Genomic DNA, 57,671 nt, shown 5'->3' on the forward strand with positions numbered 1-57,671 from the left:
ACTCTGTGCTAGATAAAATCACTAGACGCATGCGCCAGTACATTTACGGTGATCTTAATCAAGAGGTTGGAATCAATGATCAAGCGTATGCCGCTTATGTGCTAACTCAAGCTGGGAAATTGTCATTCTCTGACGCTAAGACGTATTTAAAAAAGGTGCCTGTGTTTAATAGCCTCAGCAATGCTTATCTTGGAGCGGTGTTCTATCGTCTTGGCGATATGCGCAGTAGCCGAGACTACTTTAGACAAGCTGGATACGCTATTGAGCTGCATGATGATAATTACTACGACTCGTCGTTATCGGCGCGCGCTAAAATTGTTTCGATAGTCAGTGACTTAGAAAAACAAGGACCGATTAATCGTCAAATGTCTGAACTGCGCATTGAGTCGGCAAAAGCGATCTTTAAAGCGCTGAACAAACGCCGCTACTTTAGTACGCAAGAGCGTTATGCATTAGCCAAGGCCGGTTTTGATTTGCAAGCGTTGAATAAAAAACCGATTCAAATCTCTAAAAACGGCCAACTGGTGCCATCGTCTAAAGCTGTGTCTATGCAGCTTGGGGATAGATTTCAAAATGAATCACACGATGTGGCTTATGTGACCGAATCTATTGACGGGTACGCCGACCCTAATGCGTTGCAAAGTTCGGTAGAGTTTAAGCTGGTGTCTAGAACCTACTTTGATAGCAAAGGGAAACGCTTAAACCGCGCTACGCTGCATGTTGGGGATAGAATCATTGCTAAAGTCGTGGTTAACCTGAAAGAGAATATCGATAAAGCGATGTTAGTGGATTATCTACCGGCGGGGATGGTGCTTGAAAATCCGGATTTTACCGACTCTAAAGAGCTATTGAAATCTCTGGACTTTGTGTCATCTGGCGCGGAAATGGAAGAGTTTAGAAACGATCGCTATGTGACTTCCCTTGATTTTTCGCGTGGCTATGAATACACCTTCTATTACGTAATGCGCGCTGAGACTCAAGGCATTTCAGAGGTGCCAAATCTGTTTATTGAAGATATGTATGCGCCAGAGCGCTTTGTGTATCAGCCTGGTTCTGTTTCTAGTATTCAAATCAAATGAGTACGCCGGTAAAACGTTGGGTTGCAACTGTGGCATTGGCCATAGTTGCACTCATTATTGGTTTAGCCTTGGCTTGGAAAGTGCTTAATTGGGCTTTTCCTTTGCCAAGTGCTACCCCTAAAAGCGTCGCGTTTAATGTGTTATCGGCGGAAGGTGATACATTGCGCCAGTTTGCCGATGACACTGGCACTTTTCGCATTCCAGTGACGGTAGGTGAGGTGTCACCGCTGTATTTAAAATCACTACTTGCTTATGAGGACAGCCGATTTTATTCGCATATTGGGGTGGATATTCCTGCGCTGTTCCGCGCTTTATATCAGCGTATTCGCTATGGGAAAATCGTCTCTGGCGGCTCGACGCTGACCATGCAAGTGGCGCGCATCATTTACCCTATCGACCGCTCCTATGGTGGCAAGCTCATTCAAATATTGCGAGCTTTGCAACTTGAAGCGCACTACAGTAAGCAACAAATCTTGAACTTGTATCTAACCCATGTGCCTATGGGAGGCAATATTGAAGGCGTAGAAGCGGCCAGTCAGCGCTATTTTGGTAAGTCATCGAAAAACTTAAACATCTCTGAAGCCGCATTGCTGACTGTTATTCCGCAACGACCAAGTGTCTATCGCCCCGATCGTCATCCTAAAAATGCTCAGCGTGCTCGCAATAAAGTGCTAAGACGTTTGATCGCAAATGACATGCTTTCTGAGCAAGAATATCAACTGCTAAGTAAAGAGGCGGTGGTTGCGGGGCGAGAGCCAATTAAGCGCAAAGTGCCACTGTTGGCTCGTGAGTTAAGAAAACACCAGCTTGCTCATTTCAAGCAGATAAATGACAACTTGATTCAAGGACACACACCTAAAGCAATTCAAGGACAGGCACCGAATTCGTCTTCAGCAGAGGCGTTTAAAGCGGCTAATTCACAGCAAGAGATTCAAGGACACACACCGAATCTAATTCAAGGACAAGCACTGAATTCGTCTTCAGCAGAGGCGTTTAAAGCGGCTAATTCACAGCAAGAGATTCAAGGACACACACCGCATTTAATTCAAGGACAGGCACTGAATTCGTCTTCAGCAGAGGCGTTTAAAGCGGCTAATTCACAGCAAGGGATTCAAGGACACACACCGCATTTAATTCAAGGACAGGCACTGAATTCGTCTTCAGTAAAGACGTTTATAAAGAGTGAGTTACAACAGAATGTTGATGCTATTGTTAAGCAGCGGTTTACGGCGTTGTCTAATGATTTGTCGGTGGCGGTGATGGTGGTGGAGAATAAAACTGGCGCTGTGCTTGCTTATAAAGGTTCATTGGATATGGATAACGCTCGCAGTTATGGGCACGTTGATATGACCAAAGCGATTCGCTCTCCCGGCTCTACCTTGAAGCCGTTTGTGTACGCGCAAGCGATGGAGCAAGGGTTGATTCATTCGCAAAGTTTGTTGATGGATATTCCAATGCAGTTTGGCACTTATAAACCGCAGAATTTTGATAAACATTTTCAGGGGCGAGTATCAGCAACTGAAGCCTTACAACGTTCAAAAAATCTATCGGCTGTGTATCTGCTAAATGAAATCCAAGTGCCTAAATTTGTCAAACGAATGCAGATTTTGGGTTCATCTTTACGATTGCCTGATATGAATTTAACGGTGGTGTTAGGAGGAGGCGGATCAACGCTGCGTGAGTTGGTGATGTATTACACCGCTCTGAGCCGTCAAGGCGTGGCGATAAAGCCGAGACTCGGTCAGTTCGATAAAATAGAACAAGCGCAATTGATCACTCCTGAAAGTGCTTGGATCACGCGCACTATTTTGCAAGATATACGTTCGCCAGATAGACCTCGCGCTAAATTTGGTAGAAAAATTGGTTGGAAAACGGGCACCAGTTTTGGATTTCGTGATGCTTGGGCTATTGGCACCAGCAATGATTATACGGTCGGGGTGTGGATGGGCAGACCTGACGGTTCGCCATATGTTGGGCAAACCGGCGCCACTATGGCTGCGCCAATCTTATTCGATGTGTTTGATTTATTGCCTAAAGACGTGACAGTGGTAGAAAAACCTAAAGCTGTGGAGCAAGTGTCAATTTGCTGGCCGAGTGGTTTAGCCGCTGAGATGGTTTCGAAAGCCAATTGTCAGCAAAAACGTTTGGCGTGGACTATTGATGGCGTTACGCCAAGAACGCTGCGCCGAGATAAACGTTTATCTGTAGCAAATAATTGGCCGCAAGAGCTATTGTCATGGGAGAAAGTGCACTCTAAGTCAAAACGCTTTATCGATATTATTCAGCCTGAAGACGGCAGTCATATTTATCCCTATGCAGGACAAATTCTGTCATTAAAAGCTTCTAGCCCAGATGTACGCTGGTATTTAGATGGCAATGTGAGTGCAAACCAAATAGATGCACACTCGTTATCAGGCAAGCATGAAATCAAAGCCTGTAATAACAATACCTGCAGCTCGGTAAGCATTACGGTTCACTAATATAACGTCAGTTCAGCGGCATAATGGATAGCTGGTTCCTTTGCAATAGCGCTCTTTTCATGAAAGATAGGATCGCGGAACCAGCTTTAATTTCAGGCAAATGTAGCTTGAGCTCAGATTACTTAGATTCATTCATCACGTATTCAATCGCTTCTTGAATAGTATCTAGGATAAATTGTGCATCTTGATCAGTGATAACCAGAGAAGGGCGCAAGGTGATGACGCTCTTTTCAATCAGTTTGAACGCTAAACCATGTTCCATGCATCGATACATGATGCGTTCAGCCTCATCGACGCCGCGCTCGCCAGAACCACTTAACGCGAGTATCTCAACGCCAATATGTAAACCTATGCCATCCACCATGCCGACCATAGGGTAGGCTTGTTGCATTTGTTTGAATCCATCGATTAATTTCTCACCCAACTTACGTGAATTATCAACAAGTTGATGAGCCTCGATGTATTCAAGAGTTGCCAGACCTGCTGCGCCACACAGTCCATTTTTTTCATGGGTATAGTGCCCAATAGACTGAGTTTCTAAGACATTGAACTTGTTTTTAGTCACTATGCCAGCAAACGGCGTTATGCCTCCGCCCAAAGATTTGCCCATCACTAGCACATCCGGAGTGACGTAGTGCTCGCACGCAAACATTTTACCTGTTCGACCAAAGCCTTCGATAATCTCATCAAAAATAAGCAGTGCGCCGTGCTTCTCGCACAACTCTTTTACTTTTTGCCAGAAGTATTGAGTGGGCATATTGGGTGTGGCACTGATTGGCTCGCCCACCACACACGCGATATCGCCTTCTTTTTCAAATAAGATTTCCATTTGACGAAGGATCTCATCATCGACTTTTCTTGGGTCGGTAAAGTCCCACGGATTGTTCTGATAATTTGGGAATTCAACGTGCAGCGCGCCAGGTACCATAGGCCCAAGCCCTTGCTTAAATAGGCGCTCGCCACCTAGACTGGCCGACTGAAAGCCATTGCCATGGTACGAGTCCCAAAAGGAGATCGTCTTCCATTTTTTTGTGTATGACTTAGCCAGCGATACAGCAAGTTCAATGGCTTCTGAGCCTCCCGGACAAAATGAGACGCGGTCTAGCTCGTCCGGTGTGACTTCAATGAGCTTTTCTGCAAGCGCCACAATATTGGTATTGGTGTAGCGACGAGAGGTAAAAGTGTTCTTATCACGCAATGCCTGCACGACTTTTTCGCACACGTAATCGTTATTAAAACCGACAGCATGCACACCATTACCATGACAATCGAGAAATTTATTCCCTTCAAAATCATAGATATAAGCACCGTCTGATTTGGCAATCGCGTGCATCACTGGCGTACTTAGGCTTTGATGTAAAAATGCGTTTTTATCGCGTTGGATAAGCTCTGCCGCCTGCGGGCTAAGCGCCTGCTGTTGGTAATCTTGGCGACGTTGGGACAAGTTAATATCGCCTTGCTCTCTGCTAATTTCTTGCATTGATTTCTCCTGTAAAAATCTCACATGTAGGCTTTAAATTGTATTGAGTGTCACACTCTTCCACTGCGCTGGTTTCCTAGACTCGCTTAGCGATTAATGTGTCTAATGAGTGTTAAATAAAATGATTCTGTATCTTATTTGTAACCCATTTAACTGGTCTGTACCAGATTTTTAAGTAAAGATTAGAGTTTTAATATGACAGCTAAATGACAGTGATGTATTGTTTTACGGGTGAGTTGAACTTAATTTCGCTACGAAATGTGTGAATCTTACTTCTATTAAGCGGCAATATAGCTATCTATGGCTAAATTCAGAATGGTATAGTCCAATATGTTTATTGAGATGGAATGGAGAGATTTAAAGAAATTATTGCCGCAGTGGAAGTGTGAGGCGGCGTTCCTCAAGTAGTGAGAGATAATTGGTGTGAGATCCGGTGAGTAGGTTTGAATGTTATGGGTACAGAGTGAGTTATCAAGTGTTAGTTATCAAGTAAGTGAGGTCATGCACAACATGGAAAACTCACATAAAACCAAACAAAAAGAGCCCGCTTATGCTGAGCAAATGGCATAAGCATCATCAATACGTCCGAATGAACGTATGTTTGCATCTATGTCTAGCAGTAGTGAGTCACTACAAACACGCTCTAGAGCGTTTTTCTATTTGATTAAATAGGCGTGACAATGCAAAGCACAAGCAGAAATACACAACGCCGACAATCAACCAAATCTCAAAAATCATGCCTGATGAATTAGCCATCTCTGTGCCGACAAAGGTCATCTCTTGTATGGAAATTAACGAGACAATCGAAGTGTCTTTGACCAGAGAAATGGTTTGTCCCGCCAAAGGTGGCGTAATGGCGGTGAGCACCTGCGGGCCTATCACAAATCGATATTTATCAAGCCCAGAGAGACCTAAAGAGTCGGCCGCTTCCCATTGCCCTTTAGGTATGCTTTCAAGGCCGCTGCGAATCACTTCCGCTATGTAGGCCGATGACAATAAGCCAATGCAGATCACGCCCGAGGCTAAGTTTTCCCACAAATTAGCTGGGCCAAATAGAAACTGCTGCACGCCATTAAGGTCGCCTTGGTGTTCACGAAGCAGGCTTTGTAAGCCCAGTAGCGGGATCAGTTGATTGGAGATAAAGAAGTAAAAAATAAACACAAACACCAAAGGTGGAATATTGCGTACCAACTGAATAAACAGCAGTGCTGGCGTTTTAAATAGCGCCAGTTTTGAATGCCTCGCAATACCAAGTAAGGTGCCAAAAGAGAGAGCAAGCACCATACTCCAAAGACTCAGGCGCAGTGTTGCCACTAGACCTTGAAAGAAGTAGGGGAGCTTGCCTTCAGAAGGAGGCACAAAAATCAAACGTATAGCGTCTTGCCATCGCCAATGGTAGTTGATGCCGACGGCGGAGCGGTAATATAGCCAAGCGAGGAACACACCAATAATTGCCAGCAAAACACCGTCTAATAGATTAAGGCTCTGATACCAATAGCGCTTGCTAGCGAGAGCTGTTGCTTTAGTGGATGTTGCTGCTTTAGTGGGTGCGTTGCGACTGCTCACGTTATTCCTAATGCTAATTGCTTTGTATAGCGTTGTTTTAATTAAGTATTAAGTGAACTGTGCTCACTACTAACAAGCACGGTTCACTTATTGGTCAGCCTACTGGCCTTGAGCCACTTGATCTTGCCAATCTAGAGTAGAGAACCAGTATTCATAGCGCTCTTTGAGCCAACCATCTGCGGTGCGATCTTTGATCCATTGGTTAAAGAACTCTGCTTTATCGGTTTCGCCTAAACGCACCGCAAAGGCTTCATTGCCTTGTGATAGGCGTTCAGTAAACGGAATAAACAGTGAGTCCGAGTGTCTGATGGCTTCCTGCTCAGGTTTAGGGCTGGATGCAATCACCGCCTGTGCATTGCCATTTAACACTTCTTGAAAGGCTTGCGCTTCATCATCAAATTGAAGAATCTTCGCTTTGGGGAAGGTTTCACGCGCCACTTGCACGGTAACGGCGCCGCGACGAGCCGCTATTTTGATGCGGCGAGAGTTAAAATCTGACACTTTATTAAAGCCCTTCGCCAGCTCTTTACTAGCTGCCAGTTGCACTCCAGAGTGCGAGTAAGGGTCAGTAAACAGAACGCTTTTTGAGCGAGCTTCGGTAATGGATAAACCGCCGATGATTACATCAAACTTTTGTGAGAGCAGTGATGGAATAATACCGTCCCACGCGGTTGGCACAAATTCTACTTTCCAGCCAGAATCGGCGGCTAAGCGTTTGGCCACATCAATTTCAAAACCAATCAGATCGCCTTGTTTATTGCGCATCGCCCAAGGGACAAAGGTCGACATGCCAACTCGCAAAGTGCCTCTATCGTTTATTTTGTCTAAATTTGGTGTAGCTGTATTTTGCGTATTAGTGGCAAATGCAGGCAAGCTGACAGTGAGTGTCAGTAGTGCCGTAATTGCGGTTTTAAATAGCTTCATGCTGAGTCGTCCTTATTGGGTTCGCCAGTTAGCGCCAAGCTTATGTTCTAACCAAGCGGCAACGGCAGAGAGTGAAAGAGTAAGCGCAAGATAAATGATGGCCACCGAGAACCAAATCTCAAACGGCATCGCGGTTTCAGAAACAATGTTTCTGGCTTGTGTGGTTAGGTCAAATACCGCCATAACACTCACAATAGAAGAGTTTTTGATCAGCGAAATCACCTCATTGGTTAGTGGAGGTAATGTCCTTTGAATCACTTGTGGCAGGATCACATCCCAAAAGGTGAATAGGCGGGATAAGCCGAGAGAGTGAGCCGCTTCAAATTGCCCACGAGCAATACTGTTCAGTCCCGCACGGAAAATCTCCGCAGTATACGCGCCTTGGAACAGTGCCAGTGCCAATACTGCGGTGCTGAATCTATCCAGCCCAATGACGGGGCCAAACACAAAATACAAAAGATAAATTTGCACAAGCAGTGGGGTGTTACGAATCAGTTCCACATAGCCGGTGGCTAATGTTCTGCCCACCACAGAATTGGAGTTTCTGAGAAGCGCAGTCACTAAACCTATACCTAGCGTGGCCACTAGAGCAATCAAAGAGATCTGTATTGTGACCAGCAATCCGTCGAGCAATTCGGCAGACCACCACTGACCATCTTCATAGATGGCAATATAATCCGGCACTCTATCCCATTGCCACTGATAGCCCATAGCCTGTGCGCCCGAATTTAATATCCAAGTGACTGCCGCCGCCAGAACAATGATTTGCAGTATGGCGAACAGGGTGGGTTTAATAATACGCCCAAACATCAGTAGCTTAAGATCTGCTTGAGGAAAGCTTGCGTGCGCTTATGTTGCGGGTTTTCAAACAATGCCTGCGGACTATTTGATTCCACTATTTGTCCCTCATCCATGAAAATAACGCGGTCGGCCACTTTTTTGGCAAAGCCCATTTCATGGGTCACGCAAACCATAGTGATTCCTTCTTTGGCAAGATCGACCATAACATCAAGCACCTCGTTGATCATTTCAGGATCAAGAGCAGAAGTGGGTTCATCAAACAACAGTAGCTCAGGCTTCATGCACAAAGAGCGCGCAATCGCGACGCGTTGCTGTTGTCCGCCAGAAAGCTGTACTGGATATTTGTGTGCTTGCTCTTGAATATGCACGCGCTCTAGATAGTGCATCGCCACTTTTTCGGCTTCTTGCTTACTTTTCTTTAGAGTGCGAATGGGCGCAAGGGTGAGGTTTTCAAGAACCGTCAAATGCGGGAATAGGTGGAAGTGTTGAAAAACCATCCCCACCTTGCCGGGGTTTTTAAACGGGCAAGGTAAGGTATGTTCAAGCACGTTAAGCTCGCCATTATCAAAAGGTTCAAGCTGATTGATGCAGCGAATTAGCGTTGATTTACCTGAGCCTGATGGACCGCAAATAACGACAATCTCGCCTTTGTGGATGGACAAATTGATGTCTTTTAGGGCGTGGAAATCGCCATACCACTTGTTAAGTGATTGGAATTTAACCATTCCTTGTTGATTATTCAAACTATTAGTCATTGATAGTGCATGAGTGAAACACCTTATCAATTTAGACACGGCAATGCACATGAATTTGATGATGGTAATTGCAATCAATCTCCGGCGTTAGCTGAGTCGTGACGCGGTTTAATCGTTAGTAATTTGTCGTTTTAGCTCATTAAATATGTGAAATGCCAATGAAGGGAAAGGTGCTATACAGCACTGATATAAATACAACCAAGATCAAGCGGCATCGCTTTACCAATGGCGAGTCAAAATAGGCAGAACCGAACCCTCAATTTAGCAAAGTTAAATTGAATAAATGCACTCTTAATTATTTTATCTAAATTAAACAAGAACTTAAGCACTCACAACTTCTGCTTCTTTGTTACGTCCCCGTATCCTCGTTACAAAATACATAAATGCTATGTTATAACGTCCGCCTAATTGTATTTGATGCCTGTCACATTTTTATAGATTGCCGATGCATGGGTCATACCCATGATGATCGTTAGCGGCTGTTGGTGCCTTCACCAAGTTGTGAGCGATTGTCGGGTTGGCTGTTCTTTGGTTAGGGGTCAAATGGACGATGGTGTTGGCATAATCTATTCCGGTTGATTGTGCCGTTACTTTCGTCGCTATGCGTATTTTTTATTTTGTCGGTTTCTGTGGATTCTAGAAAGGAATGTTAAGACAGAAATGACGCTTTTACTTACTAGGAAAACCTCTATGAAATTATTAAAAGTTGCGGCTGTAACCTTGGCATTGGCTTCAAGTAGTGCTGCTATGGCAGGTACTGTGAATGCTGTGGCAAGTTTCTCTGTATTGGGTGATATCGTGCAACAAGTTGGCGGTGAGCACGTAGCTGTGACAACGCTGATTGGTCCTGAAAGTGATCCTCATTCATTTTCTCCTGCGCCTCAAGACAGCGTGACACTGAACAAAGCTGATGTAGTTTTTGTGAGTGGTCTAGGTCTAGAAGGTTGGATGGATCGTTTGGTACAGGCTTCTGGTTATAAAGGCGAAGTTGTGACTGCATCAAACGGCATTACTACGCGTAGCATGATTGACGATGGTGAGAAAATTGTTGATCCACACGCGTGGAATAGCATGGAGAATGGTATTGTCTATGCAACGAACGTAATGAACGCGCTGATCAAAGCCGACCCTGAAGATGCTGATTACTTTAAGCAACATGGCGAGCAGTACATCAAGCAACTGTCTGAGCTTAATGACTGGGCGGTTGAAACCTTTAACGCCATTCCAAAACAAAAACGTAAAGTTCTGACTAGCCATGATGCTTTCGGCTATTTTGGTGCTGAATACAATGTGAGCTTTTTAGCTCCTCAAGGTTACTCAACTGAGTCTGAAGCGAGTGCTCAACACATTGCTGAGCTTATCAATCAGATCAAACAGGAAGGGGTTAAAGTTTACTTTATGGAAGACCAAACTGATCCTCGTTTAGTGAAGCAAGTTGCAGCTGCAAGTGGCGCGAAAGAGGGTGGTGAGCTTTACCCAGAAGCACTATCTACAACAGACGAAGCCAATACTTACGCTAAAGCGTTTAAGCATAATGTGACAGTGATTGCGAACAGCATGAAGTAGTCAATGCTTATCCATCCTATCGGGGTTGTGGGCGACGCAAAGTAGCCCACCTGACTATTCACCTTGCATAGGATGGCAATGACTTGTTTATTGGTGAGAATAATCTCTCACCAATAAATTGAGACCTCTTTGCCACCCCTTTCAGGCATATTTAAGTGTGATGTTACAGGGCTTACTGCAAAACAAAGTCAAAACCTTCCAACAATAATACTCCAAATAATCTGTTTTCACTTTTAAGTTGAACTCCCCAACAGTGCCCTTAATCTTCATTGTGATCTTTTTCACACAATTCTTATTTCATTAAAATAACCAAATGAAATAACAGACTTTTTTATAGTGCATTCCCATACAAAAGCTCAAATACGACTACACTTTTCTAGTCACTTTATTGAGTCTATTTTTCATCAAAAGGGAATGTAAATGAAAAAAATCTTATTGATATCGACGTTATCGTTGATGACTTCTATGGCGCTTGCGGCAGAGGAAACTCCGTTGCCTCAGACGGTTTTTAAGAATGTTGATATTTTTAATGGCACTGAGAACAAGCTCTATGAAAATCATCATGTTTTGATTGAAGGAAATAAGATCAAAGCCATTTCCGGTAAAGAAATCAGTGCTCGTCAAGATGCAACTGTCATTGATGGACAGGGAAAAACCTTAACTCCTGGCTTTATTGAAAATCATGCTCACCTAATGCTAATGGGGCCGAGTTTGCCTGCGATGGAATCAGGTAAAACATGGGAAGATTTTGCTATCCACGGTTCTCGAATGGCGCAGATGTATCTTATGCAAGGGTTTACGACAGTGCGAGACGCCGGTGGCGCAAATGGCGGTTTACGTCGTGCTATTGATGCCGGAGAGATCATCGGGCCACGTTATTATCCATCGGGCGCTTTCTTGAGTACTCGAGGAGGTCACGCCGATTTTGCCAACTATTCTGCACCGGTAGGTCAAGAATCAAATTTTACCCGCCTTAATATGGCGCAAGAGGTGGACAGCGTAGGGGATGTCAAAAAATACGCCCGTAATAATTTTAGAATGGGGGCAACTCAGCTTAAATACATGCAATCAGGCGGCGTTGTGTCCGCATTTGACCCATGGCAGCTGTTAGCAGGATCACCAGAAGAGCTTGCGGCGGCGGTATCGGTTGCCGAAAGTTATGGCAGTTATGTCATGGCGCACTCTTATCGCAAAGAAGCTATTTTGGATGCGTTAAACGCAGGGGTGATGTCTATCGAACATGGTTTTGCGTTTGACTGCGACATTGCCAAGGTAATGAATGATAAAGGGGCCTATATCACCACCAATTTAACGGCATTTGACCCCGGTCTTATGGATATCCCTGCAATTAAAAACGTCCCATCCAGTTACCGAAAAGCACAGTCTGCGACGGAATCTTTCAAAAACTACATTCCTAATATGAAGAAGTGCCCAGTGAAGCGTGGTTTTCAAACTGACTGTGTAGGCTCAGTGGATGCGTGTAACATTCAAATTGCCTATGAGAAAAAGCTCAATAATGATTTCTTCGGACCATATGAGTCGTTAAAAACGTTGACCTCGGTTGGAGGCGAACTGGCCACGTTAACCGGTGAATTTACCAACCCTTATCCAGAGGCAAAGTTAGGCGTGATTGAAGTGGGGGCATACGCCGATGTATTGCTATTGGATGGAAATCCATTAGATGACTTCTCAGTTGTGGGGACGGGCGATCAGTGGTTTGGTGCGAAGAAACGACAAGATAGCCCAGAAACGATAAAACTGATCATGAAAGACGGCGTTATTTACAAAAATACGTTGTAAAAGAGCGTCAGCGGTATCGAATGAGGGCAGTAATTACTGCTCTTTGTTTGGTATCAGTGAGTTTAAGCACAATATATGAGTGATAAACATGGATGTGAGAAAGTGTATTTGCCTTTTATTTTCTTTAGTTACGGTCAATGCATTCGCCAGTAATGCGATTGAGGTGAGCTGGGATAACCTAAGGCCAAATGTTGCCCCCAATCCTATTACGCTTCCAGAGCTAAGTGGTGAGCATTTAAGGAAAATACAAACCGTATTTACTTTGATGCATTCGAGTAATCCAGAAGACGTGACTCAGCTAGAGCAGGCAGTGCAACAGCTCCAAGAAGATAATATCGATGCGATGGAGCTACTTAAAATGCGTGAGGCGTATATTCAAGCGCAAAAGATCGCTTCTGAATCTCTGACGACGGAATTTGATGGTAAGAAGGTGCGTATTCCAGGGTTTATGGTGCCTATTCAATTTTCCGATGCCATGGTGGCAACAGAATTTTTGTTGGTTCCCGTTGCCGGTGCGTGTATTCACATGCCGCCTCCGCCTGCCAATCAAATCGTGCGCGTTTCTTTTCCTAAAGGTTATGCCATGAGAACTGTGCAATATCCGGTATGGGTTGAAGGGACCCTGCAATCGTCATTGACCCACGAGGAGGTGTATATTGTGGATGGAACGAGCAACGTATCTATGGGGTATCAGATGCAAGCATCGATGGTTGTCGATTATCATTGAGTCAGCAAATGAACGACATAAGGTGTAGACAGCAAAAAGCCAGTTCACATTGAACTGGCTTTTTCGTATTTATCGGCTTAATTAACTTTAATTATGCCATAGCAAGTTGTTGACGGTTTGGCTTCTTAATCACGATAGAAAGTACAATCGAAACTAAGATCAGTGCCAGCATGACATGAAAAGTCGCTAAGAAGCCACCAAACAATGATGCAATCACAGAGCCTGCAAAGCTACCAATGCCAAATCCTAGGTAAATCATGCCGTAGTTTTTCGCTACGTGTTCTAAGCCAAAGAAGTCACTGACTAATGATGGGTACACAGTGATGGTTCCGCCGAAGCTAAACGCAATACACGCAAGTGACCAGTAGAAAGTGGTTTGTGTTGGCGGAATAAACATTAACACGCTAACACCAGCAAGGCAGATAAGTAGAGCGATAGTAATCACGTAAACACGAGTGATTTTATCTGACAATACACCCAGAACAATACGTCCACCTAAGTTTGCTACTGCGATAACAGAAACGGCTGTCGCGGCAATATCCATAGATAGGTGTACATAGTTTTGACCGATGTCTTTCGCAATACCAATGGCATACAAACCAGACATACATACAGTAGTAAACATCAACGCTAGCATGTAGAACTGAGGTTTTTTCAGTACTTCTTGAAGCGTTAAGTTGTGATGAGGTTCAGCGTGGCTCGTATCTTGTTGTGTCTGTTGAGGCGCATCTTTAACTAATACCGCACCAATTAGAACCAGTATCATTGCCGTAATGCCCCATACTTCAAATGAGTATGACAAGCCAAAGTGAGTCAGTGAATACATATTAATGTATTTAAAACCAAGACTGCCCAGACCGTACGCACCAATGGCACACGCCGAAGCAATGCCTTTGTTGTCAGGGAAGAACTTAATACAGTTGGTCAGCGCCAGTAGATAGCCAGTACCGTCAGCAAAGCCTACCAAAAAGCCTGCGCACACATACAGTGCCGTTAAGCTTGAGGCAATTGAAGTCAGGTATAGACTCGCACCCAATAGAAGCCCAGAAAATGCGATAACTTTTTTAATGCCAAAACGTTCTTGAAGTTTGCCTGATAGCGAAGAGGCAACAGCCAATGCAAGGCTAAGTAGGCCAAAAGAAAACGCCACTTGTTTGACAGGTTCATCAAGCTTATCGGCTAGATGTGCGTTAAAAAGACTCCATGTGTAAACAGAACCTAATGCAAATTCAATTAAAACAGTACCGATTAAGGTAGACCATTTGTCGCGAGAGCGGATTGTAGTGCTCATTGTATGCCTCAAAAATAAATCAATTGCGTGTAACTTAAGAGATTGTTTTTAAGGCTTCAATGGCTAGCAGGCGATAGAAAATGAACTGTCGTAATGCGAGAACGAAATGCAAAAATAAGGAATGAATTACAAACCCATTCGTTCACGAAACTCTTTAATGTTCGAGCGACTGACAGGAATGAGTGTTTCTACCCCTTTACACTTCAAGCGATAGGTACCGCTATGCCAGGGGGTGATTTCCTCAATCTTATCAAGATTGATCCAGTAAGAACGATGTGCTTTGAAGAACTTGGCATTGTCAGCTTTTTCAACAAATTCACTGAGCATTAATGGTGAGGTAAACGATCCGTGTACGGTTTCAACATCGGTAATTTTGCCGTTTGCAGAAGCATAGATGATATCGCTGACCTCGATAACTCGAATACGGCTGCCTTGATAGAGATTGATACTGCTGTCTGAGGCCACAATTGGCATCGCGGCTGGGTAGAGCTCTGCGGAAAGCTTACTGAGGGTCTTTTCTACGCGATCTTCGGTGTAAGGTTTTAGCAAGTAATCAAAAGCTTCAATTTCAAAGGCTTCTGCTGCGTGCTCTTTATAGGCGGTCGTGAAAATAATCGCAGGTTGAGATTTTGAATTGTATAAACTTTTGGCCAGAATCATGCCATTTATTGAGGGAATGTTGATGTCTAAAAACGCCACATCAACCTGAGTGCTTTGTAAAAACTCTAACGCTTGTAATCCATCGCTAAACTCGGCAATGATGTTTAAGTCACTGTATTTACGAATCAAGTACTTGAGCTCTTCACAGGCTAAGTATTCGTCTTCAACTACGATAGCGGTTTTCACTGTGTCGCTCCCAATGGAATAGTAAATGATATTTGAGTACCGGAGTTTAGACGCTGAATATTCAAGCCTTCTCCATATAAGAGTTTAATGCGTTGATGCACGTTATTGAGTCCAATGCGTCTAGAGTCGAGCGTGCCCGCTTGTACCCCATCTATCACAGATTGTGGAATGCCCACGCCATTGTCAGCAACCGTGATTTTTACACTGTTTTGTTGCTGCTTGACTGAAATACTGACGGTTCCGCCAATGCCTTTCGGAACAATGCCATGACCAATGGCATTTTCAACCAATGGCTGAATAATCAAAGGTGGTACAGACACTGGCACATTGTCGAGATCAAAAACAACATGCAGCTTGTTGCCAAATCGAGCCTTTTCAATGGCAGCGTAATCATTGACCTGCTGCAATTCGGCCTCTAATGGAATCATTTCTGCGACGTTTTCTAGGTTAAATCGCATAAACCCGGCCAACTTTCCAACCAGATCACGCGCCCTATCTGGGTCAATACGAATGAGGCTTGAAATCGCGTTTAAGGTATTAAATAAAAAGTGGGGATTAATTTTGTTTTGCAATGCGCCAAATTCGGCTTCGTTGGCCATGACTTTCAGCTGTTCAACTTTTGCCACTTCTAATTGGGTAGAGATAAGTTGTGATAATCCAATCGCCATTTCATGTAGTGAGAGGGTGATTTGGTGAGGCTTTTTAAAGAAAATCTTTAATGTGCCGGTCACTTGCCCATTTTCGGATAGCGGGATAATCATTAAGGAGCGAAACGCATGCTCACGAATATCATTGCTTTCGATAATGGTATTGTTTTGAATGGCCTTTAAGGTCATCAAACTGACTTGAGTATGATGATTGTAAAATTGTTCTTCACCATAACCGACATACACTTGTACGTCTTTAGTATCGGTAATTGCGACGGCATCAGCGTGCGTTTCGGTGCGAATAATATCGCACACCTTTTTCAGAGCCTCGCCAGTATTTTGACGAATAAAAGGCAGGGTACGGTTTGCCACTTTTAAGGCTTGCTTGGCTTGGTAGGCCGCTACTTTGTCTTTTTCACTTTCGGTATCTTGTAGCCATTTAATAATCAGGCTGACGCACAACGCCCCCACAATCATCGGTAGTGCGATGGCGTGTACGATAGAGTGGGCTAATACTTTGTCGTCATTGAGCGCGATAATGAGCGCCATAGTGGTGACTTCACAAAAGACGGCGACTAACACGCCATACTTGGCGTAGTTTGCGTAGTTGGCTCGAACATGCACCCAAGACGCTAACAGCCCCGCCGATACGCTAGTAATTAAGCATGGAATAGAAGATGGGCCATTAAGATCGATGAGGTAACGGTGGACGCCAGAAATCAAACCGACCGGAATGCCGACCCAAGGACCAAATAAGATACCACCTGACACGATAGAGATGATGCGAACATTGACCAGTGATCCCTCAACATTCACTCCAGTATAGGTACTGAAAATCGCGAATAAAGTGAAAAACAGAGTCAGTATGGTCAGCTCAACACTACTGCGACTTTGCTTGGTAATGATGGTCTGAAAAATATGAGTATGGGTTAGAAAATATAACGCCATTAAAAGCAGTGAAGCTCGTTCGACAACCGCCAGTAACATTCCGAATTGTTCTGTATACATCTCTCAGCGCACTTAGTTGAATATAAAGGGTGATTTTACCGTTAGGGGGTTTACGCGCAAGGTTCAAGCTTGAGCAAATATTGAAACTTATAAACCGATTTTTACGGCGTTATTGAGTGATTTAATGACGCTATTTACCATTGAATCTACTCATAAAGCGGTAACATTTAACTATAGTCGCAGATTTTAGTTTAAGAAATGGAAACTAATAATACTTGCCCCAAATTCGTATGCGATGTGATGCAATGGAGGGTGTCATGGTGACGATAGATTCACGTCTGAATATGAAAGAAATTTGCGATAGATATGAGTATAAAAATTAAAAGTGTGTTTGAAAAAAGTCGTCAAGAATTGCTGGATATGGGGTTACGAGGTAATACCTTACTCAGTTTAGGTAAAGGGGCCAAAGTTTTAGACATTGTGGATGAAAAATCCGCGCAAGTTTTTGACACATTGGTGAATAAGAGCCGCAAAATGACCTTTATTGCCGCTCCCGATGCTTTAGAAGAAGAGAATTCACCGTTACTCATTAGTGATTTGACTGAACACTTGCAAGACAGTGTCGGTGATAAGCGTCACCAAGACAGTTCGCTGCAAACTCAATTATTCCGTCGCAGTTTAGAGACCCGTCTACTGAAAATTCACTCAGAAGCGCTGACGTATGTGCAAGAGCAAGGTGTGGATCTTTTGTATATCGCCACCGGCTTTTTGCAATGGTATGAAGACGACCATTCCAGCAAAGCCCGTTACGCTCCGCTGATTTTAATTCCCGTTAAACTGACCCGCGCAGAAGCCGGTGATGCGTTTAAGCTGAGATATACCGAAGCGGATCTTGGCACCAACTTAACCCTTGCTGCCAAACTCAAAATGGATTTTGCCATTGAACTGCCTAAATGTGAAAGCGACGATGGCGAGTTTGATTTACAGCACTATTTTGAGTTAGTCAGCGAAGCGGTAGCAAAAGAAAAACGCTGGCAGGTGGTGAGTGACAAAATCGCCCTGAGCTTTTTCTCTTTTGGTAAGTTTCAGATGTACCAAGACCTGTCTGATGAGGCGTGGCCCGATGGACAAAAACCGTCAGAAAATGCCGTGATTCAAAAGCTATTCGGTGGCGGTTTTGAATCTGACAGCACGCGTTTAGATTCTACGCCCATGGATGTCAATAAAGCCGAAGCCATTCAATTGGTGCTCGATTCCGATTCTAGCCAAACTGAAGCAGTACTAGCGGCTAAATCTGGCGCGAACCTTGTAATTCAAGGGCCGCCGGGGACAGGTAAATCGCAAACGATCGCCAATATTATTTCGCAAGCCTTAGCCGACGATAAAAAAGTGTTATTTGTGGCTGAGAAAATGGCCGCATTAGATGTGGTAAAACGACGTCTAGATAACTGCAATATTGGTGATTCGGTACTTGAGCTTCACTCGCATAAAGCCAATAAAAAAGCGGTGTTAGGCTCTCTTGAAGAGACTTTACTGCAAAAAGCGCCAGTGACCCCTCAGCGCAGTGACGATATCCAAAAATTGGTGGCGTTGCGCGCCCAATTGGATAACTACAGCAAAGCGGTGAATACGCCGATTGCCGATACTGGCGTTAGTTATCAAGTGGCACTAGGCCATTCATTGCAAGCTGAACAACGCCTGCAAGAGTGCGACATTGATAAAACCCTATTACCTGAAATCACGCCAGTTATTAGTCAGTGGTCAAAAAGCCAATACAAACAAGCGCTGGGCAATATTCAAGAGTTAGTGGATTACCTGAGCGCGCATGGCTCGCCAATGGACAATGCCTTTAACCCGACCACCTTGTGTGAAGCCTCACCAGCACTACTTTCCAGTAGCAAAACACTATCATCAAAGCTGGTGGAAGCAAAACGTCAGTTAATTGAACAGGTAAAAACTTTAGCAAACAGCGCCAATCTTACCTTACCTATAGAGTCATATAGTGATGCCTTAAAAGCGCTTGCTTCATTGCAGATGATTGCCTCAAAGCCAAATTTACAAGGCTTAAATAGCGATACTTCAAAGTGGTCGCAACAGGGCGAAGCGATTTTGCAGTTTGCTGAGCAAGGCTTGTCGTTGCAAACGGATAGACAAACCCTAGAAAGTGAGTTTGTCGATGCGGCATTTGATTACGATTGGACAACGCTTCGCGGCACATTTTCCACCACGGGTAAAAAGTGGTGGCGCTTCTTATCAGGTGACTTTAGAAAAATGAAGGCCAGCTATGCCGGATTAAGAAAAGATGGCCTTAAGGGTGACGTCAACGATTGGCTTAATGCGATTGATGCAATGCAAGACTTTGAATCTAAGCAGAAGCAATTTGTTGAGTCGGCGCAGGTGGCAATTGCCGTTATTGGTAGTCACTACCGAAACTCAAATACGGATTGGGGCTCACTACTTGAGCCTTTGCAGTGGTTGTATCAAGCCACTACCGCGATTAATGAGCAGCGAATAGACCCTAGTGTAGCAAACGTGTTTGATGCGCAGCAAAGCCCAATATCGCAAGGGCAAATGGATACTGTCAATGAGAAGCTTGCCACTCATGATGCTTTGCTTGATGAGTTGTGTATTGCATTGCAAATGGATGTCGAGACTTTTGCTGAGCAGCTAAGTCTACGTTCTATGCAACAGCTACAAACATTGCCAGACAAACTAGACGCTTTGTATGAATTGGTGCGCTTTAACCGTATTAGCGCAAGATTAGATGAACAACATTTATCCGCTTGGAGCATACTTGCTCGCACTTGGCAGAGTGAACCTGAATCCTTGTTACTGGCGTTCCAATATCAGTTCTACTCGCAACTTGTGAATGAGGTGTATGAGAAAGAACAAGCGATCAGTGAATTTGACCGAGTAGGGCATGAGCACTGCATCGAACAGTTTAGAGTGATAGACAAACAGCTGTTTGGCTTTGCTCAAGAGAAATTAGTGGAAGACTTATACGCACGTTTGCCAAACCCAAGTGCTCGTGGTGAGGTGGAAACGCTGCGTCGAGAGTTTAATAAAAAGCGCAGACACTTGCCAATACGCCGCCTACTTAATCGTTCGGGTAGAGCCATTCAGCAAATTAAACCTGTGTTTATGATGAGCCCGATGTCAATTTCTACCTATCTTGAGCCGGGTAGTATTGAGTTTGATCTTGTGGTGTTTGATGAAGCGTCACAGGTAAAAGTAGCCGATGGCTTAGGCGCAATATTGCGCGGCAAACAAGTGATTGTGGTCGGTGATACTAAGCAGATGCCACCAACCAGTTTCTTTGGTCGTCAGTTTACTTTAGATGATGATGAAGCCGAAGAGAGCTTAACGGCGGATATTGAAAGTATCCTAGGCATGTTCTTAGCCTCTGGTGCACCAGAAAGAATGCTGCGCTGGCACTATCGTAGCCGTCACGAATCATTGATTGCCGTCTCTAACCAAGAGTTTTATGACAACAAGCTGATGATCTTCCCATCATCGGGCATTAATCCAGATGCAACGGGACTGACGTTTAATTATCTACCTGACACCACTTACGACAGAGGTGGCGCGCGAGTCAATGTTGGTGAAGCGCAAGCAGTTGCCAAAGCGGTGATTGAGCACGCTACAACCATGCCGCATCAAACATTGGGCGTGGTGGCGTTTAGTACCGCGCAACGTGATGCGATATTGCTGGAAGTCGAGCGATTACGTAAAGAAAATCCGCAATTGGAGCATTTCTTTGCGCACCATCCTGAAGGCGAAGATTTCTTTGTGAAAAACTTAGAAAACGTGCAAGGTGATGAAAGGGACAGTATCTATATCAGTATTGGTTATGGTAAGACAGCTGAGGGGCGTTTGCCAATGAGCTTTGGCCCAGTTAACTCAGCTGGGGGCGAGCGCCGTTTGAATGTGTTGATCTCGCGTTCTCGCCTGGCAATGCAGGTATTTTGTAACTTTAAATCAGAAGAAATGCCGACCACAGCAGAATCGCCATTTGGCGTGCGCGCATTAAAGCATTTCCTACATTATGCCGATACCAAGCAACTGGTTCGTTCAGAGGAAACCGGGAAAGAGCCGGATTCTCCGTTTGAAGAAGAGGTGATTTCCACCATTCGTAGCCTTGGTTATAGCGTACAACCGCAAGTGGGTTGTGCAGGATTCTATATTGATATTGCGGTGCGCGATCCAAGTAAAGAAGGGCGCTACATGTTGGCGGTTGAATGTGATGGCGCAACCTATCACAGCTCAAAAAGTGCCAGAGATAGAGACCGTATTCGTCAAGGTGTGTTAGAAGGGCTTGGTTGGCGTTTCCATCGTATTTGGAGTACTGACTGGTTTAGAAATCGTCATAAAGAGTCGCAACGTTTGGATGACGCACTGCGCTCCGCAAAGGCATATTATGCCAATTTTGATGAGCAAGTGGTCAAGGCAAAACCTGCGCCTAAAGCCAGTATTGAACGCGTGGAAAGCCAAGTTGAAGTAGAACAATCTGGCGCAACGTATGCAGTGGCTGACGTGCAAAATCTGTATTTAAAACCGGGCAATACCATTCCTGAAATGGAACAGTATCAACTGGTGAGTGACATAGAGACAGTACTGAATGTCGAGTCTCCAATGCACACGAAACTTTTGGCAATACGCTTGTTGTCGGCACTGGGCACAACACGCACAGGAGCGCGTATAATGCGCGCTATTGGCGGTGCGTTAGAAGAGTTACGCTGTATTGGTAAAGTAAACCTTGACGGTGATTATGTGATTTTGCAAGACAAACCCACTAGCGTACGTAACCGTAAAAACTTACCGAACAATGAACGTAAGTTCGACTTTATTTATGACGATGAAATTGCCTTAGCGGTGGTAGAGACGGTGAATGATACGTTCTCTATCCCGAAAGATGATTTGATTAGAGGCGTGACTGAAGTACTTGGTTTTTCAAGTACCAGTCAGGCAATGAGAAGTAAGGTTGAAGCTGTGCTGGTGGAATTGGTTCACGCAGAGAGGATCGTCTTACAAGGAGACACGTACCGCATGCCGCACTCGTGATCGCTGGCTATACTTTCTTTTAAACGCTATCGTGTTTAATACCCATCGCTATTTATACCGATAGCGATGGGTTTGTTACCTTCTTTCACGTGAGATTAAAAACAAAAGCACTAGGTTACCCTGTAACTTAGTGCTAAGTCTTACCGTGTCGGTTTTCGTATCTAACAAACGCCTGTGATTGTTCGGCCATTGGCTAGCGTATCTTCAACTTCAGCGCCAGTGATCATTTGTCCTAAAGGGGAATGCGGGGTGATGACGATCAATTTACCATTGTTGATCTTAAACCCACCACAGACAGGAAGCAGCCAACAGGTCATAGCATTGTCGAGTGTAACGATAGCACCGAGTGCGATCTCGTCGGTATCGGTAAAGTCACGCACGATAAGAGTGTTGAGCTGATTGATCATTGCATCAAAATCGGCCACACGCTGAGATTGTCCATGAGCCAAGTAAGCCGCTTCAATAGCCACTGTATCGTATTGGGTTTCCGCGACACTTTGTTCGTGTGTAGCGTCGCCGTGCGCGCTATCAGCAGCCTTTAGTGCAACCGAGCGTTGTTCATGCAATAGCTGTAGAAGTTCTTGGCGCAGATGCTCTTTATCGGTTGAACTTGATTGAGTGGGGGTTTTATCGGTCATGATGCACTGGCGTGAAATAAAAGCGTATGGTAACTAAAAGTAACGCAATGTGCGACATTATGCCCAGAGTATTCTCGTCGGATTGAGAAAACGTCGCGGCTACCTTGAGTCTCAGCACAAATAAAAACAACCTGCACTTATTTAAGTGACAGGTTGTTGTCATATTAGAGAAGTGTGATTGGTATTATTTATCCGCGCTCGTTGAACCAATTTTATGGATAGCGAGGTCAGCACCGATAAACTCATCTTCTTGGCTTAAACGTAAACCAAACAGTTTGTTGATAATGCCGTATACAATAAAGCCACCGACGACCGCGACAATAACGCCTGCGATTGTACCAATGATTTGCGAGGTTAAGCTCACACCGCCTAGGCCACCCAGCATTGGTGCGCCAAAGATACCAGCCGCAATTGCGCCCCATACGCCACACAAACCGTGTAAAGGCCATACACCCAATACATCATCAATTTTTGTACTGCGTTGCAATTTAGTAAATACCCATACAAACAGCGCCCCTGCAATACCACCAACCACAAATGCGCCTACAGGATGCATGATGTCAGAGCCGGCACATACCGCAACCAAGCCCGCTAATGGACCATTGTGGATAAAGCCAGGGTCATTTTTACCTACAACCAATGCCACAAGCGTACCGCCAACCATCGCCATCAAACTGTTTACTGCAACCAGACCATTGATACCGTCTAGGGTTTGAGCTGACATAACATTAAAACCAAACCAACCTACAGTGAGCACCCAAGCACCTAGTGCAAGAAATGGAATGTTTGAAGGAGCAAAGGCAACGCCCGGTTTACGGCCACGACGGGTTCCTAGCAAATAAATGGCAACCAGAGCTAACCAACCACCCATACCATGCACCACAACAGAACCGGCAAAATCATGGAACTGTGCACCAAATTGGGTCTCTAACCACGCTTGGAAGCCAAAGTTGCCGTTCCAAATGACGCCTTCAAAAAATGGGTAAACAAACGCGACAATAAGCGCAGATGAAAATAAGAAAGGTGTGAACTTGCTTCGCTCTGCGATACCACCAGAAACAATCGCAGGAATTGCGGCTGCAAAGGTCAATAGGAAAAAGAACTTAACCAGTTCGTAACCGTGGCTTTGTACCAGCGTATCGGCGCTGATAAAGAAGTTTTGTCCATAGGCAATCTGATAGCCAATAGTAAAATAGGCCACGGTTGCTAATGCAAAGTCAGCCATGATTTTTACCAAGGCGTTGACTTGGTTCTTGTGACGGACCGTACCCACTTCTAAGAACGCAAAGCCTGCATGCATTGCGAGAACCATAATGGCACCAAGAAGGATGAATAAAGTATCTGCGCTCTGCGCAACGGCACCAATAGCCTGACTAATGTTGTCCATAATTTGTATCCAGATGAGTGTCTAATATCTAATTTCTATTAATGCAAAAAGCGTTCCAGTTTTGATAATTACTGTCGTAATAATAGGATTTTTATTAAAAATAGGGGTTAAAAGCTTGAGGTTGCTGTTTTTATCGTCGTATTAGCACAAAAAACAGATGCTAAAAGGAGTGTGTATTTTCTTGGTATTAGGTCGAGATAAATCACCATTGCATTATTTTGGTGCGTAAATACTGGTTGAGCACTAACTTGGTGCGCCGTGTTGGTGCGGCGGTGAGGTGAATTATGGTGCAATGCCTTTTTGATGAGCATCCCTTCTTTTTATGCGGATGATGAGCGCATTCACTAGTGAGTTCACATAAGCAGTAGGGTGAGAGAGCACAGAGAGGCTCATATTGTTTTTTGAGGCGTTGATTTTAAGGGATTGGTTTTTAGGGAATTATTTTTCGATAAAGGGTTTGTTGATAAAGGTAACGAGTAGCTGAGCGAGAGGGAAGGTGAGTATTGGATAAAAAAAGCCCTAGTGGATTCACTAGGGCTTCATTATTTGTACTTAATCAAAGGTTGCGATTAAGCGATTCTTGCGCCTTTTTTCGAAGCGTTAACAAGCAGGATACCAACACACAATACGATTGAACCACATACTAGGAACAATAGACGTCCTGTTGGTTCGTTCGGAATAAGTGCCATTGCTAGTACACCGAAACCAGCTACGCAGATTAGGTTACCAAGCATTGAACGTTGTTTAGTATCAAGGTCTTGTTGAGCTTCACCTTCTGCAACAACAGGGGTGTTCCAGTTAGTGAATAGCTGATCAACTTCTTTTTCACGTTCAGGTGTCAAGCCTTTGTATGCCAATGTAGTTAGCATGAAGAAGCCACCGGTAAAGATTACGTGTGCAGCTAAGCTTAGACCTACTTTAAGGTCAGCCCACTCACGAGTAGTTAGCGCTTGGTCTAGGCCCATGATGTGTTCTACATCATGTGCTGTTAGAGCGATACCAAATACGTAAGAAACAATACCACCCACAATTAGAGTCGTCCAAGCAGCCCAGTCTGGAGTCTTGCGAATCCACATACCTAGTAGGATAGGGATTAGCATTGGGAAACCAATTAATGCACCGATGTTCAATACAATGTCGAACAAGCTTAGGTGTTTCAATGAGTTGATAAATAGACCAATCGCGATGATGATCAAACCAAGAATAACAGTGGTTGCTTTACTTACTGCTACTAGCTCTTTCTGCGACGCATGTGGACGTAGAATAGGGCTGTAGAAGTTCATGATGAAGATACCAGCGTTACGGTTTAGGCCTGAGTCCATAGAAGACATAGTGGCTGCGAACATTGCAGACATCAGTAGACCAACCATACCAGCAGGCATTACGTTTTCAACGAATGCTAAGTATGCAGCATCACCGGCTTTGCTACCCATATCCGCATATTGTGCAGCGAAATCAGGTTGGAAAGCAGCCATGTACCAAGGAGGTAAGAACCAAATTAGAGGACCAACGATCATAAGGATACAAGCTAGGCCTGCCGCTTTACGTGCGTTGTCACTGTCTTTAGCACAAAGGTAACGGTACGCGTTGATGCTGTTGTTCATTACACCAAACTGCTTAACAAAGATGAACACAATCCAAAGGATGAAGATGCTCACGTAGTTAAGGTTGTTACCTAGCATGAAATCGCCCTTGAAGTTATGAACGATATTAGTAATACCACCACCGTGGAAGTATGCAGCGATAGCACAAGTAATTGTTACAGCCATGATGACAAGCATTTGCATGAAATCTGAAGCAACAACCGCCCAAGAACCACCTGTTACAGCCATTAGCATTAGTACTAGGCCAGTAACCACAATGGTCGCTTCCATAGGGATATGGAATACAGCAGCAACAAAGATAGCAAGACCATTCAACCAAACACCGGCTGAAATCATGCTGTCAGGCATACCTGCCCATGTGAAGAACTGCTCTGAAGTTTTGCCGAAACGCTGACGAATTGCTTCGATAGCTGTTACAACGCGAAGTTGACGGAACTTCGGTGCAAAATAGATGTAGTTCATGAAATAGCCAAATGCGTTAGCTAGGAAGAGAATTACTACGACGAAACCGTCGGAGAATGCACGTCCAGCAGCACCTGTGAATGTCCATGCGGAGAACTGCGTCATAAAAGCAGTTGCACCAACCATCCACCACAACATCTTACCGCCACCCCTAAAGTAGTCACTGGTGGATGTCGTAAATTTTCTGAACATCCAGCCAATGGCCAATAGGAAGAAGAAGTAGGCGATCACAACAAAAGTATCAATAGTCATTTATTTCAGCCTTAAGGTCTTAGATTAACTGTGTTCAAGCTTAGCGTCTTTCCTAACTTAATTGTACTACAATATACACTTAACGTGATCTAAGTCACACTTTTGAACTCAAATTAAGGTTGCTTAATTTATCTTTTAAAAACAATAACTTAGGTTGAAAAAAAATAAAAAATATTCTTTTTTTGGTTAATTATCCACCCCTTGTGCATTTGCTTTAGTATTACAAGATGTAATATTTTCATAAGAGTATAAGGATAATTTAATGTTTAATAGCGTAGCTTAAATTTTTCAAGCTATGACAGTTAAATATGTCTTGATGTTTTTATAAGCGATTAGAGTCAAGGGGGGAAATGTAACAGTAAGCAACGATTTATCAATAAAGAGATGGATTGACATTTGTGTCGAATCGTTACTGTTCGTTAAATTCGCTTCTGCTGTTAAATTCTAACTAGCTCTTACCGCTATGGTGTGTGTGGACGGCTTGTTTTGGCAGGTATGGCTGAGAGAAGGGGCGTTGGACAATAAGGCTGTTTTCGTTCGCTGATTGATTGTTTAATGTTGGGTGATGGCAAAGTTCTAAGGATAAAAAAAAGCGAGCTCAAGGCTCGCTTTAATAGGGTATTGAATACTAAATTAGCTAACGTGAGCGACTGCGTCACGAACTAGAGCACCTAGCTCGTCCCACTTGCCTTCGTCCATTAGCTTAGTTGGAACCATCCAAGTACCGCCACATGCAAGAACAGCAGGGATATCTAGGTATTCGTCAACGTTTGCAAGGCTAACACCGCCAGTAGGCATGAAGTTTACTGGGTAAACTGCAGTTAGTGCTTTTAGCATTGGTACGCCGCCTGATGGTGCAGCAGGGAAGAATTTAAGAGTACGAAGACCCATTTCCATTGCTTGTTCAACTAGGCTAGGGCTGTTTACGCCAGGTACGATTGCAACACCTTTGTCGATACAGTATTGAACTGTACGAGGGTTGAAGCCAGGGCTTACGATGAAGTCAACACCAGCATCGATAGATGCGTCTACTTGCTCGTTAGTCAGAACAGTACCAGAACCGATTAGCATGTCTGGGAATTCTTTACGCATAACGCGGATAGCTTCGATTGCACATTCAGTACGTAGCGTCACTTCTGCACAAGGCATTCCGTTTTCAACAAGTGCGCGACCTAGTGGAATTGCATCTTCAACTTTGTTGATTGCAATTACTGGGATCACTTTAAGACTTGCTAGTTTTTCGTTCAAAGTTGTCATGTTATTTCTCATCAAATAATGTGTGAGTCTGCGTGAGCAGGACAATTTATAAAGACAGTTCAGGCATCGCGTCTGCTGGGATAATAGCGCCAGCATATTGAATAACAGTACCTGCTACCGCGTGACCACTTGCCGCTGATTCAAGGGCTGTACCGCCACATAGGCGTTTGGCTAGGAAGCCTGCACTGAAAGAGTCACCCGCTGCTGTAGTATCAACGATGTTATCGATTTGGTTCGCAGACACGTAGTTTGCGTTTTCACCTTCAACAACTAAACACTCTTTACCGCCACGCTTGATAACAAGTTCTTTAACGCCAGCGTTAGTCGTACGTTCGATACACTGCTCTACGTTCTCGTCACCGTATAGGTCTTGCTCATCATCGAAAGTTAGAAGAGCAGTATCAGTGAAGCTTAGCATCTTCAAGTACCACTTCTGAGCTTCTTCTTGGCTAGCCCATAGTTTAGGACGGTAGTTATTATCGAAGAATACTTTACCTTCAAAATTCTCAAGGAATTTGAATAGTTCGTTGCGACCGTTTTCAGTCAAGATAGCTAGTGTGATACCACTTAGGTAAACAGCATCATAGCCACTTAGAGTGTCAACTAGAGAAGCTGACTCTGCTTGATCAAACATAAACTTCGCGGCAGCATCGCTACGCCAGTAGTGGAAGCTACGCTCGCCAGTGTTGTCTGTTTCGATGTAGTAAAGACCTGGTTGCTTGTTTGATAGACGAGCAATAAGGCTTGTATCGATGTTCTCAGACTCCCAGCTTTCTAGCATGTGAGCACTGAATGGGTCTTGGCCCAATGCTGTTACATAGCTAGTTTTGATACCGTGCTTGTGAGTCAAACGAGACAGATACAGAGCAGTGTTTAGTGTATCACCACCAAATGCCTGTTTTAGAAGTTCACCTTTTTGCTGAAGTTCTACCATGCACTCGCCGATGATCGCAATATTTAATGGTTTCATATGCTTACCTAAGCTTAAATGTGCTTTTAAAGATTACTTAAGGAAATCTTCACGTGCTGGAGAGAATAGGTCTAGTAGTTCACTGCCTTCTTCAAGAGCAACAGCTCCGTGAACAAAGTGCTTAGGAGCGATGTATGCATCACCCGCAACTAGGATTTTCTTTTGGCCTTCAATTTCAGCTTCAAAGCTACCAGAAATCACGTAACCGATTTGGTCATGAATTTCATGCGCGTGAGGATGGCCGATTGCGCCTTTTTCAAAACGTACACGAACGCCCATTAGCTCGTCAGTGTAACCAACGATTTGACGGCTTAGACCATCGCCTAAATCTTCCCAAGGTTGGTCGTTAGAAATGAAAAATGGATTCATGGTATGTTCCTTAATAGGTTTGAGTTTTTACAAACTATAAAATTAACTTTAACTGACCGTATAATAATGGATTATTTTCAATTGTCATACAATAAGTTTATAGTTGTGTGACCTAGGTCAAGTGTGTGACCGTTTGTTACGTTAAACTTTAGCTTGACTCTATGTCAAATTAATAATAGGAAAAATAAGTTCTATAACTGTATCTTTGTGTGACCGCTTTCATCCTTTTTTGACCGTCGCATAGGATTATAGTTAATATTGTATTACTTTATCGTGTTTATAATAATTCTCGCCAGCTGAGGAATCACTGCAAAATGACGACACAACCTATACTATTGAACGCGGAAGAAATTGAGCAACTTCGCAAAGAAGTCGGACGCCCTACTTTAATGGGGAAAGCGATTGAAGAAAATGTAACCGCTCTGGAATCCTTCATGAGTTTGCCGTTAGACGTTCCAGGTCACGGTGATGGCGGAAGTTATGAACATAACCGCCATAAAGACAACTATACCTATATGAACCTAGCGGGTCGTCTTTTCCTCGTGACTCAAGAGCAGCGTTACGCTGATTTTGTGATTGCTCTACTAGAGGATTACGCGGACAAGTACTTAGAGTTGGGCTTTCAGGTGCAAAAGAACACCAACCCAACCGGTCGTCTATTCCACCAGATCCTAAATGAGCACGGCTGGCTACTTTTCACCAGTATCGCTTACTCTTGTGTTGCCTCTGAGATGACCGAAGCGCAACGCCAACGAATCATTGATCGCATCTTTATCCCTATGATTGAGATGAGTACTGAAAAATACGCACACCGTTTTGATCACATTCATAACCACGGCGTGTGGGCTGTGGCAGCAGTGGGTGCCTGTGCGGTAGCGATTGGCCGACCAGAATATTTAGAAATGGCGGTATACGGTAAAGATCGTGAACAGCAAAGTGGGTTCTTAGATCAAGTGTCGAACCTATTTGCACCTTCTGGTTACTACCTAGAAGGGCCTTATTACTCACGATTCACCATTCGTCCTCTAGTGCTATTGGCTGAGATTATTCATCGCCATATGCCAGAAGTGGATATTTACAATTATAAAAACGGCGTGGTGGGCAATACGGTACAAGCATTGCTAGCGACCGCATACCCGAACGGCGTTTTCCCGGCCATGAACGATGCTTCGCAAAGCATGAGTATTGCTGATGCCGGCGTAAAAGTGGCAGTGAGCATTTATGGCGCGCACTACGCATTGGATGACAATATTTTAGGTATGGCGAAGATCCAAGACAGCGTATGGATGCATCCATGCGGTCTTGAAGTGTCTCGCGCGTATGAAAAAGCCTCTGCTGAGCGTGAAATCGGTTTGCCGTATTGGCCAAGTATGGAACTTAACGAAGGTCCAGAAGGCGAGCAAGGCGCGCAAGGTTTTGTGCGCATGCAAGACAAAAGCGGTGACGTATCACAATTGGTGATGAACTACGGCATGCACGGTATGGGCCACGGTCACTTTGATACTTTGGGGATTACTCTGTTTAACCGCGGTCATGAAGTGCTGCGCGAATACGGTTTTGCTCGTTGGGTGAACGTTGAACCTAAGTTTGGCGGCCGTTATTTACCAGAGAATCCGTCCTACGCTCGTCAAACGGTTGCACACAATAGTGTAACGATTGATGAAACCTGTCAGAACTATTTTGATGTTGAACGTGCTGATTCTGTACATGGTTTACCGCATTTCTTTGAAGTAAATGATAAAAATATCAAAGGGATGAGCGCATTTGCTAATAATCATTACGATGGTTTTGCTATGCAACGTAGCGTCTTTTTATTGAATCTAGACGAGCTTGAAGCGCCGTTATTAATAGATCTTTACCGTTTAGTCGGTGAGGGCGAACATCAATACGATTATTCTCATCAGTATGCGGGTCAAATTATCCGTACTAACTTTGAGTATGAAACATTTAAAGAATTAAATACCCTAGGTGAAGATAATGGTTATCAGCACTTATGGAAAGTAGCAGCGGGCGAAGCAAACGAAACCGCATTGGTGAGTTGGTTGCAAGATAATAGCTACCATACTTGGCTTGGCACTAGCTCAAACAGCGATGGTTCAAACAGCACTGGTGAAGTGATCTTTACCCGCTCAGGTGCTAACGATCCTAGCTTTAACTTGCGCAGTGAGCCGGCCTTTATGCTGCGCAGTCGCGGCGAGTCCACTTTGTTTGCTTCTGTGGTAGAGACACACGGTTACTTTAATGAAGAGTTTGAGCAATCGGTGAATGCCCGTGGTCAAGTGTCGAATATTAAAGTGATTGGTCACAACGAAATTGGCTCTGCCATTGAAATCACCACCAAAAATTCGGTAGTGACTGTGCTTGTTTCGAATCAATCTGATGCAGACGCTGTTACTGTTAACGAAATGACATTTAATGAACACACTTTCAACTGGACAGGATATTATTCAGTGGAAGTCAAAACACAATCTCAGGAGATTAATTAATGAGCTATCAACCATTACTGCTTAATTTTGAAGAAGCAGTTGAACTCCGTAAAGAACTTGGTAAGGATAGCCTACTAGGTCAAGCGTTGGCTCGTGATATCAAGCAAACTGATGCTTACATGGCACAAGTGGGTATTGAAGTACCAGGACACGGTGAAGGTGGTGGCTACGAGCACAACCGTCACAAGCAAAACTACATCCATATGGATCTTGCTGGTCGTTTGTTCTTGATCACTGAAGAAGAAAAGTACCGTGATTACATTGTTGAGATGCTAACTGCATACGCAAAAGTGTACCCAACACTGGAAAGCAACGTAAGTAAAGATACTAACCCTCCGGGTAAAATCTTCCACCAAACACTGAACGAAAACATGTGGATGCTGTACGCATCTTGTGCGTATTCTTGTATTTTCCACACTCTATCTGATGAGCAAAAAACGCTTATCGAAAACGACTTATTCAAGCAAATGATTGACTTGTTCGTAGTAACTTACGGTCACGATTTCGACATCGTACACAACCACGGTTTGTGGGCGGTAGCGGCAGTCGGTATTTGTGGTTACGCAATCAACGACCAAGCGTCAGTAGATAAAGCGCTTTACGGCTTGAAAATGGATAAAGTGAGCGGCGGTTTCCTAGCGCAACTTGACCAATTGTTCTCGCCAGACGGCTACTACATGGAAGGTCCTTACTACCACCGTTTCTCACTACGTCCAATTTACTTGTTTGCGGAAGCGATTGAGCGTCGTCAACCAGAAATTGGTATCTACGAGTTCAACGACTCTGTTATTAAGACTACTTCTTACGCGGTATTTAAAACAGCATTCCCTGACGGTTCATTGCCAGCATGTAACGATTCATCGAAAACGATTTCTATCAACGATGAAGGCGTGGTTATGGCAACTAGCGTTTGTTTCCATCGTTATGAGCAAGCTGAAACACTACTTGCAATGGCTAACCACCAACAAAATGTTTGGGTACACACTTCAGGTTTGACTCTGTCGAATGCGGTTGAAGCGGCGGACGAAATCAAGCCATTTAACTGGGGTAGCCTGTACATTACTGACGGCCCTAAAGGCGACAAAGGCGGTCTAGGCATTTTACGTCATCGTGATGAGCAAGATGACGATACAATGGCGCTTATTTGGTTTGGTCAGCACGGTTCTGATCACCAATATCACTCAGCGCTGGATCACGGTCACTACGATGGTTTACACCTAAGTGTATTCAACCGCGGTCTTGAAGTGCTTCACGATTACGGTTACGGCCGTTGGGTTAACGTTGAGCCTAAGTTTGGCGGTCGTTACATCCCTGAAAACAAGTCTTACTGTAAGCAAACTGTTGCCCACAACACAGTGACGGTTGATCAGAAAACACAAAACAACTTCAACACAGCGTTGGCTGAGTCTAAGTTTGGTGCAAAACACTTCTTTAACGTTGAAAACGACAAGCTACAAGGTATGTCTGGTCGTATTTCTGGTTACTATGAAGGTACGGACATGCAACGTAGCATTCTACTTGCTGATCTACCTGAATTTGAAAAACCATTGGTTATTGATGTGTACCGTATTCAATCTGAGCAAGAGCATCAATATGACCTACCTGTACACTACACAGGTCAAATCATCCGTACTGATTTTGAATACCAAACTGAATCTACACTGAAACCAGTAGGCGATTCTGATGGTTACCAACACCTTTGGAACCTAGGTTCAGGTAAAGTAGAAGGCAGTTCTCTTGTGAGCTGGTTGGTCAACAACAGCTACTACTCGCTAGTGACTAGTGCTACTGCAGACAGTGAAGTGATCTTTGCGCGTCTAGGCGCGAATGATCCTGACTTCAACCTACGTAGCGAACCTGCAATGATCCACCGCCAATCTGGTAAAGATCATGTATTTGCTTCTGTTCTTGAAACTCACGGTTACTTCAACGAAGAGTTCGAGCAATCTGTTAATGCTCGCGGTCTGGTTGAATCAGTGACAGTGGCTGAAAACAATGAAGTAGGCACGGTAGTGTGCATTAAGACGACTTCAGGTAACACATACCACTTCGGTATCTCTAACCTAGAAGAAAGCGCTCAGCAAGGCGAGCACACCGTTGGTGCGTTCACTTGGACGGGTTCTTTTGCTCAACTGTAAGAGTGAGCTAATCCACTAGGATTACTGCACTGAAAATAAAAACGGACGTAAGCTTTGCTTACGTCCGTTTTTTTATGAATCAAGGTAATTTATAACGGGGAGTGTTATACCAATAACATTGAGTAAGTGAAGCAAATAGCACAGGAAAAATGCTCGAGAACAGGGCAAAATTTTTCGCACAGTTGTTATTCCACAATCAAAAATTCTAACGCTGCTATCGTGTATTTTAATCCGCTTGAGCGCCGCGTTGATTACTGCCATTGGTAACAGACGTTAGCGGCGTTAAAAACCAAAAGCCGCTCTGGGTAGGAGCGGCTTTTAGTTGGGGATTTACCGTGTGCCTTAGTGGCGTCGATAGTTAGTCGTACATCAGTTTTTTCGCTTTTTCAGCATTAAATTCTTTGAGTGATTTACGTGCTAAATGTCTAAAGGGTAGAGCTTTAACGATTTCTTCTAACGGCTGAATAGCAAATGCCCAGAAAATCGATCCACCAAAGCTCATAATAATAAGAGCGCACAGTGGAATTGAAATAATCCATTGCCCGGTAAAGTTTATTTTAAATACCGCTGCCGTTTTGCCAAGTGCGCGCAATACATGTCCGTGAACCGTATTGTAGCCACGTACAATAGGTAAGAATATATAGAGGGGGGCAATGGTTGCTAAAGCTATATATGTCTCAGGATCAAGGTCAGGATAGATTTTGGCAATCACTAAGCTTAGTGCGGCAAAGAAGAACGCACAGATGATAGAGATGCCTACGGCAATCCTGATACTGATATCGACGTTATTGACCAAATCGTCCATTTTGTTGGAACCAATCGCTTGGCTAATGGAAATAGCAGAAGACAAAGCCCAAGCGGTAATGAACTGCGTACCTGAACGAAGCCAAGGCATGATAAGGGTTATTGCAACGTAGGCGTTAATATTAAGTTGCGAGTACAGCAGTTGATAAACGGTGGCACCAATAGACAAAATCGTCATATTCGCGGCAATAGGAAAGACTTCGATAAAGTGATTTTTAATGCTACTTGCTAGGCCATCAATGTGCTTTCTAAACGGTAGCTCAATATCATCTGAGTAACGAATGCATAACAAGAGGTAGGCCATTCGCACCATAATGGCGATCAAACTACCGGTTGCTGCGCCCTTTAATCCCATCCCTTCAAAGCCACTAAAACCATTAATTAGAAAATAGGAAATAACGGCATTTAGAGGCATTTCAATAAGATAACCTTTAAAAGGTGTTTTCGTTCTACCAAGACTATTAAATAGAGAAATAACCACTTGGGTAATCGCATTAAATAATACTAGATACTGTGAAACCGATAAATATTGATTAACTTCATGGTACAGAGAAGAGTCATTGGTCAGTGCATTAATTAAAGGGTGATTAAATAATTGCAATAAAACAAGAAATAGAATGGCGACAGAAAAGTTGATGCTCATTCCCGCCCAGAAGCCTTTGGCGAGAGACGACTTATTACCAGAACCAACGGCGCGACTTAACACCAATTGAGTCCCATTGGCTAAGGCCATTTGAATGCCAATAATAAAGGCAACGATGGTACTCGCTATGCCCATAGCCGCTAAAGAAACTTCACCTAGAGGGGAGACCAAAAAGGTGTCTATCATCAGCATTGACTGCATCAGAAGGGCATTAAGTGCTAGTGGCCAAGCAATAGAGATATTTTTTTTGATGTAAGATTGAGCAGCCACAGAGGTTCCTTTATTAAAGATAGAGTCTTAACACATTGAGCAGTCGATGTGGAATACACAGTGCTCAGATGCGTGCCAAGACTCCGATCATGCCATCAAAATAGCATTTAATCAATAAATGAAACGTGAGTTTATTTTTTCTAAGATACTTTTGCTAATGTTTGATTGCCATCATCAAGCAGTGCTCTTGACGCGATACGCGCTTGCTCACTATTACCAGACATAATGGCGTCATAGATGGCTTGGTGTTCAGCCATACAAAAACGTCCACCCATTGCTGAGTAATCAATGAATGGTTTAAAAATAGAGGAAAGTATATTGCTAAAAGGAACGTAAAATTGGTTTCCAGTCGCGACAAAAATGGTCTGATGGAATAGAAGGTCGTTGATACCCCAACGCTCATAGTCAAACTCGTTGGCGGCAACCGTCATACACTGAAAGTAATTAGAGAGTGCTTTGCGTTGCTCGGCCGTTGCATTTTTAGCCGCCAGTGCGCACGCTTCAGGTTCAATGGCTTTACGCAGACCTAAAAATTGCGCTAGAAACGGTTTGATGTCTTCTAAGTCTTGAATCCATTCTAAAAACTGCGGATCAAGAAAGTGCCATTCGCCACGCGGACAAATACGTGTACCTACTTTGGGCTTAGATTCAATTAACCCCTTAGCTGAAAGTAGTTTGGTTGATTCACGCAGTGCAGTACGACTCACACCAAATGCTTCACATAGATCCGTTTCACACGGGATTTTTTGATTTTCTTTGAGTTCACCAGACAAAATCTTTCGAGCAATTTGTCTTGCAACTTGAACGTGAATTCGACGGTCAGAATTCTCTACCAACGCAAAAAACGACATTTTTACCACCTGAGTCATATAGAAAAGCCAGTTGCCGCTAGCTTAAAGAGTCACACTTTCACGTGTAACAGTAAGGTCCATATAGACCTTTGAGATTCCAAGTAGGTGGATATGCCTTGTTGTAAGTAACCGTGGAAAATAAACCTTTATTTTAATAAAGACATTAAATAAAGAATAATACCTATTTTATTTAATATGTTTATTTATATAACTGCCACATTTTAGGATAAAACGAATATGTTGGATAATAACTGTAGCCAAACCATTCACATTCAAGATCCTACCTGGATTTTTTATGTTATTAAAATAATACAATAACATTTTACAACTTCAACTAAATATGAGTAGTTTGACAGATTGCAAGTTGAAATTAAGACATTAGTCACGAAAATGGAAATTAAAATAGGGTTTTAACTGAAAGTTATGTTGCAAGGATGATTTTGAGATGTAGCGCAGGTGTGTGGTATATTATCACGAATATGAAGGGAATAAGCCTACAATTACAGGGGTGTATCACGTTTGCAAGTACTGCTTGTGACGCATTCGATTCAAGGTGCTATATTCAACCTTAGATAATACATTTTATATAAGAAAGTTAACATTATGGCTGGTTCATTTAATTCAATTGCAGGTTCTAAACGAAGCTTGCATGTACAAGTTGCCCGAGAGATCGCTCGGGGAATTCTTTCGGGAAATCTGGCTCAAGGGTCTATTCTCCCTGGTGAGATGACACTTTGCGAGCAGTTCGGCATTAGCCGTACGGCACTTCGCGAAGCAGTCAAACTGCTTACGTCTAAAGGGTTGCTTGAGTCTCGACCTAAAGTCGGCACAAAAGTGGTTGATCGTGCGTATTGGAACTTTTTAGACCCTCAATTAATTGAGTGGATGGATGGTTTAGCGGATATCGATCAGTTTTGTTTCCAGTTCCTAGGGTTACGACGTGCTATTGAGCCAGAGGCTTGTGCTCTTGCCGCTCAGTTTGCGACAGCAGAACAACGTATCGAGCTTTCAGAAACATTCCAAGAAATGGTTGAAGTGGCTTCTGAAGATGAATTAAACATTGAGCATTGGACGGATGTTGACATGCGTTTTCATAGTTTAATCTTTAATTCAACTGGCAACGACTTTTATCTTCCGTTTGGTAATATTTTGACGACGATGTTTGTGAACTTTATTGTGCATTCATCGGAAGAAGGTAATACCTGTATCAATGAGCACCGTGAAATTTACGATGCGATTATGGCGGGAAATAGCGACAAAGCAAGACAAGCGTCAGCGAATCACCTTCAAGAAGGTAAACACCGTTTACCGGCAGTAAGTTAGGTCATATTGAACGTCTTTTGAAAAACACGCTTTGAGCGTGTTTTTTTTTGACAGAATTTTTAAATTTGTCTTTGGCAATAATTACATTTTGCTTACTAATCCAAGCTTTAGCTATATAATAATACTATACGGTGGTTTTTCCCCTTCAGCTTAATGAATGAGACCCAATATGCCAGAATCTTTGTTACCTAATATTATTCAGTTTCTGAGTCAAATAGACCCATTTGACAAAATACCTAAGCCAGCTCTGCGCGAACTTGCCTCTTATGTACAGATCACTTATCTCAGCAAAGGCGAAAATGTGGATTTATGTACCGAAGGGGATGAGAAATACCTTTATATTGTGCGTACAGGTTCAATGGAGCAGCGTAAGGCGGATGGTGTATTAAGAGCACGATTGGGTTCGGAAGATTTATTTGGCTTTACATTTTTAGATGGCACGATAGATAGCGATAAAGGCTATAAAGCCGTTGCCATTGAACATAGCCTGCTTTATTTGATCCCTCACTCGGCGTTGCAACAACTGTTTAAAGCTTCCCCTGAGAGTGCGGAGCACTTTGCGTCAAAAGCTCAGGTTCGTCTAAAGTCAGCGTTGGATGTAGTATGGTCTGATAAAGAAAAAGGCTTATTTATTAAGCGCGTAAAAGAAGTGGCGAGCGGCCGTGTAGCAGTAGTGCAAGCCGACCAAACCATTCAAGAAGTTGCTCATGAGATGCGTATCGTGAAACGAACTTCTTGTGCGGTGATTTACGATAAAGATGAAATTGTGGGGCTGATTACCGACCGAGATATGACCAAACGAGTCATTGCACTCGGTGCGTCGATTGATCAGCCTATCTCTACCGTAATGACTTATTCACCGTTGACCATCAAACCAGATGATTTGGTATTACATGCCGCATCAGTGATGATGCAATTTAATATTCGAAACCTTCCTATTGTTGAAAACAATAAAGTCATTGGCTTGTTGACTACTTCACATTTGGTTCAAAACCATCGTGTTCAAGCGATTTTCTTAATAGAAAAAATCAAATACGCGACTAGTGTGTCTACCTTGGCAAGTTTTACTCCAGAAAGACAAGCTATTTTTGAAGCTTTGGTTGAAGGTAAAGTTGGCCCTGAGGTGATAGGGCAGGTAATGACCATGATCATGGATGCCTATACTCGCCGTATTATTCAGATTTCTATTGATAAATTAGGCCCTCCACCGTGTGAGTTTTCCTGGATCGTGGCCGGTTCTCATGCACGTAATGAAGTGCATATGCTATCGGATCAAGACAGTGCTATTGTCCTAGCCGATGATGTGACTGAAAACGATAAGATTTACTTCAAGCATTTAGCCAGCTTAGTGTGTAATGGTCTTGCGAGTTGCGATTACCCGCTTTGTTCGGGTGATTACATGGCGGTCAATCCTAAGTGGTGCCAACCTGTTAGTGTATGGAAGCACTACTACAAAAAATGGGTCGCTAACCCTGAATATGAACGTTTGCTCAATATCAGTGTATTTTTGGAGATTCGCTCTGTTTATGGCAACAATCAATTTGAAAAAGTTCTACGTGATGAGATGTATGCCAACATCCGCCAAAGTAGAGAGTTTTTATTGATGTTGACGAACGATGCAACCAATACCAGCCCTCCATTAGGTATTTTTAACAGCTTAGTTCTTGAAAAATCGGGTGAAAATAAGAAAACACTCAATGTTAAGAAATATGCAATTACCTTGATTATCGATTTGGCACGTATTTACGGACTGGCAGTAGAAAGCGATCATTCTGCCACCGATAAACGTTTCCAAGCAGCCTATGAAAAGGGCTTTTTGTCTGAAGATTCGTATAAGAATATTTTAGGGGCGTATGAGTTTATTCTTTCGTTTAGATTTAACCATCAGTTAACGGCTTTGAAAAATGGTGAAGAGCCAAATAATCATATTGATCCAAACAGTTTTGGGAGCTTTGAGCGAGGTCATTTAAAAGATGCCTTTAGGATCATTGCTGATCTGCAAGAGGCCGTTAAAGTTCGTTTTGGGACCCGATAATTTATGTTTAAGTACTTCCATATATTAGAGCGCACCAAACGTTTACGAAAAGCGTTCGTTGAAAATAGAGCGACATCGCAACTGTTTAGGCGATTGCTATTGAGCCCAACACCTGATGTAGACACTCCGTCTAGTGAATTGGATTACATTGTGTTGGATTTAGAGACGACCGGACTTGATAGTGTTAATGATCTGATTTTATCGATTGGTTGGGTGGTGATCTCTAAAAGAAAGATCAATCTCTCTGGAGCGTGCCATTTTTATATCAATCAGGAATCACAAGTTAAGCCAGAAACTGCAATCATTAATCATATTACGCCTGAGATGCTAGATGAAGGGGTATCGATACACGATGCGATGAAAGCCTTTTATGATGCTGCGCTGGGGAAAGTCATTGTCGCGCATGGCTGTATTGTTGAAGCCAACTTTATTAATCAATACTTGAAAGCTCATTATCGAACTTGGGATCTGCCATTAATATGGTTGGATACTCTATGTATTGAAAAGAAAATGGCGAAAGCACGTAATGATACCGAGGACGTAGACCTGACTTTATCGGCTACGCGAGCGCGCTATAAGTTGCCTGAGTATAATGGGCATAATGCATTAAGTGATGCATTGGCAACGGCGGAGCTTTTAATGGCACAGATGAAGCGCTTAGAGCCAGAACATGATATTAAATTTGGTTATCTTTATAAACTAAGTAATTAATATTATTAGCGTTATTATTAAGCCAGTAACCTTTGTTACTGGCTTTTTTATTGCTTCTAGCTCAGATTCTAACCGTTCTAAAAATGATGGGGTAGCGGCTAAGGCATCAATGTTGAGTTGTTAGAAGCTGTAGGTTACACCAACGCGAGTACGAAGCTGGCGATCACTGTTAGTGGCACTCGGCCCACTACTGTACTGAACATTACCTAGCTCAAAGTACGGTCTCCAACTCCAATCTTTTTCTTTATATCCCACCTTAAAGTTATAGTCCCATTCATTGTTTCTTTTCGCTGTGTCGCCACCAAACCATTTATCATCGTTAAAGAAATCCTCGGCGTAGTTGGCTTCAAAGCCCAATTGCAATGCACCTATTTTGTAGTCAATATTGCCGGTGATTTTGCTACGATTGACGGAGTCTTTATCCGTTGAATCTGCGTAATCTCTGAATTCGTGACGGTAACGCAGTTTAGTGGTTAATCCAGAATCAAATTTGTATTGAACTCGAACTTGCGGCTTATAAGTGATGCGCTCATCACCAAATGTGATGGGCATAGAAGTGGTAATGCGCCAGTGGTTATCTAATTTGAAGTTATAACCGTATTCAAATTCGTTGTCCGCTGATCCCCACTCAGAGAATGGTTTGCCTTTTTGTTTTGCTTCTAAACCAAAATAGTGATTGCCAACGCTTGAGCCAATCTTGATACGGCTCGCGTATGATTCATCTTCATGTTTATATTCTTGGCGAAAATCCACTGATGCGGCGCTTACTGAGGCGGCTGCCACCGTGGTAACTAGAGCAAGTGTAACTTTGTTTAAAGCTTTCATTTGATAACCCTTAGGAGTCATATGTTGGTGTTAATGTATGACAAATAGTGTAAGGATTCGCTGAAGGATATGCATGTGAGCTGGCTCACTGAAAATATTGATTTTAGGGGTTTAGTTTTTATTAGCTGATAGATTTGGTATTTAAGTGGTTGTTTTTAATATAATCAACTTCAAGTGAAATAAGTTGCATAAAAATAACTAAAGCGTCTGTTATGTGCGAGAAATCGTGTTGAGTTTAGTTATTTTAATATTAAAAATATGGCACTTACGTTTTATTAAGTGACGATGCTCACATCGAGTTGTTAAGGGCATTATTTTATGACATATCAATAGCTTGAAAGTGCTGATTTAAATGTAACGATATTGATTTTTAGGGATATGAATAGCGTAATCTTTGCTGATAGGACACTTTTGATAAATAGGTTCTACGAGTTGGGAAGTTCTTAAGCCATCTAGGTCGCTATTACAACAGACGGCATGATTGTTATATTCGATATAAGACTTACCAATAGATAAAGGTGAAAATAAAGGGATAAGGTGGCGTGGGGTGGTTTGCGCAGGCCCCTTTAATACCACTCACAATAAGTAAGTGATCAGAAATAACGTAGGAAAAATGTTTGCTAACAAGCCAGAATGACCAGCTATTTAGTACGATTAATGGAATAAGGTTCAAGGTGGTGGGCTTTAGGGATATTAATCCGTCATTTATGATGTAGTGGTATTTGATTGAGATAATAAAAAAGTGTAGTGGTCAACAAATACCGGACACTATTTTAAGCCGATTTTCGGCAGTAACCGGCGAAACCCCATCATTTGCTTGATGTGGCCGCTGTCGATTGTAATAGTTCATCAGGTAATAGCTGATGTCTTTTTGGGCTTGGTTTTGGTTCATGTAACCAGTTGCCGGAATCCATTCTGTTTTCAGGCTTCTAAATAACCTTTCCATCGGCGCATTGTCCCAACAGTTTCCACGTCGGCTCATGCTTTGAGCCATTCGATATCGCCAGAGTCTTTGACGGAACTTGCGACTTCCGTATTGAACCCCTTGATCTGAGTGGAACATAACACCATCTGGTCGCCCTCGCTGTTCCCAAGCCATATCTAAAGCTTTAGTTGTTAGAGCCGAATCGGGTTTGTTGGATAGAGCCCAGCCAACAACTCGACGGCTATAAAGGTCTAGAACAACTGCCAAATATACCCATCTTGAGCCTGACCAAATATAAGTAATATCACCACACCAAACTTGATTTGGAATGGTTACCGAGAATTCTCTTTTCAACAAATTCGGGATGTCTGGACGTTCTGTTTTAGCCGATTTATATCGATGGGAGCCGGGTTGTTTACTTGCTAAACAGGCCTCATGCATTAACTTCCGTACTTTAAATCGGCCAATTTTGATGCCTTCTGAGCGCAGCATAGACACAATCGTGCGACTTCCAGCAGAGCCACGACTAATGTTAAAAAGCTCTCTTATCCTGCTAGCAAGCCGAACACGATTAGCATCGGGTTTTACGCTGTTTAAACTCGTAATAGCAAGATGTAGCTACATCAAAAAGCTCACACAACAACTTGACTGATTCATGCTCCCTTAAGTGATCAATCAACGAGAGCGTTCGAGCTCGTCCGACATTAAGAGAGCTGTGGCCTTTTTTAATATCGACTTTTCCCTCTCAAGTCGATTAATCCGGGCTTCTAACTCTTGGATTTTTATCTGCTCCGAAGTCAACGCTTTGGCCGTTGGGGTAATACCACCTCGCTCGATCTTAAGCTGTTCGATCCAGCGCCGTAAAACCGTTTCACCAACATCCATTGAGCGTGCTGCTTCGGGAACTGAGTAACCTTGATCAAGAACCAAGCATGCTGCATCCATTTTGAACTCAGAAGAAAATGTACGTCGTTGTCGTTTTGTCATTGAACACCTCATTAATTGTGGTGACTTTATCACCTAATTGGGTGTCCGGGAGCATTAAACCACTACAAAGCGACCTTGTCGGTCGCTTAAAAAATTAATACTTAGTATGCTTATTTGTGCTCGATGGCTATTTTGCTAAAGCTTACGTCAAAGACTTGTTCCCCATAACTCTGACTCGGGCTGACTTGAGGATAAATACCCGCTTTGAAATAGAATTTATTACTGCTATTTTTCCAGTTTGGATCCAGTGAGTAACCGGTTTTTTCTATAGCTTGACCCCAAGCGAAACTCTTCTTCTCTCCTGCAGCATCTAAAACGACACCTGTATCATTCACTTCAATCTGATAAGACCAATCAGTGGCTGATTTTGCTGTGCCTAAATCTACACTGAATGATTTACAGTGGCTACACTCTTGGTTATTAGGCAAAAAGGTATTATTCATGATAGCGCGAATAGGTTTATTTGGGCCTTCCCACTGCAATTTGATCAAAGCTTGCTTAATGTCATAACCATGAACTTGACCAATGACTACTTTTGGATCTCTGCCGATGACGTTTGAATTCGGATATTTTTCAATATTTAAGGTTGCGCTGAGTTTATGATTGGTGCTGTCGTTCACAGCCCAGTTTTGGTCGGTTGATGAGCAGCGATCAGAAGAACTATACTTATACAACTCACGCAGTTCAGAACGTGCGTAATTGCTATTAGTTGTAGTTGTTATGCCGTAGTCACCTAGATCAACAATAAAGTGAGTTCTGTTGTTTTTATCAATATGGAAGTAAGGTAATGAAGTGTCAGTTGTGAGTTCGTTTCTGCCACTACAATCTGCTGGAATTAGCTCTGCAGCCTTGTCACTATCTTCAAGATTACCTCCACCATGCTGCTCTTTATAATAGGCATAACTAATAGGTAAGGTAAGTTTCCACTGATTAATGTCCCAACCTACATTTTGTTCAACTTGGCCGTTGTCGCCGTTATCAGAACCGCCATTCCCAATATCAGCTCCACCATTGCCAGAGTCAGCACCACCTTGGTTTGAATTCGAGCTTGAATCCGACCCTCCACATCCTGCTAATGCTATGGCTAAAAAAAGTGGTGCAATTGCGTAGGTCAGTTTCTTCATATTTTGTGTGCCTTAATCTTAAACATTTACAATTAGTCTAATCATATTGTCATACATATGTAAGCGGGTGTGTTCAGCTTTGTGACTGCATTCAAATTTAAGTTAATGAAAATTATTATCAGATAAAGATGAATATTTTAAGTAATTGTTTTTTATGAATAATATTTTATATGCAGAGGTCGTTATTCATGTCGTAATACAATGCTTTTAAGTCTTTCATCATTATTTATCTCTCTAAATATCGATGAATCATACAAATAAGTAATACAAGTATGTGGAGGATAGGGGCAGTACCAGTGCATTTTCACTTTATAAAAGCATCCAGTAAATACAAGTGTGGTTCTTTAAACGCAGCTTAGTTTTAAGCGCATCTATTTATGGATTTTAGGGGCTCTCATAATGGGCTGACTGATTAGCCCCGTTTTTGGCTCTTTGTATTAAAAATGAGTTTTTCACTTAACCGATTGATAAGTGACACTGGTGGTATTCATACCCTAATGGTAACGCACAGCAATGCAATAGGTATTGTTTACTTGTGTAGAGCAATCAATCTCTATGTAATTGGGGCTTTTACTCTGTCTTTGTACCCACCGAAGCCCATTTCTTGGAAGAACTTCCTTGTCATTAAGTAATACTTAAGCCTCGTCAGGAGCTCGTGAATTAAGTCCAATAGTCGTATATATGATATCAGTACCCTATACCTGCAGAGGGATTGACGACGGTTTTTTATTGATAAAATTCAGATTTTTATACGATAAGTTCAGAAAGTGTGACATTGATCACTAGTGTGAGTTGTGTTGCATATTCGTATATTGTTCTGATTTACGCGTACCGATACAGGTTGTTTGTCTGTTTCTTGTTGTTATTCGGTGTTTTATTCTGTTTTGTTTTGGGTTTTTAGCATTGCATGAAAAATCGATTTGTTTTCAATCAGCCGTTTTGAACTTTTACTTCAAAGCAAAAAAACCCACGCTCGTCACAGTTTGTTACCAAATGTTTCCGTAATCTATTTGTCATACATTAAGTTCAATACCCAAACGGATATATAAGGTAAATTCTTCATGACTAAATCTAAAATTGCTCTAGCTGTAGTCGCTACTATTTTTGCTGGCTCTGCATGTGCTGGCCAAATTGATTATCGTGGTGAGTACAAACATGACTCAAAAGAATATCAGCATCGTGTGAAAATTGGCTCTTCTGTTAAGGCGACTGATGACGCTAAAGTGTACTTTAGTGTTGAGCAAAAATTTAACAGTAATGACAAAAAAGACTTTTGGACTGAAGTAGAGCGCGGTGATTCAGAGTTTGATTGGGGAGTGCAATATAGCCTTAATAAACATTGGTATGTTCAACCAGGTATGCCAATTACTTTCTCAGATGAGAAAACTACCTACAAACCTCAGTTCCGTGTTGGTTACAAAACTAGCTTCGGTTTGACTACTGCGATCCGTTACCGTCATGAATTCCAAACTTACACAAGTGATGCAAGCGGTAGCTCAACTACGGTTGACGGTGAAAAGCTAGTACGTGCAGGTAAAACCTTCCAACAAGGTAAAATTACGCTAACTGGCTCGTACAAACTACCTCAAAAAAGCTTGAAAAACTTGAAGTTGAGCTACGAAGCTAACTACAACCACAACTACGAAAATGTTCGCATCGAAAACAACAATAACTGGGGTTGGGATGCTGGTGTAATTATTGGTTACCAAGTGGATAACTTCCAACCATACATCGAACTTTGGGATGTAAAAGCCGATGGCTCTGATAACCCAGAACGCCAATTAAGAACTCGCCTAGGTTTGAAATACAAATTCTAGCATAAATAAAACTGTCTATTGAAGGAGCGGAACTCTGCTCCTTCAAAACGTAGCCCACAGAATATAAGAGAGATAATATGAAAATTTCTAAATCAGTTATCGCTGTAGCGGTATCAAGTGTATTGTTATTTGGTTGTGATTTCGATGTCAGCCCAGAAAGCAGCGCAGCTGGCGCTGGCAACGGTAGTACTGGTGGCGGTGTAGTGGTCCCTGATCCAGGTCATTCAGTAGCGAACAAGTTAGTTCAAATTACAGATACTTCTACAACTGATACTGGTGAGCTACGATTAAAATTGGCAGATGGTTCAACTGACGCTGCTGTATCTTCTATTGCAAAAGGTAAATTAACGGTAGATCTGACTTATATAAACGACGATCCGAATCAAGTTGATGACGGTGACGGGAATAACGCATATATCACGCTGTTCGGTGGTGATGGTACTAGCAATAGTAATTTAGTTGGTGAGATTGCCTTCAACACCAATGCCGACAGTGGCGATGTTTACTACCGTACAGATCAAGGTAAACCTGATTTATCATCAGCTTCTGTAGCTTCATTTACTCCTGGTGAAAAACTAGCGGTAGAAATGACTTGGGGTGATGGCGAATATACGTTGACATTAAATGGCACTAAAGTCGGTACTTACCCTTGTTCTGCGGAAAAGGGCCCTGTTCAAGTAATTGCTCTTAAAATGGGTGATAATAGCCATACTACGCCTTATAAATTGCTAGTTGATAACTTTAAGGTGTTTAACGTTACAGATGCAGGCGATGAAACTGTATTTACCGATGATTTTGAAGGGCACATAGTAGGCCAGGACCTATCAGCTAACCCTTACAACAGCAATTCAAATGAAGCTGTTGTTATTGGCGAAGGCGACTCGGACAATGGTGCTACTGACGGTGGCAATACCGGTGGTGCGACAGGGTCACTTGCTGATGACTTTGAAAGCTATACTGTTGGTACATTAATTAGCAAAGCTTCTACTGCTTGGACAACAAACAACATTGTTGCTGATGCTACTGGAACAACAACTGCTGAGGTTAGTAACGTTGTTGCAAATGGCGGTAGTCAATCACTAATGCTTAAAGATGGAAGCAATACAACTAAACCGTTTGCTATTCGTGAGTTTAAAGCAGCGGCGCCAAGTGGTTCGGTCTCTATTGATGCTTACTTCTCTTCAGCAAATACTAAATCTACATACATTAATGTTGGTGTGGGTAAAGCCAATGCAGATAGATATTTTGAGCTAAAACAAACCAGCAATAAGCTAGAATATGAAGCAGGCGATACTGATGTTAAAATTGCTGATATCACTCCTGATACATGGTACACAGTAAATCTATCATGGACTCAAGATGGTACATTCTCTGTATCGTTAAATGGTCAGGTTGTTAAATCAGGCATCAAACAATCGACTACAGGTCTAGGCGCAGGGAATATCCCAACACAGCTAACGCTATACACTGGTGATAACAGTAGTAATGTGAATACCGCGTACTTTGACAACTTGAAATCTGACTTGTTCTAGATATCAACGATTTAGTCAATAAAAAGACCGGCCCATCAGTCGGTCTTAGATAAAAGTCTAGCCTGATAGCTAGACTTTCTTTTTAGGTGAAGCGATAGTATTCCAATATATTGTTAGAACCTTCTTCACAATAGTATGAGTGAGAATCCCACCTGTTCTTAAAGCTAGCCGTTTCGCAAAATAGATAAACCTATCCTTAATGTAGAGTTATCCTTTTTATCGTAAAGATAATAGCTACCTTCCAACTTAATTTAATTCTTCCTCTATCTACACATATCCTTGATTGAAATAGCGAGTTGCGGTTCATCAAAATGAGGTTTACATAGCACGCTGCATGCTTTTATGCATGTTGGTGGCAGAAAGTTTCAACTCCATTTTGGCAAGCATCCTACCTTGTTATGGCATTAACACATTTAAGCATCTCTTTATAAATATAGTAGCCTGACTAATCCTATCGTAGTAAACCATTGCTTATTGACGCTTTTCTCCGCTCTATTCCTTTCATTTACTTATGGTGATTGGCTTCTTCATGCAAGGCTTTGTGCTTATTTTTGACTCAGAGTTATTTACAGAGCGAACATACCTTAAATTGAGAGTAATACGGCAACGAACTGGCTAAAGTCCAGGCCAGTATCTACATCGATATGAGCGTTTCTGCCGGCCAAAAAATATACAAGTTAATGTTAGCTTGTGACTACCGTATAAAGGAACTCACATAAAAAGTGACGCTTGTCGTTAACCAGAGACTCTTCTATTAGTCAATTTCTATTCGTTTATTCTGGACTTCTCAATTTCTTAATGAATGAAGAGGTACTTAAATAGGTTGAGGTTTGACTTCAGTCTCTAGAAAATAACTCAGTTTTCCCTCTTCAATTCAAACAAATACCAACTAGCGCTTGTCTCAGCCGAAATTGCTGTGCTGAAAGTAGATAGGGTCACTTTTCGAAATTTAGTGTGTGTCCTTAAAAATTAGCGGCCTAAACAGCCGTTAACGAACATATGACATTTGTGTCAATACTCCAATCTATAGCGAGAATGCTCTACATAACGCGCATTCACATCACAAATATCAATACCTCCAAATTCTGTTATGGACAGCTTTTCTTACGCACTTTTAGTGAGTTATTGGTGTGTGTCCTTAAAAGTTCGTTCTAAAAAATTGAGGTGTATGTCCTTAAAAGAGTGTGTTTGCAACGGCTGAGGTTTCAAGTGTGATGTGAGTGAATAGAGGAGGGGACTAATCTTGATGTGCGCATGTGGCATAGTTGTTGTTCAATGTTTTATCTGTGACTTAGAAGGATTTAGCAAGAAGTTGTACCAGTTATGTCTTTAATAAGACAACTATTGAACGCTATTTTCTTACATTTAAAAATAAAAGCCAAAAATTTAAGCAAAAAAATATAAAACAAGCAAGTTTCCAAGCTAAATTTGATTGTAAATGTGCGATCTGACTCCCGCTTCTAATATGCACATTGCGACTAGTTAACTTTTTGTATGTACATCACAGTTTGGCGTGGAGGCTTACACTAAACTAATTGTCATACATTAATTCAAATGTCGATGGATAAAAAAAGGTAAATCTCATCATGAATAAAAATCAAATTGCTTTAGCTGTTGTTGCTACGCTATTCACTGGTGCGGTAAGTGCAGGATCACTGAACTACCGTGGCGAATACAAACATAAAGACGAAGATTTTGCGCACCGAATCAAAATTGGCGAATCTGTAAATGTAGCAGACAAGACTAAAGTGTACTTTAGCGTTGAGCAAAAGTTTCAAAGTGAAGCTGATGAGAATGGTCATCAAGCATTTTGGAGTCACGTTGAGCGTGGTGATTCAGAGTTTGATTGGGGCATCCGCTACTCATTGACTAAGCAGTTGTGGTTACAACCTGGCATGCCAATCACATTTGGTAGCGGCAGAACGACTTATAAGCCTCAATTCCGTGTTGGTTACAAAGCTGACTTTGGTCTAACAACTGCAATTCGTTACCGTCATGAATTCCGTGAGTACACAAACGATGGTCAAACAATTTCTTTAGCAGGTGGCGGTTCAACTGACGTATCTGGTAAGACAACTCAAAAGAGTAAAATCACACTAACTGGTTCTTACAAAATCCCAGTAGACAGCTTGAAAAACCTACGTTTGAGCTATGAGGGTAACTACACCAAGAGCCATGATAACGAGCGCTTGGCAAATAACGAAGATTGGGAATGGGATCTAGGCCTAATCGTTGGTTATAAAATGGGTAACTTTACACCTTACGCAGAATTCTGGACAGTTGACTATGGTTCAACTACTGGCGACCGTCAGGCTAGAACTCGCCTAGGCCTTAAATACGACTTCTAAAAATAACTAAAATAACATCCAAAATGAGGTGAGCGTTCATAATAAATAGATGACGCTCGCCTACATAACAAACAGTGGAATATAAAGAGAGAAAATATGAAAGTTTCTAAGTCAGCGATTGCAGTAGCACTGTCTACCGGACTTTTGTTCGGTTGTGATTTCGATGTTGGTTCTGAGAATGGTTCTTCTGGTGGTGGTGATACGGGTGGTTCGACACCTAGCTCAGCATTGTCTGGAGCTTACTGGGAATTAGCAGGTGCATCTTCTTCAACACAATCTGTAGACCTACCTAATATTTATGTGTTTGATGGCACAAATCAAACCTATTACGACGACGATGCTACTCCTGGCGAGTACAAGATCACAGTAACGCCATACACTGAATCAGATGGTGATATTACATTTACTTATTACCACGATGGTAGCTCAACTGAAGTTGATGGTTCTTACACTCTGACTGATGGCGCACTAGTTGTGAGCACAGCAGCATTTGGTGACCTATCAGGTACAAACCAAATTGATAATGCAGACATTAAAGCGGCAGTAGAAAAAGCAAATGCTGATGCAGGCTTTAACAACGTTGTTCAGATCATCGATACTAAGACTGACGATACAGGTGAACTTCGTCTGAAATTGTCTGATGGCTCAACAGGTGCATTGGTTGATTCAATTGCACAAGGCAAAATTACCATTGATTTGACTTACCAAAAGCATGAAGACACTACTGAAGCTGAAGATACCAATGGTAACAATGCGTACATCAGCTTATACGGCACGGGCACTAGTAACTCTAACTTATACGGTGAGTTAGTTCTGAATGATGGTGAAGTGTTCTACCGTTCTAACACTGTTGTTGATGGTAAACCACAACTTTCTGATTCAATTGGCACATACACACTCGGTGAGACGCTTGAAGTTGAACTAGAGTGGGGTGAGAACGATCAATATTCTTTCAACATCAACGGTACGTCGTACGGCCCATTTGGCTACGCGATGGAAAATGCAGCTGTACAAGTTATCGCAATCAAGATGGGTGACAACAGCAATACGACTCACTTCGAACTACTTGCCGACAACTTCAAAGTTTACAACATTGAAGATGGTGCAGAAGAGCTAGTATTTGAAGACAACTTTGATAGCTATGCAGATGGTCACAACTTGTCAGCTGACCCTTATAACAGCAACTCAAATGAAGCAACAGTTCAAAACCAAGCTGGTGCTGCAGATGATGGTGGTTCAGAGGATGATGGTGGTTCTGAAGATGATGGTGGCGCTGAAGAGGTTGTAATTGCAGATGATTTCGAATCGTATACTGTAGGTGATCAAATTGATACAGCTAACAGCGCATACTCTGTAGCGGGTGTAGACGGTTCTACAATCCTAGCAAATATCAGCAATACGATTGCTAACTCAGGCTCAAACTCTCTATATATGGAAGATAACAGCGATAGCGGTAAAGGTACTGTTGCTCGCGAATTCTCAGCTGGTGCAGCGAATAGTGGTTCGGTTTCGACCTCTGTTTATATCCCTACCGATGGTTACGTGAAGTCTTCATACCTATACCTAGGTACCTCTGCAACGGGTTCTTCTAGCTCTCGATTCACTGAAGTCGTATTTGGTTCAAGCTCAGTTAAGTTCAGAAACGAATCTGGCTCACAAGTTGATCTTCAAGACTATGAAAGAGACACTTGGGTTGACGTTACTATCGCTTGGAGTGGTACTGACGTAACGGTGACGGTTGATGGAACTGAGCACACAAACTTAGTTGCAGAAAACGATACTGGTGCTCCTACAACATTTGTAATGTATAACGGTGATACTTCAAGCGTTGGTACGTATACATACTTTGATGATCTAAGCTCTGACTTGTTCTAAGTAAAGCTACCTAATTATAAGGCCGACATTAATTGTCGGCCTTTTTTTATCCGTGCTAATAAGGATAAAAGCCTATTGCTCTGTTGTATAGAAGAAGCGGCTGTGGTCTTAAGACGGCACGGCTTATCTATCTGCTTTACTAAGAATTAATGTAGTTGTATGTATATAGTGTGAAATGAGGGTTAGAACCGCTGCATGGGTTACAAGTGCGTGGTTTCGGCCTGTCGGTCTGCAATCTAGCTAGCAAGTTGAGGTAGAGGACCTTCTATGTTTTTATGTCTTATTATATAGCCAGCATGATGCGCGTAGAGCGAGGTGATAAAATGAAACGTTTTTGTGCATTTGTTGGTATAAATTGAGAATATGACTTGCTTTTGCTATTTGTAATACAATATAATTTATGAACAGCAACTGACTACATATTGTTGGTTCGCCGTAAGTTTTTACAAAGTCACGTTCAATACGTACTTTAAAAACAAATACTAAACAGAACGGGTTTATAAACTAAGCCGGTTGTATTAGTAAAGCTCCATAATTATTATGAATAGCCTAAACATACCCTTCTAGTGTTTAGGCTCGGTACACCACCGATTTAACCCATAGGCTTTGCACTTGCCTATGGGTTTTTTTTACCTATACCAGTCGCCATCTCAGGCAACCTTACATGATTCTTATTGATCATAAGTAAGCCATCTTTTTTATAATTTCAGTAAAGATAAACTATTCAGAACAACCAATTATAGGCGAAATTTAAATTCGTTTAGTCCTACAATTGTTAATGCTTATTTCTCCAGTTACATTTCTTTGGAGGGTAGGACTTACATAAAAATACATTATTTATCAATTGTTAAGCGTGTTTACACCTATTTATCCCAATATTTAACGTATCATTGTGACTAATAAGCATTAATTGTTCTCTATTATGGAAACCGATTAATAAGGGTATGAATATTTGTACGATTTAAGCTATTAAAAGTCTTGCGTCATACGTCACATTTATGAGTTATTGTAATACAAAATATTTAAGTTAAGGATTAAACTGTACTGGATTTGAAATAATTATTTACAGTTAAAGGTAATGCAATGGATCTCAATACTACGATTGTTGGCATTTACTTCCTATTCTTAATTGCAATAGGTTGGATGTTTAGAACATTTACAAGTACCACAAGCGATTATTTTCGTGGGGGCGGTAACATGCTTTGGTGGATGGTTGGTGCGACCGCGTTTATGACGCAGTTTTCAGCATGGACATTCACAGGGGCAGCAGGTAAAGCATATAATGATGGTTTTGCAGTAGCGGTTATCTTTTTAGCGAACGCGTTTGGTTACTTCATGAACTTCGCATACTTCGCTCCTAAATTCCGTCAGCTACGTGTTGTAACGGTAATTGAAGCAATTCGTATGCGTTTTGGTGCTACGAACGAACAAGTATTTACTTGGTCTTCAATGCCTAACAGTGTTGTATCTGCAGGTGTTTGGTTAAACGCACTAGCAATTATTGCATCAGGTATCTTCGGCTTTGATATGACAATGACAATCTGGATTACAGGTTTAGTTGTACTAGCAATGTCAGTAACGGGTGGTTCATGGGCGGTAATCGCATCTGACTTTATGCAGATGGTTATCATCATGGCGGTAACAATTACTTGTGCTGTTGTTGCTGTTGTTCAAGGTGGCGGTGTTACAGAAGTAATTAATAACTTCCCAGTAGGTGACTCTGGTTCATTTATTGCGGGTAACAACCTTAACTACCTAAGCATCTTCAGCATCTGGGCATTCTTCATCTTTGTTAAGCAGTTCTCTATTACGAACAATATGCTTAACTCATACCGTTACCTAGCGGCAAAAGATTCTAAGAACGCTAAGAAAGCTGCGCTTCTAGCGTGTGTGCTAATGCTTGGTGGTGTATTCATCTGGTTCATGCCTTCTTGGTACATTGCAGGTCAAGGTGTAGACCTAGCTGCTGCTTACCCAGATGCAGGTTCTAAAGCAGGTGACTTCGCGTACCTATACTTTGTACAAGAATACATGCCAGCAGGTATGGTAGGCCTTCTAGTTGCAGCAATGTTTGCGGCGACAATGTCTTCAATGGACTCAGGTCTAAACCGTAACTCTGGTATCTTCGTTAAGAACTTCTACGAAACAGTCGTTCGTAAAGGTCAAGCATCTGAGAAAGAGTTGGTTACAGTATCAAAAATCACTTCAACAGTGTTTGGTATTCTAATCATCCTTATCGCACAGTTCATTAACTCTCTGAAAGGGTTGAGCTTGTTCGATACAATGATGTACGTTGGTGCTCTAATCGGCTTCCCAATGACTATTCCAGCATTCCTAGGTTTCTTCATTAAGAAAACTCCAGACTGGGCTGGTTGGGGTACTCTGATTGTTGGTGGTATCGTTTCTTATGTTGTTGGTTTCGTTATCAACGCTGACATGGTATCTCACGCATTTGGTCTAGAAGAGCTTACTAAACGTGAATGGTCTGATGTGAAAGTTGCAATTGGTCTTGTTGGTCATATTGTCTTCACTGGTGGCTTCTTCGTCCTATCGACTCTATTCTACAAACCATTGACTGACGAGCGTCAAGCAGATGTTGATAAGTTCTTTGGCAACCTAGCTACACCGTTAGTTGCAGAGTCAGTTGCTCAACAGAAACTGGACAACAAACAGCGTCAAATGCTTGGTAAACTAATCGCAGTAGCTGGTGTGTTCATTATGTTCATGGCAGTACTAACTAACCCAATGTGGGGACGTCTAGTCTTCATCCTATGTGGTGCGATTGTTAGTGGTGTTGGTATGCTTCTAGTGAAAGCAGTTGATAGCTCAGTAGATTCTTTAGAAGAGAGTGTTGCTAAGTAGTCACACAACTTAAGCTAAACCAATTGATGAATGCGGGCTATTTTGCCCGCATTTTTTTATCTCAAGATCTGCTCAACGGCTTCTTCGATGCTTCGTTTTCTAAGCATTGATTTACCTAATTAGACCAAGTTCCGTATTAAAGCTTTTACTTTTACACTCACAACTTTTGCCTCACGCGTGAAGCTATAAACCAATTTGAGCGTCAAAATCAAAGCTATTATTCGGTGCCTGTCCTTAAAAGAAGAGCGAAGGATATTAAAGTAATGGCGTGTTTTATTAGTGCCTGTCCGGAATAAACAGTCTTCGTATATGATTTAATTTAAACTTATTAGTAATACAAATCAGCGTAAGTTAAATAGAGGGGAATTAATTGTCCTGTTGATTGGTATTATTAAATACGTAGCTCACTTCCTGTAACTGCCTGTTTTTAAATGTAACTAAACATTTCACTGCGAAATCCGCACGTATTTATACCAATTTTGATTGTTAGATCTGGATCACTTGTATGATTTATAGATAAATGAAACACGAGGCATTTGTCACAATTAAAGCCTATTGTAGTACAAGTTACCTTGGGTTCTCGTTAGACTTTTTGAAAATTTACTAAATATCAAACTCACAAAGGTTTAACGATGGATCTCAATACAATTATTGTTGGCGTCTATTTCCTATTCTTAATTGCAATAGGATGGATGTTCAGAACATTTACAAGCACAACAAGTGATTACTTCCGAGGCGGCGGTAGCATGCTTTGGTGGATGGTAGGCGCAACAGCGTTTATGACTCAGTTTAGTGCTTGGACATTTACAGGTGCAGCAGGTAAAGCGTACGCAGATGGTTTTGCAGTAGCAGTCATCTTCCTTGCGAATGCATTTGGTTACCTAATGAACTACTTGTACTTTGCACCAAAATTCCGTCAGTTGCGTGTTGTTACTGTAATTCAGGCAATTCGCATGCGTTTTGGGCGCTTCAATGAGCAAGTGTTTACTTGGTCTGGCATGCCAAACAGCGTTATTTCTGCGGGTATTTGGTTGAACGGTCTCGCTATTATTGCTTCTGGCATCTTCGGTTTTGATATGACAACAACGATTATCCTAACGGGTCTAGTTGTACTTGTTATGTCAGTAACGGGCGGTTCTTGGGCGGTTATCGCGTCTGACTTCATGCAGATGGTTATCATTATGGCGGTAACAGTCACTTGTGCTGTTGTTGCTATTATTCAAGGTGGTGGCGTTGGTGAAATCATTGCTAACTTCCCAACTGACGAAGGCGCATCATTTGTTTCTGGTAACAACCTAAACTACCTAAGCATTTTCGGTATTTGGGCATTCTTCATCTTCGTGAAACAGTTCTCTATCACGAACAACATGCTTAACTCTTACCGTTACTTAGCGGCAAAAGATTCAAATAACGCTAAAAAAGCGGCTCTGCTTGCCTGTGTTCTGATGACAATGGGCCCAGCAATTTGGTTTATGCCTTCTTGGTTTATTGCCGGTCAAGGTGTCGATCTTGCTGCTATCTACCCAGAAGCTGGTTCAAAAGCGGGTGACTTTGCTTACCTATACTTCGTTGAAACTTTCATGCCAGCGGGTATGGTCGGTCTACTGATTGCTGCAATGTTTGCTGCAACTATGTCTTCAATGGATTCAGGTCTGAACCGTAACTCTGGTATTTTTGTTAAGAACTTTTACGAGCCAATTTGTCGTCCAAATGCGACTGAAAAAGAGCTAGTAATCGTTTCGAAACTGACTTCTACTTTCTTTGGTATCGCGATTATTCTTGTTGCGCTATTCATTAACTCTCTGAAAGGTCTAAGCCTGTTTGACACCATGATGTATGTAGGTGCTCTAATCGGCTTCCCAATGACTATTCCTGCATTCTGTGGCTTCTTCATTAAGAAGACTCCAGACTGGGCAGGTTGGGGAACTCTAGTTGTTGGTGCGATTGTTTCTTACTATGTTGGTTTTGTTATCAATGCAGAGATGGTTGCTAACTGGTTTAACCTTGAGCCTCTAACAGGTCGTGAGTGGTCTGATCTTAAAGTTGCAATTGGTCTAATTGGTCACCTTGTATTTACTGCTGGCTTCTTCTGTCTAACGACATTGTTCTACAAGCCTCTATCTGCTGAGCGTCAAGCTGATGTTGATAAGTTCTTCGAAAACTTGGATACACCACTAGTTGCCGAGTCTAATGAGCAGAAAGTATTAGATAACAAGCAACGTCGTATGCTTGGTTCACTTATCGCAGTTGCAGGTGTTGGTGTAATGCTAATGTTCTTGCTACCTAACCCACTATGGGGCCGCTTTATCTTTGTATTGTGTGGTGCGATTGTTCTAGGTGTTGGTCTACTTCTTGTGAAAGCGGTTGATGACACAGTTGAAGAACTGCGTGAGCAAACGGCTGAATAATTAGTCATACGTCTTTAATTTATGCGGGCTCCTATGTGCCCGCATTTTTTTTGCTTTGCAATCCTTAATGTATAGAAGGTACTCAAATGAAAAAAACCGCAATCGCATTAGCTGCCGCGCTGACTTTGTCTGGTTGTAGCCTATTTAGTGATACAAAAACAGAATCTAACGCGCTAGCAGACGTGAACCGCTCAATGCTTTTAGACAGTCCACGCCTGAACGTTGTAGAGCGTGCGTCAGTTGAAGATGCCTATCAAGGTGAAGTGGATGCCCTTCGCAACAAGCTGATTAATGCTAAAGATGGCGATATCATCGAGATTGAAGCGGGTAAATACCGTAATCTTGGTCAACTGACTATCGAAGCAAATAATGTCACGATAAAAGCAAGAAAAGCCGGCACAGCATGGATCACCGGTCTTGTTCAGTTTGAACTCAAGGGTAATGACATCACGTTAGATGGCTTAGTCTTCACTGAAGGTGGTCCAAATGAGCGCTTTGGTGGCGTCCGCATGATGGGCGATCGCAATGTACTGAAAAACTCAACCTTCTATTACTTTAACGATGATTACACCTACGAACCTGATGCTCGTCGCTCTGAGTACCCAAAATATTTATGGGTGTCTTTGTGGGGTAAAGATGGTCAGGTCATTAATAACCGTTTCGAAGGTAAACAGAAACGCGGTACTTTGATTGGTGTCCAAAAAGACGATACGCCTGACAACCATATTATTAAACACAATATCTTCCTGGATCAGAAACCAAATCAATACAACGAGTTTGATATTAAAGAAGCGATT

At 42.5% G+C, this 57,671-nt stretch carries 36 protein-coding genes and 1 pseudogene (2 of these 37 cut by a window edge); 18 read left to right on the top strand and 19 right to left on the bottom strand.

The features are described from left to right. Together VEZ01S_RS07770 and VEZ01S_RS16355 are read left to right on the top strand one after the other, a co-directional pair. Positions 1 to 1,079 carry the final stretch of an alpha-2-macroglobulin family protein gene (locus VEZ01S_RS07770; protein WP_021713471.1) on the top strand. Its footprint begins 3,568 nt before the window's first position, so only the last 1,079 of its 4,647 coding nucleotides appear in the window; its start codon lies beyond the left edge, outside the window; the stop codon is at positions 1,077 to 1,079. After that, positions 1,076 to 3,559 carry a penicillin-binding protein 1C gene (locus VEZ01S_RS16355; RefSeq protein ID WP_021713472.1) on the top strand — a complete coding sequence of 828 codons (2,484 nt, stop codon included), beginning with the start codon at positions 1,076 to 1,078 and terminating at the stop codon, positions 3,557 to 3,559. Before VEZ01S_RS07770 ends, VEZ01S_RS16355 begins: the two co-directional genes overlap by 4 nt. Positions 3,560 to 3,677: 118 nt before the next feature. On the opposite strand, the gene pbfA is transcribed toward VEZ01S_RS16355, so the two are convergent. The 5 genes from pbfA to VEZ01S_RS07805 form a co-directional block, all read right to left on the bottom strand. Beyond that, a complete protein-coding gene (gene pbfA / locus VEZ01S_RS07785; protein WP_021713473.1) occupies positions 3,678 to 5,039 on the bottom strand; it encodes a (R)-1-hydroxy-2-aminoethylphosphonate ammonia-lyase in 1,362 nt (453 codons plus the stop codon). Between the two features lie 630 nt (positions 5,040 to 5,669). Then, entirely contained in the window at positions 5,670 to 6,500 is an 831-nt protein-coding gene (locus VEZ01S_RS07790; protein ID WP_174371950.1) for an amino acid ABC transporter permease, read from the bottom strand. 204 nt (positions 6,501 to 6,704) lie between these two features. Then, positions 6,705 to 7,529, bottom strand: coding sequence for a transporter substrate-binding domain-containing protein (locus VEZ01S_RS07795; protein WP_021713475.1), 825 nt, complete (start codon positions 7,527 to 7,529; stop codon positions 6,705 to 6,707). Positions 7,530 to 7,541: 12 nt separating this feature from the next. Beyond that, positions 7,542 to 8,339, bottom strand: coding sequence for an amino acid ABC transporter permease (locus VEZ01S_RS07800; protein WP_021713476.1), 798 nt, complete (start codon positions 8,337 to 8,339; stop codon positions 7,542 to 7,544). Then, a complete protein-coding gene (locus VEZ01S_RS07805; protein ID WP_040890438.1) occupies positions 8,339 to 9,085 on the bottom strand; it encodes an amino acid ABC transporter ATP-binding protein in 747 nt (248 codons plus the stop codon). The genes VEZ01S_RS07800 and VEZ01S_RS07805 overlap by 1 nt, the downstream gene beginning before the upstream one ends. Before the next feature lie 690 nt (positions 9,086 to 9,775). Here VEZ01S_RS07805 and VEZ01S_RS07810 point away from each other — a divergent pair. The 3 genes from VEZ01S_RS07810 (at position 9,776) to VEZ01S_RS07820 (ending at position 13,178) form a co-directional block, all read left to right on the top strand. Beyond that, on the top strand, positions 9,776 to 10,651 hold the full coding sequence (locus VEZ01S_RS07810) for a metal ABC transporter solute-binding protein, Zn/Mn family (protein WP_021713478.1): 876 nt from the start codon (positions 9,776 to 9,778) through the stop codon (positions 10,649 to 10,651). A 420-nt stretch (positions 10,652 to 11,071) separates the two neighbouring features. Continuing rightward, entirely contained in the window at positions 11,072 to 12,451 is a 1,380-nt protein-coding gene (locus VEZ01S_RS07815; protein WP_021713479.1) for a metal-dependent hydrolase family protein, read from the top strand. Between the two features lie 88 nt (positions 12,452 to 12,539). Beyond that, on the top strand, positions 12,540 to 13,178 hold the full coding sequence (locus VEZ01S_RS07820) for a DUF3299 domain-containing protein (RefSeq protein WP_021713480.1): 639 nt from the start codon (positions 12,540 to 12,542) through the stop codon (positions 13,176 to 13,178). A 91-nt stretch (positions 13,179 to 13,269) separates the two neighbouring features. Here the strand turns inward: VEZ01S_RS07820 and VEZ01S_RS07825 are convergent, their stop codons facing one another. The 3 genes from VEZ01S_RS07825 to VEZ01S_RS07835 all read right to left on the bottom strand — a co-directional run bounded on the left by VEZ01S_RS07825 (position 13,270) and on the right by VEZ01S_RS07835 (position 16,970). Further along, the gene (locus VEZ01S_RS07825; protein ID WP_021713481.1) at positions 13,270 to 14,469 is read right to left on the bottom strand and encodes an OFA family MFS transporter; all 1,200 of its coding nucleotides are present in this window, start codon (positions 14,467 to 14,469) and stop codon (positions 13,270 to 13,272) included. A 126-nt stretch (positions 14,470 to 14,595) separates the two neighbouring features. Beyond that, on the bottom strand, positions 14,596 to 15,315 hold the full coding sequence (locus VEZ01S_RS07830; protein WP_021713482.1) for a LytR/AlgR family response regulator transcription factor: 720 nt from the start codon (positions 15,313 to 15,315) through the stop codon (positions 14,596 to 14,598). After that, positions 15,312 to 16,970: a sensor histidine kinase gene (locus VEZ01S_RS07835; protein WP_021713483.1), complete on the bottom strand. Its 1,659-nt coding sequence runs from the start codon at positions 16,968 to 16,970 to the stop codon at positions 15,312 to 15,314. Before VEZ01S_RS07835 ends, VEZ01S_RS07830 begins: the two co-directional genes overlap by 4 nt. Positions 16,971 to 17,276: 306 nt before the next feature. Here VEZ01S_RS07835 and VEZ01S_RS07840 point away from each other — a divergent pair, with 306 nt between their 5' ends. Further along, positions 17,277 to 21,971, top strand: a complete 4,695-nt coding sequence (locus VEZ01S_RS07840; protein WP_021713484.1) for a DUF3320 domain-containing protein — start codon at positions 17,277 to 17,279, stop codon at positions 21,969 to 21,971. A gap of 161 nt (positions 21,972 to 22,132) precedes the next feature. Here the strand turns inward: VEZ01S_RS07840 and VEZ01S_RS07845 are convergent, their stop codons facing one another. The 6 genes from VEZ01S_RS07845 to VEZ01S_RS07870 form a co-directional block, all read right to left on the bottom strand. Then, positions 22,133 to 22,609, bottom strand: coding sequence for a hypothetical protein (locus VEZ01S_RS07845; RefSeq protein ID WP_021713485.1), 477 nt, complete (start codon positions 22,607 to 22,609; stop codon positions 22,133 to 22,135). Positions 22,610 to 22,793: 184 nt separating this feature from the next. After that, the gene (locus VEZ01S_RS07850; RefSeq protein ID WP_021713486.1) at positions 22,794 to 23,996 is read right to left on the bottom strand and encodes an ammonium transporter; all 1,203 of its coding nucleotides are present in this window, start codon (positions 23,994 to 23,996) and stop codon (positions 22,794 to 22,796) included. A 569-nt stretch (positions 23,997 to 24,565) separates the two neighbouring features. Then, positions 24,566 to 26,314: a sodium:solute symporter family transporter gene (locus VEZ01S_RS07855; RefSeq protein ID WP_021713487.1), complete on the bottom strand. Its 1,749-nt coding sequence runs from the start codon at positions 26,312 to 26,314 to the stop codon at positions 24,566 to 24,568. A 633-nt stretch (positions 26,315 to 26,947) separates the two neighbouring features. Beyond that, positions 26,948 to 27,571 carry a bifunctional 4-hydroxy-2-oxoglutarate aldolase/2-dehydro-3-deoxy-phosphogluconate aldolase gene (locus tag VEZ01S_RS07860; RefSeq protein ID WP_021713488.1) on the bottom strand — a complete coding sequence of 208 codons (624 nt, stop codon included), beginning with the start codon at positions 27,569 to 27,571 and terminating at the stop codon, positions 26,948 to 26,950. A 46-nt stretch (positions 27,572 to 27,617) separates the two neighbouring features. Beyond that, positions 27,618 to 28,541 (bottom strand): 2-dehydro-3-deoxygluconokinase, encoded by a 924-nt coding sequence (gene kdgK, locus VEZ01S_RS07865; RefSeq protein WP_021713489.1) that lies wholly within the window; start codon positions 28,539 to 28,541, stop codon positions 27,618 to 27,620. Between the two features lie 33 nt (positions 28,542 to 28,574). Next, positions 28,575 to 28,910 carry a cupin domain-containing protein gene (locus VEZ01S_RS07870; protein ID WP_021713490.1) on the bottom strand — a complete coding sequence of 112 codons (336 nt, stop codon included), beginning with the start codon at positions 28,908 to 28,910 and terminating at the stop codon, positions 28,575 to 28,577. Positions 28,911 to 29,224: 314 nt separating this feature from the next. On the opposite strand from VEZ01S_RS07870, the gene VEZ01S_RS07875 reads away from it, so the two are divergent. Together VEZ01S_RS07875 and VEZ01S_RS07880 are read left to right on the top strand one after the other, a co-directional pair. After that, positions 29,225 to 31,396: a heparinase II/III domain-containing protein gene (locus VEZ01S_RS07875; protein WP_021713491.1), complete on the top strand. Its 2,172-nt coding sequence runs from the start codon at positions 29,225 to 29,227 to the stop codon at positions 31,394 to 31,396. Next, the gene (locus VEZ01S_RS07880) at positions 31,396 to 33,534 is read left to right on the top strand and encodes a heparinase II/III domain-containing protein (RefSeq protein WP_021713492.1); all 2,139 of its coding nucleotides are present in this window, start codon (positions 31,396 to 31,398) and stop codon (positions 33,532 to 33,534) included. The genes VEZ01S_RS07875 and VEZ01S_RS07880 overlap by 1 nt, the downstream gene beginning before the upstream one ends. Before the next feature lie 358 nt (positions 33,535 to 33,892). Here VEZ01S_RS07880 and VEZ01S_RS07885 read toward each other — a convergent pair whose 3' ends face one another. Further along, positions 33,893 to 35,251, bottom strand: coding sequence for an MATE family efflux transporter (locus VEZ01S_RS07885; RefSeq protein WP_021713493.1), 1,359 nt, complete (start codon positions 35,249 to 35,251; stop codon positions 33,893 to 33,895). 140 nt (positions 35,252 to 35,391) lie between these two features. Next, complete coding sequence (locus tag VEZ01S_RS07890) at positions 35,392 to 36,102, bottom strand: FadR/GntR family transcriptional regulator (RefSeq protein ID WP_021713494.1); 711 nt, start codon at positions 36,100 to 36,102, stop codon at positions 35,392 to 35,394. Between the two features lie 603 nt (positions 36,103 to 36,705). Here VEZ01S_RS07890 and VEZ01S_RS07895 point away from each other — a divergent pair. From VEZ01S_RS07895 to VEZ01S_RS07905, 3 genes are all read left to right on the top strand, one after another. Then, positions 36,706 to 37,425, top strand: a complete 720-nt coding sequence (locus tag VEZ01S_RS07895; RefSeq protein ID WP_021713495.1) for a FadR/GntR family transcriptional regulator — start codon at positions 36,706 to 36,708, stop codon at positions 37,423 to 37,425. Positions 37,426 to 37,594: 169 nt separating this feature from the next. Further along, complete coding sequence (locus VEZ01S_RS07900) at positions 37,595 to 39,460, top strand: DUF294 nucleotidyltransferase-like domain-containing protein (protein WP_021713496.1); 1,866 nt, start codon at positions 37,595 to 37,597, stop codon at positions 39,458 to 39,460. 3 nt (positions 39,461 to 39,463) lie between these two features. Then, positions 39,464 to 40,171 (top strand): 3'-5' exonuclease, encoded by a 708-nt coding sequence (locus VEZ01S_RS07905; protein WP_021713497.1) that lies wholly within the window; start codon positions 39,464 to 39,466, stop codon positions 40,169 to 40,171. Between the two features lie 120 nt (positions 40,172 to 40,291). On the opposite strand, the gene VEZ01S_RS07910 is transcribed toward VEZ01S_RS07905, so the two are convergent. The 3 genes and pseudogenes from VEZ01S_RS07910 to VEZ01S_RS07925 form a co-directional block, all read right to left on the bottom strand. Beyond that, entirely contained in the window at positions 40,292 to 40,996 is a 705-nt protein-coding gene (locus VEZ01S_RS07910; protein ID WP_021713498.1) for an oligogalacturonate-specific porin KdgM family protein, read from the bottom strand. A 754-nt stretch (positions 40,997 to 41,750) separates the two neighbouring features. Continuing rightward, positions 41,751 to 42,908 (bottom strand): annotated as a pseudogene (locus VEZ01S_RS16525) (transposase); the annotation flags it as partial. Between the two features lie 110 nt (positions 42,909 to 43,018). After that, entirely contained in the window at positions 43,019 to 44,032 is a 1,014-nt protein-coding gene (locus VEZ01S_RS07925) for a polysaccharide lyase family 7 protein (RefSeq protein ID WP_021713501.1), read from the bottom strand. Positions 44,033 to 45,093: 1,061 nt separating this feature from the next. Between VEZ01S_RS07925 and VEZ01S_RS07930 the strand changes: the two genes are divergently transcribed. From VEZ01S_RS07930 to VEZ01S_RS07960, 7 genes are all read left to right on the top strand, one after another. Continuing rightward, on the top strand, positions 45,094 to 45,849 hold the full coding sequence (locus VEZ01S_RS07930; protein ID WP_021713502.1) for an oligogalacturonate-specific porin KdgM family protein: 756 nt from the start codon (positions 45,094 to 45,096) through the stop codon (positions 45,847 to 45,849). Positions 45,850 to 45,926: 77 nt separating this feature from the next. After that, positions 45,927 to 47,381, top strand: a complete 1,455-nt coding sequence (locus tag VEZ01S_RS07935; RefSeq protein WP_021713503.1) for a hypothetical protein — start codon at positions 45,927 to 45,929, stop codon at positions 47,379 to 47,381. Between the two features lie 1,586 nt (positions 47,382 to 48,967). After that, on the top strand, positions 48,968 to 49,729 hold the full coding sequence (locus tag VEZ01S_RS07940) for an oligogalacturonate-specific porin KdgM family protein (protein ID WP_021713504.1): 762 nt from the start codon (positions 48,968 to 48,970) through the stop codon (positions 49,727 to 49,729). A 96-nt stretch (positions 49,730 to 49,825) separates the two neighbouring features. Beyond that, complete coding sequence (locus VEZ01S_RS07945) at positions 49,826 to 51,604, top strand: hypothetical protein (RefSeq protein ID WP_021713505.1); 1,779 nt, start codon at positions 49,826 to 49,828, stop codon at positions 51,602 to 51,604. A 1,083-nt stretch (positions 51,605 to 52,687) separates the two neighbouring features. Beyond that, complete coding sequence (locus VEZ01S_RS07950) at positions 52,688 to 54,466, top strand: sodium:solute symporter family transporter (protein WP_021713506.1); 1,779 nt, start codon at positions 52,688 to 52,690, stop codon at positions 54,464 to 54,466. Between the two features lie 632 nt (positions 54,467 to 55,098). Then, positions 55,099 to 56,874, top strand: a complete 1,776-nt coding sequence (locus tag VEZ01S_RS07955; RefSeq protein WP_021713507.1) for a sodium:solute symporter family protein — start codon at positions 55,099 to 55,101, stop codon at positions 56,872 to 56,874. An 86-nt stretch (positions 56,875 to 56,960) separates the two neighbouring features. Beyond that, on the top strand, positions 56,961 to 57,671 hold the 5' end (the start) of the coding sequence (locus VEZ01S_RS07960) for a polysaccharide lyase 6 family protein (RefSeq protein WP_021713508.1). The gene runs 858 nt beyond the window's last position; the window shows 711 of its 1,569 coding nt (coding positions 1-711); the start codon lies at positions 56,961 to 56,963; the stop codon falls past the right edge of the window.

Origin of the sequence: Vibrio ezurae NBRC 102218, from assembly GCF_000467185.1 — a bacterium.
In the GTDB taxonomy this organism is placed as follows: Bacteria; Pseudomonadota; Gammaproteobacteria; order Enterobacterales; family Vibrionaceae; genus Vibrio; species Vibrio ezurae.

Coding starts and splice junctions, on each gene's coding strand:
- VEZ01S_RS07950 (WP_021713506.1), top strand. CDS start 52,688: ATGGATCTCAATACTACGATTGTTGGCATTTACTTCCTATTCTTAATT.
- VEZ01S_RS07875 (WP_021713491.1), top strand. CDS start 29,225: ATGACGACACAACCTATACTATTGAACGCGGAAGAAATTGAGCAACTT.
- VEZ01S_RS07930 (WP_021713502.1), top strand. CDS start 45,094: ATGACTAAATCTAAAATTGCTCTAGCTGTAGTCGCTACTATTTTTGCT.
- VEZ01S_RS07825 (WP_021713481.1), bottom strand. CDS start 14,469: ATGAGCACTACAATCCGCTCTCGCGACAAATGGTCTACCTTAATCGGT.
- VEZ01S_RS07900 (WP_021713496.1), top strand. CDS start 37,595: ATGCCAGAATCTTTGTTACCTAATATTATTCAGTTTCTGAGTCAAATA.
- VEZ01S_RS07845 (WP_021713485.1), bottom strand. CDS start 22,609: ATGACCGATAAAACCCCCACTCAATCAAGTTCAACCGATAAAGAGCAT.
- VEZ01S_RS16355 (WP_021713472.1), top strand. CDS start 1,076: ATGAGTACGCCGGTAAAACGTTGGGTTGCAACTGTGGCATTGGCCATA.
- VEZ01S_RS07815 (WP_021713479.1), top strand. CDS start 11,072: ATGAAAAAAATCTTATTGATATCGACGTTATCGTTGATGACTTCTATG.
- VEZ01S_RS07870 (WP_021713490.1), bottom strand. CDS start 28,910: ATGAATCCATTTTTCATTTCTAACGACCAACCTTGGGAAGATTTAGGC.
- VEZ01S_RS07905 (WP_021713497.1), top strand. CDS start 39,464: ATGTTTAAGTACTTCCATATATTAGAGCGCACCAAACGTTTACGAAAA.
- VEZ01S_RS07850 (WP_021713486.1), bottom strand. CDS start 23,996: ATGGACAACATTAGTCAGGCTATTGGTGCCGTTGCGCAGAGCGCAGAT.
- VEZ01S_RS07940 (WP_021713504.1), top strand. CDS start 48,968: ATGAATAAAAATCAAATTGCTTTAGCTGTTGTTGCTACGCTATTCACT.
- VEZ01S_RS07795 (WP_021713475.1), bottom strand. CDS start 7,529: ATGAAGCTATTTAAAACCGCAATTACGGCACTACTGACACTCACTGTC.
- VEZ01S_RS07820 (WP_021713480.1), top strand. CDS start 12,540: ATGGATGTGAGAAAGTGTATTTGCCTTTTATTTTCTTTAGTTACGGTC.
- pbfA (WP_021713473.1), bottom strand. CDS start 5,039: ATGCAAGAAATTAGCAGAGAGCAAGGCGATATTAACTTGTCCCAACGT.
- VEZ01S_RS07945 (WP_021713505.1), top strand. CDS start 49,826: ATGAAAGTTTCTAAGTCAGCGATTGCAGTAGCACTGTCTACCGGACTT.
- VEZ01S_RS07955 (WP_021713507.1), top strand. CDS start 55,099: ATGGATCTCAATACAATTATTGTTGGCGTCTATTTCCTATTCTTAATT.
- VEZ01S_RS07840 (WP_021713484.1), top strand. CDS start 17,277: ATGAGTATAAAAATTAAAAGTGTGTTTGAAAAAAGTCGTCAAGAATTG.
- VEZ01S_RS07855 (WP_021713487.1), bottom strand. CDS start 26,314: ATGACTATTGATACTTTTGTTGTGATCGCCTACTTCTTCTTCCTATTG.
- VEZ01S_RS07910 (WP_021713498.1), bottom strand. CDS start 40,996: ATGAAAGCTTTAAACAAAGTTACACTTGCTCTAGTTACCACGGTGGCA.
- kdgK (WP_021713489.1), bottom strand. CDS start 28,541: ATGAAACCATTAAATATTGCGATCATCGGCGAGTGCATGGTAGAACTT.
- VEZ01S_RS07805 (WP_040890438.1), bottom strand. CDS start 9,085: ATGACTAATAGTTTGAATAATCAACAAGGAATGGTTAAATTCCAATCA.
- VEZ01S_RS07935 (WP_021713503.1), top strand. CDS start 45,927: ATGAAAATTTCTAAATCAGTTATCGCTGTAGCGGTATCAAGTGTATTG.
- VEZ01S_RS07895 (WP_021713495.1), top strand. CDS start 36,706: ATGGCTGGTTCATTTAATTCAATTGCAGGTTCTAAACGAAGCTTGCAT.
- VEZ01S_RS07800 (WP_021713476.1), bottom strand. CDS start 8,339: ATGTTTGGGCGTATTATTAAACCCACCCTGTTCGCCATACTGCAAATC.
- VEZ01S_RS07880 (WP_021713492.1), top strand. CDS start 31,396: ATGAGCTATCAACCATTACTGCTTAATTTTGAAGAAGCAGTTGAACTC.
- VEZ01S_RS07890 (WP_021713494.1), bottom strand. CDS start 36,102: ATGTCGTTTTTTGCGTTGGTAGAGAATTCTGACCGTCGAATTCACGTT.
- VEZ01S_RS07835 (WP_021713483.1), bottom strand. CDS start 16,970: ATGTATACAGAACAATTCGGAATGTTACTGGCGGTTGTCGAACGAGCT.
- VEZ01S_RS07860 (WP_021713488.1), bottom strand. CDS start 27,571: ATGACAACTTTGAACGAAAAACTAGCAAGTCTTAAAGTGATCCCAGTA.
- VEZ01S_RS07810 (WP_021713478.1), top strand. CDS start 9,776: ATGAAATTATTAAAAGTTGCGGCTGTAACCTTGGCATTGGCTTCAAGT.
- VEZ01S_RS07925 (WP_021713501.1), bottom strand. CDS start 44,032: ATGAAGAAACTGACCTACGCAATTGCACCACTTTTTTTAGCCATAGCA.